Origin of the sequence: Brevibacterium siliguriense, from assembly GCF_900105315.1 — a bacterium.
Taxonomy (GTDB): domain Bacteria; phylum Actinomycetota; class Actinomycetes; order Actinomycetales; family Brevibacteriaceae; genus Brevibacterium; species Brevibacterium siliguriense.
In genome coordinates this window covers 3961318-4018988 of sequence record NZ_LT629766.1, presented here as the reverse complement: position 1 = coordinate 4018988, position 57671 = coordinate 3961318, and the positions used below count along the sequence as shown (strand labels likewise).

Sequence of the window (57671 nt, the reverse complement as noted above, 5' to 3'; positions counted from 1 at the left end):
CGAGGACATCGCCATCGATCACCCTGACAGGACCTCGGTCGCTCACGCGTTCGCCGCATTCGGTCATATTCCGCGCACACGTTGTCTCATCAACGCAGCCAGCAAGAATGACTCACTTGCCCAGCTGCCCGCCTCGTCGCCGCTCTGCCGGCGCAGTCAGGCGAGCGCTCATGCTTCGATGTGTCGCTCTATTCCGACGTCCGGGGCGGGCACAACCCTCTGCCGAGGCCCGCCACCACCACGGCGATCAACAGCATCCTCAGGGAAGCCATCAATGAGTGACACCATCGAGACCGACGCCACGTTCCCCGCCCTTTCTCCGGACCCTGAATCGATCGTCGCGGGAGTATCGGCCGCTGCCCGGGCCCTGGCCGACCATGCCGACGACATCGGGATGGCCGCGCGCCGGATCTGCGTCGAGCTCAAGGACCTCACGACCTCGGCGACGGTCCGCCGAATTCTCTTCCATATCGCCGTTGCTGAGGGCTCGTCGTTGCGGTCACGCTTCGTCGCCGACCATCTCTCCACTCACGGTCACCCCCGTTTGGCACGTCTGTTGACCGACCATGCCATTGCCTCCGGAGCGAAACCCTGGCAGCGACGACGGCTGGAGCCCCTGCTGAATGAACTGCCCCACCAGGACTCCGGTGCGGGTGTCCGGGAGACATTCGACCTGACAGTCACTGCCGAAGGCGGTGTCTCACTCGCCGGTACTGGAGGCTCTTCGCCGATCGAGTTCGGTGGCGGCACCGAGACTCCATGGTTCCAGACGCTCATTCGACGACTCGACGACCGCCCAGACGGCATCCACCATGATGTTGTCCGCATCCGCACCCAGTCAACCGTGCGGGCGCAGGATGCGCTGGATTCTGTGCTCGAACGCCTGGCGATCCTGCCCGTCGTGTCTGCCGTCGTCACCGAATCCACGGATGCGGCACTGTCGATATCCGAGCGGCTCGGAAGGCCACTGCTCGAACGGTCGCGAACACTTCTGCTCGCTCCGAACCGATCCGGTGAGAACGTGATCGTGTCGGTGCGCGGCTCCGAGCTGCTGGATGCAGGCCCGACCGCTGATCTCGTACTCCCGGAGCCGAAGACGTCACAGCCCTGGCCGCTGCGCTCGGGCTGGAAGCCATCATCGGCTCACCGGCAGTGAGCAAGCATGTGCGAGTCGTCGTTGATGCCTTCCGCGTGGAGTCGTTCCGGCTGCTGCCGTTGTCCTCGACGTACCGCGCTTTCACCAAGCTGCTGCGTTTTCGCGGAAACCCGGGCCGAGACTGCTGCGGTGAGGAACGTCCTCACCGGCCACCTCTTGGCATCAGGCTTTTACGACGAAACCTTGGGCCTTGCCACAATCGCGCTGCATCAGAGCGCGGGAAGGTCTTCAAGGCACGTCTCATCCGAGCTCTCTACGGAACCGGCCGCTTCAGCGAGATCGCCCTCGTCGCCGACCCTGCTGCCGCATCCGCCGCGGACAGGCCCATCATCCGGGAGGCGGCTGCGGCGTCTGAGATGTTGGACGAGCTGGCGGAAGCAGCCGATAGTTCGACGATTTCGTTCTCCCCGGTCGCAGGCAAGATACTCACCGTTTCTTCATGCGAGTGCACCCGATCAGAGCGGCGGATATGCAGTTCGTGCCCACAACGTCCTCAAGACCATCGTTGCCAACGGCTATGAGCTCACCGCACTGACCCGGCCTGGTTTCCCCGAAGCTGCGAATCATTTGGAACCGGGGGCGACTGCCGAGGTGCTGCATGACGGAATCCGTACCTGCGTCTGGGCAGCAATGCTGCACGCTTCGACGGGGAGTTCGCCTATATGCGTGAATCCGTTGATCACTATGCCGAGGTGATCCGCCGCGAGCGCCCCTCGGCGGTCCACTGCGTGCTCGCTCCGACACATACCGGCCTGTCGACACCAGTCCGCAGACGTGCCGGAGCGCGCCGCGAGGCCGGGCCGCCGACGCTCGCGGCGGATCACCTCGGCATAGTGATCAACGGATTCACGCATATAGGCGAACTCCCCGTCGAAGCGTGCAGCATTGCTGCCCAGACGCAGGTACCGGATTCCGTCATGCAGCACCTCGGCAGTCGCCCCCGGTTCCAAATGATTCGCAGCTTCGGGGAAACCAGGCCGGGTCAGTGCGGTGAGCTCATAGCCGTTGGCAACGATGGTCTTGAGGACGTTGTGGGCACGAACTGCATATCCGCCGCTCTGACGGGTGCACTCGCATGAAGAACGGTGAGTATCTTGCCTGCGACCGGGGAGAACGAAATCGTCGAACTATCGGCTGCTTCCGCCAGCTCGTCCAACATCTCAGACGCCGCAGCCGCCTCCCGGATGATGGGCCTGTCCGCGGCGGATGCGGCAGCAGGGTCGGCGACGAGGGCGATCTCGCTGAAGCGGCCGGTTCCGTAGAGAGCTCGGATGAGACGTGCCTTGAAGACCTTCCGCGCTCTGATGGCAGCGCGATTGTGGCAAGGCCCAAGGTTTCGTCGTAAAAGCCTGATGCCAAGAGGTGGCGGTGAGGACGTTCCTCACCGCAGCAGTCTCGGCCCGGGTTCCGCGAAAACGCAGCAGCTTGGTGAAAGCGCGGTACGTCGAGGACAACGGCAGCAGCCGGAACGACTCCACGCGGAAGGCATCAACGACGACTCGCACATGCTTGCTCACTGCCGGTGAGCCGATGATGGCTTCCAGCCCGAGCGCAGCGGCCAGGGCTGTGACGTCTTCGGCTCCGGGAGTACGAGATCAGCGGTCGGGCCTGCATCCAGCAGCTCGGAGCCGCGCACCGACACGATCACGTTCTCACCGGATCGGTTCGGAGCGAGCAGAAGTGTTCGCGACCGTTCGAGCAGTGGCCTTCCGAGCCGCTCGGATATCGACAGTGCCGCATCCGTGGATTCGGTGACGACGGCAGACACGACGGGCAGGATCGCCAGGCGTTCGAGCACAGAATCCAGCGCATCCTGCGCCCGCACGGTTGACTGGGTGCGGATGCGGACAACATCATGGTGGATGCCGTCTGGGCGGTCGTCGAGTCGTCGAATGAGCGTCTGGAACCATGGAGTCTCGGTGCCGCCACCGAACTCGATCGGCGAAGAGCCTCCAGTACCGGCGAGTGAGACACCGCCTTCGGCAGTGACTGTCAGGTCGAATGTCTCCCGGACACCCGCACCGGAGTCCTGGTGGGGCAGTTCATTCAGCAGGGCTCCAGCCGTCGTCGCTGCCAGGGTTTCGCTCCGGAGGCAATGGCATGGTCGGTCAACAGACGTGCCAAACGGGGGTGACCGTGAGTGGAGAGATGGTCGGCGACGAAGCGTGACCGCAACGACGAGCCCTCAGCAACGGCGATATGGAAGAGAATTCGGCGGACCGTCGCCGAGGTCGTGAGGTCCTTGAGCTCGACGCAGATCCGGCGCGCGGCCATCCCGATGTCGTCGGCATGGTCGCCAGGGCCCGGGCAGCGGCCGATACTCCCGCGACGATCGATTCAGGGTCCGGAGAAAGGGCGGGGAACGTGGCGTCGGTCTCGATGGTGTCACTCATTGATGGCTTCCTGAGGATGCTGTTGATCGCCGTGGTGGTGGCGGGCCTCGGCAGAGGGTTGTGCCCGCCCCGGACGTCGGAATAGAGCGACACATCGAAGCATGAGCGCTCGCCTGACTGCGCCGGCAGAGCGGCGACGAGGGCGGGCAGCTGGGCAAGTGAGTCATTCTTGCTGGCTGCGTTGATGAGACAACGTGTGCGCGGAATATGACCGAATGCGGCGAACGCGTGAGCGACCGAGGTCCTGTCAGGGTGATCGATGGCGATGTCCTCGGTCGGTTGGTCCTCGTAGGAGTACCCAGCGATGGTGTCGACGAAGGTCGGCATGTATTTCGTCCAGTCGATCTGCGGATTGTTCACCAGCGCACGGCTGCCCTCGTCTCGGGCGGCGGCTTGAAGGGCTTGGAAGCCTCCTGCGCTGGTGCCGAAGTAGAGCCGCGCGCCCGCGGGAATGTCGAGGCACTCTGCTGTGAAGCGGGCGGTCTGTGCCATTGCGGGGTTGGCATAGCGGCCCTGCGTTCCTTGTCCCCAACCGATGCTGATCCGATTGTCGGAACGCAGGGTCGGGTCCGAGAGGAAGAGAATATCCGCTTCGATGTCGTCGACCCATGTCCGGCGTTGGAAGATCTCCTGCGGATCCTTCTCCGGTGTGCGCCGGACGGCCCCATTGAAGGCGATGAGCAGTCGACCTGTCTGTTCCGGCCGGCACCACAGCAGAGCCGGCACGGTGACCGTACCGACGTGGAAGTCGAATCGTTGGAAGGTGCCGGGCCGCCGTACGATGCAGTCTCCGGGCAGCAGTGTGCCCAACTGGTCGAACGGAGGCTCTTCGGTCATCGAAGCCTCAGACATGCGGCACAGAGTGGAGCTCGGCGAGTTCTGAGTCCTTCCACGTTGTCTTGCCGTAGAAGTGAGTGAGACGACGGATGAGGTTCATGCACTCGTCCTTGTCCTCCTCGGCGGCGAAGGCGAGCTTTTGGACGAACCATCCCTTGACGAACTGTTCGAGCCGCTTCGCGTTGTAGTCCTCGAGCAGCCCGACCTCGCGCAGCCACGCAGACCGGTCCTCCTCCAAAGGGAGGTACTTCTCGTAGAAATGGGGATTGATTGCGTTGACCGTCGAGTTCGTCACCGCCGCGTAATAGGTGTGGATCGGTGTGGGCGTCAGCCCGATCCGATTGGCGTGGAAGAGCATCTGCTGGAAGAAGTACGAGTCCTGTCCGACAGCGCCGATCGGCTGGTAGATGCCGAGCCCCTTCAACCACTGCGTGTCAGCCACGAGTGCCTGGATGCTCATCGGTTGGAAGTTCACACGCGAGAGCGCATTGTCTTCGAGCACGCCGTCGTCGCCGACGACCGGTCGCAGGATGCCCGCGTTCTTGATCATGATCCGGTTGTGCTTGAACCGCATCATATTGCCGATGGCGAAGTCGTATCCGTGCTCTTCGACCATCTCGAGCAGCAGCGCAAAACCGTCGTTCGTCTGCTCGTTGTCCGGATCAAGGTAGGTCACGTACGGGGCGCGGGTGAGTTCGAGCCCCTTGTTGCGTGGACGTGAGGCGCTTCCTGAACCACCGGCCGGGAACCGGTGGACTCGAACGTTCGGGTAGGCACGGTCGAGTTCGTCGAGGATCGCAGGTGTTTCGATGTCCGTGGATCCGTCGTCGACGAGGAGGATTTCGCAGCGGTCGAAGATCGAGGACCGGCGCAGGGACTCGAAGCACTTGAACTTCAGGTGAGGGCCGTTGTTGTACACGGGCACGATGACGCTGATCTCGGGCTCGACCGTGACGTCGATCGTCTCGGCTCGCTCGAGGACGAGATCCGAGGCGATCGCCAGCGTTGTCCGCTCGGGCCCGACACCGTCACCGAGGTGGCTGCCGACGGGGCACCACGTAGCAGTGATCTGTTGGTCGGAGTCGACCGGACCGACGAATTCGTAGAGAGGCTCAGCGGTATCGATGGGCAGGATCCGAACCTCATCGACGTCGGTGAAGCGGAAGGCGTTAACCGCGTCCTGAACGAGGTGATGACCGAAATCGGAATGCCCGGTCAGGTTGATGACGACGTCGCCGTCGGCTCCGGCGACACGGTCTGAGCCGTTTGGAAGAGCCGCCATCGGACCCGCATAAGACTGTATCCGGCGGAAGTCTTCGAAGTCGGATTCGGCCAGTCCGGTGATGTAGACCGTGTGATCGGGTGAACCGGAATCCAGCCCCATCTCCTCGGCGATCGTGTCGATGCGGTCGAATGCGGTGTTGGCGGTGAAAGCGGCGCGGATTCCCGCCACCTGTGCCTGCCGGATGCTTCTCTGTGTCAGAGCACGGTACGTCTGCTTCATGTCGAGAGAGGAGTCGGGCATACACACCTGCGGATAGAGGGAGTTCACTCCCGCGTTGTAGTTCGAGACGATGAACGTGCCCATGGCCTGCAGCTCGATGATCCGGTTGGCATACATCGATTGGGAGTTCACGACCGAGTTGAGGTTGATGCCCACAGGAAGGAGACGCTGCAGGTCGAGCAGGGTCTCGTGATCGATCGGCCTGTGCAGATGCGGCAGGTACCGCTCAGGGAAGAGATAGCGTTCAGCCTTCGCGAACTTCTCCGTGTCTAGTTCGAGGTTGCGGTCGACGATCGTGAGATCAGCTCCGGCCGATAGCAGACCGTCGAAGATCCTTTGGGCAGACGACTTCCGCTCCGGGTACTTGTGCTCGAACCAGGATCCGGCGAAGACGAACTCGCGGCCGGAGTGGCGCATGCTACCGAGGGGATGGTGATGGACGAAGTTAACTGCGAAAGGCAGCACAGTCACCGGCACTTGGTGGTGGAGGTACTCGCGGTATCGGGGCACGCATTCGACAGCGCTGGTGAACACGTGGTCGGCGAACTTCGCAAGGGGAGCGAACTGTTCGTAGTTCGGAGGATCCTCCTTCGAATAGAAGGCGATCGGAATCTCGTTCTCACGGGCGAATGGAACGACCTGCGACTCGAGAACCTGGCGTGCCGGCGAACCGGACAGTGCGATGTTGAACCATTCGTCGTCGAGGCCGCGCCAGGCAGAGGTGATGAGCAGCAGGTCGGTGTCCGCCATGTCCTGCTCATAGGTCTCAGGACTGATCGGCACCACATGAGCCGCGTCCTTGAGCGAGTCGAAGAGGAACCGGTCGGCGATGATGCCGATGCGCAGCTTCCGTCGAGGATCCCAATGCTGCCCCGAAGTTCTCGGCAGCTGCTGAGCTTTTTCGACGAGGGCCGAGATCTTGGTTTCGACTGGGGCGGCGAAGGAGCGATGGCGCTCGAGGTACTCCTCACGCGAATCAGCCAGATCGATGTAGGGGTGCCGTCCGAACAGACCGTCGATGAAATAGTCAGACTGCGTGTGTACCTCGAGTGACTTCTGACGAGCGCGGGTTGCCTTCAGCTCCCTGATTCGGGTGTCAAGAGAGGCCTGCCGCTTCTTGATATCGGCGTCCTTCATCGCTGACCGACCTTCTGCTGGGATGTGCTGCGTTGCAGACGGCGCAGACGCCAGTACGCGCGCTGCACCTGCATGGCTTTGGAGCTCAGCAGCCGTTCGAGCCGTTCATTGACCGAGGCGAGTTTCGCATCTCGTTTCGCGACTTCGTTCTTCAGTCGCTCGATCTCCTTCTCGCGCTTGTTGATGCCTCCCAGCAGCTTCGACTCACGGTCGTAGGCGCTGATGAGTTCCTTGGCGAGTTCGGCATTGAGCGACGAAGTCTCATCAATGACACGGGAGACGTTCTCGCGGACGGATCCGAGGTCCTCGGCTCCGGTCGTGGTGGTCTTCAAATGGGCTCCAGTTGTCCAACGTCCGCAATGGAACTTCTGGCCATCGGAAGCGGTGGAGTCCCACTGCGAAATCTTCACAGCATGACCGTCACGCTACTGACCGGATCAGACCGAAACTGCCCATTTCACCAACAGTTCACCTGGCGCATACGAAGAATTCCGCAGGCCGGTCGATTCGGGCCGGTCTAACGATCAGCAGAGCGTCGACGAGTGGAGCCTCAGAAGCAGTAGTGGTCCGGAGCGTATCCGAATGCGTGGACGTCCCCGTTGGCCAATAGGTGGCTGTCGTCGACGCTCCACGTGTGTGCATGGTATCCGCGGACCTGGACGAAGTTGAACCTGTCAGCCGAGTAGATCTGGGCTCCGGAAGCGATGAGTCTCTGTTGGAGCTCCGTGTCCTCACCGAGAGTGCGCTCCGCGAACGGATTGTCCAGAAGCGTTGTCCGATGCGTCATCAGAGTCGGTCCCATGACGAGGTCGGTGAACCGGTGCTCGCGTTCGGGGAATCGGCAGATGACGATGTCACGGCCCCGAATGTGCAGGTAATGCGCTTGCTTGCCGACGAGATCGGCATTCGAATAGCGCAGTGCCGCGAGCTGGTCGCCCAGGTAGTGCGCTCCGTAGACATCGTCGTCGTCCATCTTCGCGATGACGGCCCCGGAGGCCGCCTGAACTCCGCGATTGAGGCAGACTCCCAACGGCTGCGCAGAATCGACCTCGACGATCTGCAGATGCTCGATCCCTGCTTCTGCGGCGCGGGCACGCAGATCGGCAGGTGCCGTGAATCCGTGGGTCACCAGCACGAGTTCCCTATCCGTGTGCAGCTGCGCGGCATGGGTGCGCAGAACCTCGCCGAGGTGGTCGGGTCGATTCGTCGACACCACAGCCGAGACGGACGTGGGGAATGGCTGCGCATAGTCCAAGCCGAGCGATTCCATCACTGTCATCGCTCGCTGCGTGTAGGTGTGCTCGGCCCAGATGCGTCGTTGGGCAAGGTGGACGGTGCGGTCTCTCAGTTCGGGGCTGCGCACATAGGCGCGCAGAGTCCACTCTGCTTCCTCCTGCGTCTCAGGCTGGGGGACCTCGGTGGTGGGGAAGAACTCTCGGGTCGCAGCACTCGGTGTGGTGACGACGGGGGTGCCGGCGGCACTGATCTCGAAGATCCTGCGTGCGCACATGCTCGGGGAGTCGGTGACGGAGTTGACGTTGAGGAAGACCTTGAAATGTTTGTAGGCGGTGAGCAGATTGCGGTACGGAAGCGAGCCGACCACACGCCCGGCCAAGCTGCCGGGGAACTGATAGCGCTCATCGTTGCCGAGGAACCGGGAGAAGATCTCCAGACCGTACTGCATCCTCGGCGATACGGCGTCAGCGGCACCGAGCAGCAGGTCCATCTGCTCTCTGCGCTCCGGATATTTGTGGGCGAAGTACATGCCGGCGAAGGCGATGTCTCTGGCGGCGGCATTCCGTGCAGGACGTGAGGGATTGTGGACCGCCGGCTGTGCAGCGAACGGCAAGGCGGCGACTCTGTCGTGACCGAGTCTGGAGCGATATTCGGGGATCAGCCTGACATCGCTGGTGAAGACGACGTCGAACATCTGTGCCAGGGGCAGAAAGTCCTCGAAGTGCGGGGGATCCTCCTTGTTCCAGAAGACGGTTGGAATGCCTCGGCGACGGCACTCGCCGAGCAGTTCGGTGATCTCGGGGCTCGGACCCGATGGGCTCGTGAGCTTGAATTTCCACTGACCGTCGTTGCCGCTCCAGGCAGACTCGACGAAGACGAAGTCGAGACCGTCGAGCTCGGTCGACCACTGTGTCGGTGACAGCGGTCGGAGCGACCATTCATAGCCGAAGCTCTCGGTCGAGAATTCGTCGAGGATGACCCCCACAGACAGCTGATCGAAGACCGGAGTGCGATGCTGCATCGGCAGGGGAGGAAACAGTTCTGCGAGGACCTCCGCCGACAGACTCCCCGTGGCGACCTCAGCGGAGGCTTCTGCGGCACCCTGGACCAACGAGCGGCGACGCCGCCACTTCGCGACTTGGCTGATTCCGCCGTTGCGCAGATGCCACACAGCGGTCCTCAGTGTGCGAAGTGGTGTCGGTGACACGTCATGAGTCCTCTCGGCGGTAGCCAGGGTGCGGAAGCGGGGAAGTGAATCGAAGTCAGCCGACGGCTATCGACGCTCAAAGTTCACAACGTCATTTCTGTATGAAACCTGTTAACGCCAATAGTACAATCGGAAAGTTGCAAGTGGCTTGGCGAAGCCGGACGAGAAACCAGAATGAAAAGAGGACCGTGGGAAGCAAGTCTGACCCCATTCCCTCACGGACCCCAATGCGACGGCATGGCAGAGCCATGGCTTTGTCACTCATCGATGGTCTCGTCTTCGCGTTCCTCGTCGTAGCGATGACGCTCGTGAGATATGACTTCCACACCTATCTCGTCAACGGCCCGGGAATGCTCGTCTGTTCGGCGATCGCCCTGGTCGTCTTTTTCATCGGCGGGCCATTGGCGATCTACCGCGGTCGCTACCGACGTGGCTCGACTGATCAGTTCGCGGCAATCGTGGGAACGGTTGCTTTGGGCGTCGGGATCATGTGGGTGGTCGAATTCGCCTTCGCCAGCCGACTGCTCATCCCGACCAGCGTCCCGATCACAGCGGGAGCGCTGATGGTCGTGATCAAGAGCCTCGAGAACTGGATTCGTCGCAACTTGAGGCAGCGCAGCCTCACCATGTCCGGTGCGTCGCGACCCACGATCGTCGTCGGCGCAGGAAACCAGGGCATGCTCGCCCTCGATATGATCGCTCAGGACTCGCACAACGAGTTCGTCGCTGTCGGCATCCTCGACGACGACCCGGCCAAGCGGCATCTGCGCTACAACGGAATTCGGGTGCTCGGACCGATCGCCGACATCTCCGCCCATGTCGATCGCACCGGCGCTGGGGCAGTCATCATTGCGATCTCCGACCTGCCTCCGGAAGATCTCTCCCGCATCGCGTCGAATCTCGAGTCCCGGCCTGTCGAGATCAAGATCATGCCGAAGCTCTCGGACTCCGCGTTGGCGCGTCCCGAGCCGGACGCTCATGACGTCGCCGGCCTGCGTCACCGAAGCTTCCGCGATGTCAGCCTCGAAGACCTCATCGGACGCAAACCGATCTCGACGAATATCGACGACATCGCCTCGGCGATCACCGGCAAGGTCGTCCTCGTCACCGGAGCCGGCGGCTCCATCGGATCACAGCTGTGCCGTCAGGTCGCCCGGTTCGACCCGGCCCGGCTCATCATGACCGACCGGGACGAATCCGGCCTGCATGCCACCGAGCTCGGTCTTGAGGGTTCAGCCCTTCTGACCAGTGATGACCTCGTCCTCGGAGACCTGCGTGACCCGGCATTCATCGATACCCTCGTCGCCGAGGCGAAGCCGGACATCATCTTCCACGCCGCAGCGCTCAAGCACCTGACTTTCCTCGAACGCTTCCCTGAGCAGGCGGTGCGCACGAACGTCGGAGCCAGTCTCGATCTGCTCAACGCGGCAGTGGCCCACGACGTCGATGCCTTCGTCCACATCTCCACCGATAAGGCCGCCGGCGCGACCTCGGTTCTGGGGCGGACGAAGTTCTCCATCGAGCGGGCGATCGCCTCGGTGGCCGCGGTAACCGGACGACGGTATATGTCGGTGCGTTTCGGCAATGTGCTCGGCTCCCGGGGGTCCGTGCTCGAAACCTTTGTGGCTCAGGTCGCCGCCGGCGATCCCGTCACAGTCACCGACCCCGAAGTCACTCGCTACTTCATGACCGCTGATGAGGCCTGTGAGCTCGTTCTGCAGGCCGCAGCGATCGGTGGCCCCGGAGAGACCTTGGTCCTCGACATGGGCGAACCGATCCGCATCGCTGACCTCGCCAAACGAGTGATCGCGCTGTCGGGCCGCAGCGATGCGCAGATCGTCTATACGGGGCTGCGGCCGGGGAGAAGCTCACTGAAGCACTTCTGTCACCGGGAGAGGCCAACAGTCGCCCCAACCATCCGCTGATCACGCAGGTGCCGATCACTCCGATCGATCTGGAGAAGCTCGGTGCCTTGATCGCCGAATCTCGAGACCCGCTGGTCTTCACCCACCGTTCGGCCCTGGAGGCCCACCTGACGAGGCTCCTCGATTCCGAAGCGACACCGGTCACCGATGACGCCACGGATGCCATCGGCCCGGTCTCGACCGCCTCAGGAATCGCCGAACCGGACGTGGAACCACATGACACCGGAGTCGGCCGCTGATGGCTCTGCAGTCGCTGGTGATCCTCGTTGTCGCTGCTGTCATCACGGCTCTCAGCGCCCTCATCGCCTTTCCGCTGCTGCGTCGAGCGGGGGTCGTCGATGTTCCCTCTCATCGCTCCTCGCATACTCTGTCGACCGTACGCGGCGGGGGAATCGCCATCGGCTGCGGCATCACCGTGGCCACAGTTCTCGCCATCGTGTGGAGCGTCAGCGAAGACGGGGTCTTCGGCCTCGGCGGCGTCCTCCTGCCGATCGGTTTCCTGGTGCTGACCTGGTGCTATTCGGCCATCGGGATGAGCGACGACCTCGACTCCCTGCGCCCCGCCGGGCGCCTGATCGGACAGGTCATCCTGGCTCTGCTGTTCAGCGCGATCATCGCAATGTTCTCAACCCAGGGAATCGCCCACGTCATCGCATTCGCTTTTATCGGAGTGACCACTGTCAACGCAGTGAACTTCGTCGACGGACTCAACGGCTATGTCACCGGGTGGACCATAGTCACCGCCGGATGGTTCGCCTTCGTTGGTTCCTGGGTGGGCGAGTACGACATCGCACTGCTTGCTCTGGCATTGACCGGTGCCGCTGTCGGGTTCCTGCCATTCAACCTCGGGCGGGCCAAAGCTTTCCTCGGAGACACCGGCAGCTACGGAATCGGCGCGGCCGTCTTCGCCCTCGCGATCTGGCTGTTCGTCCAAGGCGTCCCGATCGTCGTCATCATCGCACCGATGATCTTCGTCTTCTTCGACGTCGGACTCACTCTGGTACTGCGACTCTTTCGGGGAGAGAATATCCTCTTGCCCCATCGCGAACACATCTACCAGCGGATCCAGCAAGCTGGGTGGCCACACGGATCCGTTTCGCTCTTCCACGCCGCATTGAGTGTCCTCGCCTGCATTATGGCAGTTCCGACCCTCATCAGCGGAAATACGGCGACGACGTACCCGGCTCATGTGTTCTGGGTCGGATTGCTCGCCCTCTACGCGCTGCTGCCTACGTGGTTGAATCGTCGCGCCCGTACGGAGGCAGTGACCGCATGAGGATCGTACTGCTCAGCCATTACTACTATCCCGAGGTCGGCGCACCGCAGCGACGGTGGCGCATCCTCGTCGACCATCTGCGGGCTGCCGGACACGACGTCATCACGGTGGCGCCACACCCGCACTACCCGTATTCCGACCGGAACGGATTCTTCGGCTCCAATGTCGGGCGGGGGCGACGTCGAGTCGACGTGCGCCTCGGCGGCACCTGGGACAGAGGCGTCGATGGTGAGCGGATCCTCCGCGTGCCCTATCTGCACAGTGGGTCGTCGATGGCCCGGCAGCTGCTCGATCAGTCGGTGTCGGCGACTGGCGCGATGTCGGCGGTCATCGATCGGCTTCGGGGCAGAATGCGTCCCGACGTCATAGTCTCGACGACTCCGGCACTGCCGTTTCTGCTGGCAGGGGACACCTTGTCGCGACTGCTGCGCGTGCCGCATATCGCTGAAGTGCGCGATGCGTGGCCGGACCTCATCTCGGAGATGAACTTGGTCACCGGGGCACTCGGGAAGTATCTTCCGGGGACGCTGACGCGGAGCCTCGAGCATCGGCTTCTGCCGGACCTGCTCACTCGTGCTCAACGGCGTGCGGCGGTCGTGGTCGTCACCACGGAGGGTTTCAAACGTCGCTTGGAACAGCGCGGGGTGACCGCCGAGGTGGTCCGCAGCGGAGTCTCACCCGCTGAGTTGGAGGGTGCATCCGGGCTGACTGCCACGGGGGCGATTCCGCTCATCCCCGACGCCGACGCGACCGGTGCCCCTCGGGATACGGCCAACCGCGGTACGGTAGCCGATCGCAGTGGACTCAATCTGCTGTATGTGGGCACTGTCGGGCGGTCTCAGGACCTCAGCACCTCGATTCGTGCTCTGGCTCGCACCGACGGTGTGCGACTGCGCATCGTCGGCGGCGGCGTCGATACTGCCGAACTCAAGACCGTCGCTGCGGAATATGGGGTACCAGTGGAATTCCATTCGCAGATCGCCGGTGCCGAACTCGCGGGCCATTGGGAGTGGGCAGACGCCGGGCTCGTCAGCCTCAGCGCACTCGAATCCTATGAATGCACCGTGCCGTCGAAGCTCTATTCACTGATGGCTCGTGGAATTCCCATCCTCGGAGTAGTCGCCGGTGAGGCCGCCGATATCGTCACTCAGACCGCGGCAGGAGAAGTTGCGATTCCCGGCGACACTGATTCAGTCGCAGCGGCAATGACGCGGATGCGAACTCGAGTCGAAGCCGGTGAGAAATTCGGAACGAATCCTCCTGCAGGACAGAATCCGCGCGACTGGGTGATTCGGAATGCTTCGGCAGCTGCCATGGGGCATACCTACGAACGCATTCTTCGGCAGGTGGTGTCGTGAAACTGCGCTTCCTTGCCCGAGAGCTGACGAACGTCATCGTGACGACGGCTGGTCATATCAATGACGATCGAGTGTTCTTCGGTATGCAGTTGGCACGTCGACTGCCGGGGCCCGCCTCGCGTTTCGTCGGATACGCACTCGGACGTCTGCCGGGCGACGCCAGTCGGGCGGCTTCTGCCTGGCTGCTCGGAGAAGAGACGACGGCGAAGTCACTGGTCTCCAGTTCTTCTGCCTCCTCACGTCTGCTCGGAGAGATTGCGCTCAACCTCGGCATGCTCGACGCCGCTGATCGCATTGCGGACTCACTCGAATCCGCCGCACAGTTGCGGTCCCGCATTCTCTGGACCCAAGGCAATATCGACGAGGCGATCAGGGTCCTCCCCGACGGTAAACGCAGGAAACGCCTCTCCGCTGAGCGAAAGTCCATGTCGCCTGGCTGGTGGCCAGGCACCGACGCACATCTCATTGCTCGGCCCGCACATCGTTCAGGTATTGGTCCTTCCTCGTCCCTGCACGTGCTGACGAACTCATTGCCTCATACCCGATCGGGCTACGCCTACCGCAGCCACCTTATCCTCACTACTCTCAAAGATGCCGGGTACCAGGTTGCAGCCGTTACTCGTCCCTCCTATCCGGTGACGATCGGACGGCTGAGCCAAGACGCTGTCGAATCCGTCGACGGAATCGACTACCTGCGTGACGTGCCACTCCGGCCTGCGGCCACACCTACTTCGCGTCTCGCGGACCAGGCGGCATGGATCGCGGACCAAGCTCTCGAACGTCACGTCGACCTCCTTCACACCACCACGCACTATGTCAACGGTCTGGCCACCGGGGCGGCCGCCAGAGCCGTTGGACTGCCGTGGGTCTATGAGGTCCGCGGAGTTCTCGAGGAGACTTGGGCCGCTGCAGGCAGCACTCCCGCAGATCGGATCGCGCGTCGGGAGAGCCAGCGGTTCGCCATGATGCGGTCGAAGGAGATCGAAGTCGCAGCAGCGGCTGACGCGGTCATCACCTTGGGTGAGACGATGCGTGAGCACCTGATTGCCGGGGGAGTTCCGGCAGATGCCATCACACTCATCCCGAACTCGGTCTCCGAAGCAGTCGTGGACACCGATGTCACCCGCACTCCGGCCGATATGAGAAGAAGCCTCGGCCTGCCCGGCGACGGAATCTGGGTCGGCACGGCGGCGTCGATCGTCGGTTATGAGGGCCTCGACGACCTCGTCGACGCCGTCATCCTCGCCCGCAGCCAAGGGACGGACCTGCGGCTGCTGATCGCCGGTGACGGTGTTGCCCTGCCGGAACTGCGCGAACGCGCCGCGGTCCTGGGAGAGAACGCAGTGTTCACAGGCCGAGTCTCCCAATCCCAAGCCATTGAGTACCAACTCGCGCTCGATGCCATCGTCGTGCCGCGGAAGGACGAACCGGTCTGTCGTTTGGTCACTCCGATCAAACCGATCGAAGCGATGGGCCTTGCCCGACCCGTGGTGATCTCCGATCTGCCGGCACTGCGCGAATTGGTGCCGGACAGTGCAGGTGTGTCGACACCGCCGGAGAATCCGCTGAAACTCGCGGAACTGCTGTCCGAGCTCGCGGCCGATGACACAGCGAGGGCAAGGTTCGGAGACAATGGACGAGCACACGTTCTTGCAACTCGCAGGTGGAAGGAAATCGGACGACGATATGGGCAGGTCTATTCTCAACTCGTGGGGAGTGATGCGCGATGAGTGAGACGACGAACCCCCTCGGGCTGAGTTCGATCCCGTCCGTGTCGAGCGAAGGCCTCGTACCCGTCGGTCGACGGACGAGTCTGAGCAGCTACCTCGCCGCGCTGTGGAACCGCCGGCACTTCATCATCGCCGAGTCCCGAGCCAAGATGAGCGGGTCGACGAGGAAGAACCTTCTCGGCTACGGCTGGCTCTTCCTCAATCCGCTGCTTTCGGTGCTCGCGTTCTGGTTCATCTTCGGATTCATTCTGCAGACCTCTCGAGGTGTTCCGAACTTCCTCGGGTTCCTCGTCGTCGGAGTGTTCTTCTTCGGGTACACCGGCAAGTGCATGACCGGCGGAACCGGGGCGATCCGCTCGGGCGCGTCGATGATCAAGGGATTCCAATTCCCCCGTGCCGCACTCCCGATCTCCACTGTTGTCCGCAATTTCCTTGACTTCATGCCGACGTTGCTCGTCATGGTCATCGTGCTGGCAATCGTGCCTCCGCTAGAAGTCATCACCTGGCGTGTCTTCCTCGTCATTCCCGTCATAATTTTGCAGACGATCTTCAACGTCGGTCTCGCCTGCTTCCTCGCGCGTCTTGGCCACAAGATCCCGGACCTCACGAACTTCATGTCGATTGTCAGCCGATTCTGGCTCTACGGCTCGGGAGTGTTCTTCTCAATCGAAGACCGTTTGGGGAATCACCCGGCACTCTTGGAGGCAATGCAGTACAACCCCATGCATGCTTATCTCACGCTGGTGCGCGATTCACTACTCTACGGAGTCGATTCGGATCCGAAGATGTGGATCGTCGGCACAGTCTGGGCCTTCGGTCTGCTCATCGTCGGTTTCCTGTTCTTCTGGAGAGGGGAGGAGAACTATGGCCGACTCTGAGGTTCAGGACCCCACTATCATCGCCGAGAACGTCCAAGTCCGATACACCGTCAACACCAACGATCCAGGTAGCAAGGCAACTGGAATCCGACGCCTGACGAACAAAATCGTCGGGCGGCAAGGCCAGACCACCGTGCGAGCACTGCGTGGAGTCAACTTCGTTGCCCGCGAAGGCGAGATGGTGGGAATCGTCGGAGCCAACGGCTCTGGCAAGTCGACGTTCCTGCGGAATGTCGCCGGCGTCGAGCAACCGGATCGCGGCCGCATCCTCGTTCGTTACCAGCCGCTTCTGCTTGGGGTCAGCGCTGCGCTGCAGCCAGCGCTGTCGGGAAGTGAGAACGTTCGCCTCGGATGTCTGGCGATGGGTTTGTCTCCCGAGGAAGCGGCCGAAGCGTTTGACTATGTCGTTGAGCTTTCGGCATTGGGCTCGGCGATTCACCGGCCGATGGGAACCTATTCTTCCGGCATGGGCGCCAGGCTTCGATTTGCCATCGCCCTGGCTGCGAGACCGAAGATTCTGCTCATCGACGAAGCACTGTCGACCGGCGACGCAACATTCGCTGAACGCAGTGAACGTGCGATGGATGAGCTTCTCGCTGAAGCAGGGACGGTTCTGCTGGTCAATCACGCTGCCAAAGTGATTCAGGAACTCTGCACCCGAGCAGTCTGGATGCACAGAGGAGAGATCCTTATGAACGGCCCCGCCGAGGCCGTTGCAGAGAAATACCGGTGGTGGGCGTGGAACGTCGCAAAAGGCAAGGAAGACATCGCTGACAAGCTACTCGCCGATGTCGTGGGCAACGCGGTCAAAGAGGAGATCAACATCCTCGAGCCCGAGCTCATCAAGAACCCTATCCCACGTCATGCAGCACGCCCGTCCAAGAAGGTCACTTCGGCACGCCATGTGAAGCGACAGGACACGGTCGAAGAAGTCGAAGAGACTCCGGCACCGATGTTGGCTGCCGCCGAAGAACAGGTCTGGCCGAAATCCTTTGACGGTGAGATCCCGAAAGCCAAGTTCCCAGCGTTGCCCAAACCTGCATCTCAGGCAGTGAGTGCACCGCGAATCACCGATGCCCCGCCGTTGCGACTGAACCCCAGTAAGAAACGAGTCGTTCTGAGGGCCGCGAACCCGAGTGACCGTGCCTCGTCGGTTGCTGCGGCCGGTGACTTCACCGGCCGCAGACTGGCCTCTCGCGCGCGCCAGATCGCGGATGAACGCTACGAGGAGCGGCAGCGCTTGCGGCAGGAAGATGATTCTCATGTCGTTCACCAGGATTCGAACCGATGAGAATTGCAATATTCGGCTCCTGTGTGAGCCGTGATACAGCAGAATTCATGCCCGAAGCTGAGGTCGTCGCATACGTGGCCAGGCACTCGGTGACAAGCTTGGAGTCTCCGCACGGGACAGCTGGAATCGATCTCAGCGATCTGACCTCCGCTTTCCAGAAGCGAATGGTCACCAGCGACCTCAAAGGGAGCGGTATTGAGAGAATCGTCAAGAATGCAGACAATCTGGACGTCGTCCTTATCGATCTGGTCGATGAAAGACGAGGATTCTGGAAGTTCCCCGACGGCACGACCATGACCAACTCGATTGAGGTGGAGTCCTGTGGCGCAGCTCGGGCGGCACGTCGCAATGGGGCTCGGTTGATCGAGTTCGGCACCGATGAGCACTTCGCTTGGTGGAATACGGGCTTCGCGATGCTCATCCAGGAGCTCAAAGGCGCAGGTCTATGGGAGAAGACGATCCTCCTCGATATCGAATGGGCTGGAGCTGTCGACGGAGCCCAGCACCCGCAGAACGACGGATTCGCCAAGGCAGGGCGGCAATGGCGTCGACTCCAGAGAGGTTCACGCGAGGCAGGTAGGGAACTTTCGCGAGGCCGCGGCCTCGCCGATGCATGGCAGAGCATGCGCAACATCAAACCGACTGAGGCAGAAGAGTATGCCGACCGTGCTCTTTCAGCCAATAGTGACTACCTCCGGTATCGTAAAGAGGCACGATCATTGACAGCGTCGTCAGTGATGAGGGAGAGCCGTGAGCTTCGGATCGACAGGAATCACAAGTGGGGTCCGCAGCCCTTCCATTTTCGAAAGGAGGACTACATGTCGATCGTCGAAGAGATTTCCGTGATTGCCGGATGATAGAGTCGAAAAGGCGCATCTCGCCGAGATGATTCGCCTATCCGGATTGTCGAAGCGCCCAGATTCCTTCCACAGTAGCTTCGATTCTCAGTGCCTAGTTGACGACAGCGATGCATCGCTGTCGTCAAACTGACTTGATGATGTGAAAAGTCCCGAACTCAGCAATTCCGAATAGCTGGGGTCGTAACGTATCGCCACAGATTCGCAAGCTGAGACGATGTGAAGACGACTGACAAAGAGTTCGACGAGTTCGTCTACCTGAGTAGTCTCCACCGCTGCGACGAAGCGAGCGGTCGTTTCACGACAGGCTCCATTGAGATCGAAGTAGTTCAGGTCCTCGACAATATGGACTTCAATGCAGTCGTCACTTCCGAGCCCTCGGCGCGAAACGTAATGAATACTAGCGACTTTGTCGTGCGAAACGATTGTATGTTCATGCGGTCCGCTGGTTTCCACCTGCAACTTTGGAACAGCGGTGGCTATATATCCTGGGGAATCAGTGGGAAGCTCATTGAAGCCCGAAACATCCCCTTCCCACTTTCTGCCGTCACGGTCAAGGGCGACAATGCTGTCGATTGCGGCAAGGTAATCAATATCAGGTGAAAGACGTTGTTTGTCGTTGGTGTACTTGATAAACGGATAATGGTGGTCGGTCAAGTTCTGCATGAAGCGGGTTCGTCCAAGCCGGCCCTGGAGGTACCAATTCGCAGGAAGATGTGTGGCTTGTTCGTCGTCTATGCGAGCTTGATAGCCGACGCTATGCTCACCAAGGAAGATCCTGTCGGATAGTACAGGTAGCTTGTGACTGTCGTCCTTGTCGCGAAGGAACCGACGGATGATTCCCATCATCGTTGGCAGGGCCTTCCTGGCTACGTCACCATGTTTGCCGTCGAAACGATACTTGGTCAGGTTTTCGACATCGGCAATGGTTTCAATCAGCGAGAAATTACTCTGCTCATCTTCGAGCGTATAGAAGTAGTGGACTGTTCTGCCCTCCGAAAAGTATTTCCGAAGCAGAGTCTCGGGTTGAGGAACGTCGTGGAGCCCATCTTGCTTGAATAGATTGTCACGAAAGAATGGCTTGTTCAGATAGTAGCGAAGGTGCATCTGAGGCACAGCCAAGAGGAGCTGAGCCTTCGGGAAGCGATCCGCGTACTGAACCGCGATGCTCCCGCCCTTAGAGGCACCGAACATCAGCATTTGGCTGTCGTCGATGTCGTGTTTCTGCATATAGCCGTCTATGACAGCGTTAACTTCGTCGATGACCGACCGCCCAGCGCTGTCAACTAGCATATAGGACCCGGCGGCGAGATAGCGATCTTGGAAACAGATCATAAGCGTGTCCGCGAGCTCACTGTCTGTGAGATCTTTCAGATAGCTCACTGCATAGGAAATTCGAGAGGTGGACGGGCCGAAACCGGGGAAGGTCACGATGACCTTGGACGGCGATGTGGTATTGCCTCTGAGTGAATAGAAGACGTTCCCGTGCTGGCGGACACCGTACTTCTTATCGTATTCCCTTTGTTGCGGGGTGGAAAAAGTGCCGTGGCCGATCTGCAGTGTGTATCCGCTATCGATATCCAGTTGGAAATCTGCTTTATTAGAGGAGGTGACCACGAAGTTGCGATACTCCAACGGGAAACCTTTTGCGGGCGGTTCGATCTCGTTTCCGTACACCACTCGATCGCCCTGGCGAAGCCGGAAGGACTGTCCGTTGAATCGTTCCCAATCGTTGATTGTCAGCTTCGCAAAGAACTGTCCTGTCGGGAGTGTCTCCGAAGTGTAGCGATTTATGTGGCCAGCGAGACCTCGCTTTTCCATTGCGGTGCGAATTGGATCAGCTCGTTCAGAAGTGAGGACTTTGCGCGCGGCATTCCTGAGGGCAGGTGCATATGCATAGCCCTTGACCGAAGACGAGAGTGATTTGCCGATTCTGGCGATTGCCCGCCTCATAGTTTGAGCATCCTCTCGATGATTGTGTCATTGATGTTTTCGGTCTGCACACCTGCGAAGAAGCTCTGTTTGCGTTTTGAATACAGTGAGTCAGGGGTGAGGTAACTGCCGGAAACGATATGGTCGACGATTTCTTGGTGCGATAGGAATACTGGCCCGAGACCTTCGTCCCGATAGTCCAAACGTCCTTCATACGGTTGTTCGCGGAAGAACTCTTCGGAGTCCCACTGAAAGTAGGCGATTGGGGTATCGATATATGCAGCGTCGAGGACTGCGGAACTGTAATCGGTGAATACGAATTCGGCTGCTGATATCGCTTCCCTGTAGCTTTCATGCGATTCGACGACTCGGGGCGAGAACGTGAAGAGGTTGGCTCTCTTTCCGATATTCGGGTGCAGCTTCACCCGGAGGCGTCTGTCGGTGCGTTCGAGGTAATCGATGAGATCGCGATCGGTGAGTATAGCGTTGACCGCGCGGAAGTAGTTCGATTTTCGGAATGACTCCGGAGACACCTGGTGGAGATTGAAGCGCCAAGTGGGCATGAACAATAGGTCGTTGGAGCGGTCGGCTGCTTTGTCAAGCGTCTGCAGACGGGGCAATCCCGAGTTGAGGGTTTCTCTTGGGGCGACCTTCTTGAGGTAGTCGGCTTCGACTTTGCCAGTTGCGACAAAGATGTCGTACAGCTTCGACTCCACCCAGGTGGACATATCGTTGATCTGCACGCCGTGTTGAAGATAGACGAATCGCGAGTTTGAAAGCGTCTTGCCCTTGTAGCGAAGGTTATAGATCTGGGAAGCGACCACGAGGTCGCTACGGAGGAACGTCTCGTAGAATTCTTTGGTGAAGAATGGGATGAGCTTGAAGCCGCGCTCTGTGAGACGGTCCCAGTCGGGACTCTTCGGGTTCAGGGCGAAGTAGACGTTTTTGAATTCTGGGTATTGCTCGACGAAGTGGGCGTACAAGTATTCGGCGTTGTCGTCTGCCTGCATCGGTCGATCAAAGAAGAGAATCTTTGATTGTGGAGTGACGGGACTCTGATAAAAGTCAAAATGTGATGGATCGTTCAGCTCGGGTCGTTCGTCGCGCGGACGATAGACTTTGCTAATCGTGAGCTCGCGATCGCTGAACTGAATTACGTGCAGCACGGTGTCTCCAGGCTCGACCTGCCCCGGGTCTCGAAACGAGATGTACGAGTCTTCAGCTGACATTTCTTTGAAGAGTTTCTCGTTCGTCTCCGGTTCTGCTAACCATGAGATCCATACGCACTCGAAGGAATGCATGTGTTCGGCATAGTTGACGATGTCGTTCAACTGATAGGTGCTCACGACATCGCGCAGATAGGGGATTGAGACATTGGTCCGATTGCACTCACGTAATCCGCGAAGATAGAGCACGAGGTATCTAAGGACACGCACGCGCAATTCAATTGAGAGATTCGGCAGATTCGGTACGAGACGCTTGGTTTCGGCGTCGAGTTGCAGGCCAATCGCCGCCTTCGTATCTGAAGCAACGGAGTAACCAGTCTCCAGAGGTTTGACGCTATTGATCGACCAATACAGTCTGTAGCCGATGTACAGGCCGGTTCGATCCAGGTCTCCTATGGCTTCCAACGCATCCGCAAGTCGCTGAGTATTGAAAGCCACCCCGTAAATGTCAGTGTCGCGAGAGTAATGGTAGTTGGCGTCGACCAGGGTGCTACTGGGATTCTTCGGAACTGCGCCGGTGAACAAGTAGGGTTCTGCGAGAAACACAGTTCGAGTGGACAGGTACTTGAGCAGCGTTTGGAGGTAATCTGCCGAAATCTGATGATTGTGCCGCATGAAGACGACGTACTTGCTGGAGAGCCTCGAACAGATGTCGATGATGTCTTTGGTGGAGAGTGCGTGGTCTACGATGCGCAGTTCGAACTCAGCGTCCCAGTGCAGGCGTGCGGCAATGAGTCTGCGATAGGTTGTCGATTCTCTGTCCAGAGTTTCGGGAGCCTCAAACACCACGGTGAGCATTGGTTCTGTTTCGATCATGCATTCCTCGCGACGTACCCTCGGGTTCACTGTCGTTGTAGGTGAACCCAGCGTAGATTTTACATGAACGCAGGGATTGAAGTGATTGCCGCGTGTGGTGTCTGGTCCATCGTCCCGACCTAGTCTGGTTTTGGTAGCCGGCGTCATCCTGCGGCCGAACCGCGTGCGGCGCGCAGGGCTATTTCATTTCGTTCCCTTGGGTGAGTGACTCTTCTTCGGCGCGATCATGAAGAACTGTCGAGAATTCATCTGATGGACTTTTAGAATTGGCCGGCCCGGACAGCGCGCCAGTGACATATGCCTATATTTGGCCTATGTCCTCAAAGATGCGTTTATATCCCCGGGGGTTCGTCGGGCTCCGAATATCAACTAGAAACTCGAAATTATGTGAGTTTCTTCCACATTTCGGGCACGTCCGTTTTGGAGACCTCAGTTTCTGGTTCGATAGTGAATACACGCCCGGCATATTCCGGTCGCGATCGGTCGAACTCCTCATATATGGTGTTGCCGCATTCGTCCCTCCACGGGAGTCCGAGACAGCGCCATCTGCCGATTTACAGGTCGTTGCCGAGATGTTGGGCATCGAGTTGGGGGCAAGTGAAAGACGATTCCTCGATGCGCTCGATCGCGTCGGCGGTCGCTACGTCATCCTTGTGGAAGTGGATGGTCAAGTCCGGGTCTTTCACGACGCCCACGGGACTCGAAGCGTTTACTACGACCAGGAGAGCCCGACGTTCAGTTCGCACGCACATTTGCTTGGGAATGTTATTGGTGACGAGAGGCGCGAACACGAAGCTCTTAAGAGAGATCGGTCATGGGCGCTTCTGCCGCTGTCGTTCGCGTGGGACGAGACACCATACTCGCGGATTCGAGCTTTGCTGCCGAACCACTATCTCGATCTTGACGTGCGCGCAGTCCATCGGTATTTCCCCCGAGGTGAAAACCGCTTCGCGAATTTGTCGGTTTCTGACCGTATTGAAGAGATCAATTACCTGTGGGGTAGTCAGATCCGAGCACTGTCGCAGGTGACTGATCGGTTCATTGTCTCTTTGTCCGGTGGACTGGACTCCCGAGTGGTACTTGCCGCACTGCGTGAGCACAGAGACAAAGTCGACGCATTTACCTATTTCACCAACAATGGGACCGGCAATTGGGCGCAGGCCATGCAGATGGATCGTGACCTCTCTCGGCAAGTACTGGCACTTGCTCACGTCAATCACGTGCCGATCGTGCATGGAGAAGGCGCAAGATTCACCGAAGAAGACAAGGCCATTGCTGACAAGAACTCTCTTGTCGAACACGGTCGATGGCTCGTTGCCCGATATGTCGAGAAATTCGGAAATAGCACTGGGCTGCATTTCAGAGGCAACACTCAAGAGACGATCCGTTCGTACTACGGATCGACCAAGAGGAGGGACCCGATCGACCTGGTCCAAGGCCTCATGTACTCACGCCTGAAGAGCGTGAACCTCGACGAAGAAGAGATCAAGGACTATCAGACGAAGCTCGATGCGACACTGTCGCAGTTCGGCTACCCGGATGCGCTGCACGACTTCGTTGCCTCGGACATGTTCTATTGGGAGATCCGGATGGGGCGATGGCTGGCCGAGATCTACAACGAAACCGACCCGGCTTTCGACTCGATCTCGCCAATGAACATGCGAGCCATCGTCGAACTCGGGCTCGCCGGACCTGAGGACGAACGACGGTCCGGGATCATGTTTACCGAGCTCATTGACCGCAACTGGCCCGAGCTCAATTTTCCTGGAATCAACAATAAGAGCAATCTCTACAAGCAAAACATTGTTCTTCGAGAGTCGCTCACCGAGGCAAAGTTTCAAGCAGCCGCGGCTCCACCCTGGATAGGACGAGCCGGGGATAACCATGACCATCCGCTGTCGGCCGGGCCGCTGTCGATGGAATCCAACAGCCAGTCAGTCGACTGCCCGCGGGGCGAAATTAAGATTCCGGCCGAAGCGCTTGGAGCAGGTGCATTCGCCAGGCGAGTCGTGACTTGGTCGGACGAGAGTTCCAGTGTCCTCACATTCAGCCTGCGCAGCAATTACGTCAACTCAAGGGGCACTGACTATATGCGCTTTGAGGTCGAGGTGAATGGGGAGACTCTTGTTGCTCACAAGATCGGATTCGATTCAGACACCAGCTACTGGGCTGTGTTCGGGCTTCATCCGGGCGATCGCGTCAGTCTGGGAGTCCGGTCTCTGCGCACGGTGACCACAGAGTCATGGTGCAGAGCCTCTCGGTGCTTCATCACTATCTTGGATTCTGCAACTGAATACTGGGAGCGACGAGGATCCCTCGACCTGGGTTATGCGACGACCAGTGCGGCGGCTATACCAGGGGAGGCTCTGCGCGGATAGATCGACGTGTTCTCTCAGTACCCGAGGGAGACGAGATAGCGGAAGAAATCTGCAAGGTCGTTGCTGGTCAAAGCGTTCTTGAGCGCCCGAACCGCCTCGGGGTCGAAGTCGATGATGACTGTGCCGTCGTCTTCGCGGCGAGAGTTCGTTGGTACGGTGACGACCGCGATGTCGTCCGTCTGCAGGGTGCGGAGGCCATTGGCGATCTTGACGAGTTCACCCGTAGACAGCTCTGCATTGTGCTGAATGCCCGACGCGAAATGGCCGAGCACGGCGGCGCCCTTGTTCGGATCTTTGACCAGCCCGCCTGACTTGAGTCCCTGAACGAGCGCACGCATGACCGCACGCTGGTTGCGGGTCCGTGTCTGGCCGGCATCATCGACCGGATCCACCGCAGTGAAGATCGACGATGTTGCGCCGTCGAGATTGTTCGTCCCCTCGACGAAGCCGGTGCCGCCGGCGTTGAACGCAGCGCGGCTATAGACCTGCAGACCGCCGAGCTCGTCGATGACTCGATCCAGCGCTTCCGATTCCAGCTGTGCAATGTGATCGATGCGGATACCGAGGAACTCCTCGGCCATGGCCACGACGACCGGCCATCCACCGTCATCGGCGATCGTGCCGAACGTCTGACCCGATTCGACCTGCGTCGACGGATTGAACACGAGAACGGCGGCGAATTCGACGGCGGCAGGAACATGAATGACAGCGAACGTGTCACCTTGGCTCGGTGACTGTGGGGCTGCCTCGGCGAGGTTTGCGGGGTTCGTCACCCGAAGCATGAGGGTGCGGGAATCGTCCGCATCTGGGCGGATGTCCGCGGGTGGGAAAGCCGTCTCGGCAGGAATGGTCTTCGACGTGTCATCGAACTCGGCGCGGGCGGAGTTGAGGTCCTTGAGAGAACCGATGGCCGATACCATCTTCGTCAGCTTGGCCATGGCAGTCCTACTTCCTCTGTCAGGTCACATGGTGATGGTCCCAATAATAGCCGCGGGTGGGGGCGGCGATCTCAAGGAGCCGCACGTCTCACCTGCATTGAGATCTCAGATGACGGGGTAACTGAATGGCCATGCAGGTGCTTTGTTAGTGTAGATGCCCATGTCATCGAATACTGAGAACTCCGCACTTCCCGACGGCACCCCCACTTCTTCACCGGCCCCGGCCGACCGTTACCGCAACGATCCCCGACCGGTGCGCATCATCAAACACACTCGCATCCCCCTGAGCGATGGGGTCGAACTCGCGGCTCGGGTCTGGTTGCCGGAAGATCTCGGTGACGAAGCGGTTCCCGCTGTTCTTGAGTACATTCCCTACCGCAAGAACGACATGACCGCCGGTCGCGATGACACGATCCACCCTGAGTTCGCCCGCGCTGGCTATGCCAGTGTCCGTGTCGATCTTCGCGGCTGCGGAGACTCGACCGGTGTCATGACCGATGAGTACTCGGCAACAGAACTCGACGACGGACTGCAGGTGCTCAAGTGGATCGCCGCGCAAGACTGGTGCAGCGGCAAGGTCGGCGTCATCGGCAAGTCGTGGGGCGGATTCAACGGCCTGCAGCTTGCTGCCCTGCAGCCACCGGAACTCGCCGCCGTCATCACCATCTGCTCCACCGACGACCGCTATGCCGACGACGTCCACTACAACGGCGGAACCATCGTCGGTGACCAGATGCTCTCCTGGGCCTCGACGATGTGGGCCTACAACGCTCGCCCACAGGACCCCGCGATCATGGGTGACGGCTGGAAAGACGACTGGAGGCGGCGTATCGACGAAGCCCCGGTGAACATCGAGGACTGGCTCGGACACCAGCGGCGCGACGACTACTGGAAACACGCTTCCGTGTGCGAGACACCGGACGCCATCGAGGTCCCCGTGCTGGCCGTCGGCGGACTGCTCGACGAATACCGGACCACCCTCTTCCGCCTCATGGACAACGCGAATCGTCGCCGGAGCACCGACCCCGATTCCCCGGCAGTTCATGCTCTGCTGGGCCCCTGGGCGCATAACTATCCCCACCAGGCCGCTCCTGGCCCCGGCATCGACTTCATCTCCGAAGCCCTCCGGTGGTGGGACAAGTGGATGAGCGGGATCGACAACGGTGTTGACGAACAGCCGCAGCTGCGCGCCTATGTTCCCGACAGCACCCCCATCTACTCCGACCGTGAGCACCGCCCCGGACGATGGATCGCCGAGGCGACCTGGCCGAGCCCGCAGATCACGGACACGGTGATGCCCGCCGATGAGGCGCACATCTCCGACCTAGCTCCGCTCGATTCCACTGCGCTGTTGGGCTTCCAGGGAGAAAGCTGGCTGCAGTTCGGCGAAGCCGCCGGGATGGCGGGAGACCAGGCCGCCGACGATGCCCGGTCCTACACCTGCGACTGGACTCTCGAGAACGGTCTGGAGATCGTCGGCACACCGACCGTGCGAGCGACGCTCACCTCCGATCACGATCGAGGAGTCATCGCAGCACGTCTGTGCGATGTCGCTCCTGACGGCAGCTCACGCCTCGTGACGCTCGGACTGTTCAACCTCACCCATCATTCGAGCCATGAACACCCCGAGGCGCTCACGCCGGGAACTCCCGTCGACGTCGATTTCCCGCTGCTGGCCACGGCACACCGGTTCGCCCCCGGGCATCGGCTGCGCCTGAGCATCTCCGCGAGCTTCTGGCCCAACCTCTGGCCCTCACCGGAGACCACACTCATCACCGTCGACTCCACCCCTGAGCTGACACTGCCCATCCGCACTGTCACGTCCGAGGACGACGACGCCCGCATCTCCGCCGAGGTGACCGCACAGCTGGGCACCCCGCCGACCCCACCGGTGTCGGTCATTGACGCCGACGGTGCCCCGATGACGCGTGAGCTCGACTGGGATCTCGTCGGCCGCAGCGCCACGGTGACGACGGTGACCGAGGATTGGCAGACCGACCTCAGCGACGGCCTCTTCTACTACACGAATGAACGCGACTCCTACTCACGCAGTGAGACCGATGCACTGTCTCCTGTGGCGACGTGTGAAAGAACGATCATCTACCGACGCCCGGCCCTCGAAATCGGTGCGAACCACGCGCAGGCCGCCGCGACCGCATCAGCCGATGCGGGATGGGACGTCGAACTGCGCTCCCGGTCGACGATGCGCGGTGATGAGGACAACTTCCTCGTCACCAACGAACTCGTCGCTTACCTCGACGGACAGCGATTCCACACTCGAACCACCTCGGCGAGCATTCCTCGCCACCTGAACTGAGGCGGGATGGCCAAATTCGGACAAATCGGACAGTACAACAGACGCCAAGCGCTCACCGGACTCGGCAGAGGCCTGCTGAGCCTGGGAGCGATCGGCGCCGCCGGAGCCACGCTGAGCGGATGCAGCAGCAGCCAGGATGGTGACCAGTCCGCGGCGAAAAAGAGCACGCGGTCGATCACCGTTGGCTCCAAAGGCTTCGCCGAAAGCTGGATCACCGGTGAACTCTACGCTCAAGGTCTGCGGAACCTCGGCTACACCGTCGATCTGAAGACGAACGTCGGCTCCAGCGACATCATCAACACAGCCCTGCTGTCAGGCCAGATCGACCTTTACCCGGAATACACGGGCGTCATGCTGGTGACCTTCATGGGTGAAGAGAAGCTCATGGACTCCGCGCAAGAGACCTACGACCTCGCGCAGACCTGGGCGGAGGACAACAACGTGACGATGCTGCGGGCGACGCCGTTCGAGAACAAGAACGCCGTCGCCGTGCGCAAGGAATTCGCCAATGAGCATGATCTGACGACCATGTCGGACCTCAAGGGAATCGGCGACTTCACATACTCGACCTATCCCGACAACGTCACCGGCGCACAGGGGTATGAGGGAATCGTCGACACCTACGGTCTGGACAACATGAAGCTCAAGACACTGAGCATCGGACTGAACTACCAAGCCATCGAACGCGGCGAGATCGACGCGGCGGATGTCTTCACCACCGACCCGCAGCTGCTGCGCAGCGATCTTGTCGTCCTCGATGACGACAAGAAGCTCTTCGGCTTCCAGAACGTCGTCCCCCTCATCCGGGACGATGCCTTCGCCGAACTCGATGACGATGCGTCGGAGTTCCTCGACGAACTGCAGTCACTGCTCACCCTGGAAGCGATCCAGGCGATGAACGAGGCCTCCGCCATCAACCGGCTCGACCCGGCACATGTGGCGAAGATGTTCCTCGATGAGAACGGATTGATGTGAAATGACTCAGCACTCAACAGGCTCCTCGATCACCTTCGACCGAGCCACGAAGACCTACCCGGGCGCGGCAGCGCCCGCCCTCGACGCCCTCGACCTCGAAGTCGCAGCCGGCGAACTCGTCTGCCTCGTCGGACCCTCCGGCGGGGGAAAGACCACAGCCCTGCAACTGGTCAACAGGCTCGTCGACCTCACCAGCGGCGATATCCGCATCGGCGACCGCTCGATCACCGACCAGTCGGTCATCGAACTGCGGCGGACTATCGGCTACGCGATCCAGCAGTCCGGGCTCTTCCCGCATTACACGGTCGCCGACAACATCGCCACCGTCCCCGCGATCCTCGGCTGGGACAAGCAGCGGATTCGCACCCGCACAGCCGAACTGCTCGAGCTCGTCGGCCTCAGCCCGGTCGAGACCTGGTTGCCGCGCTACCCGGCTCAGCTCTCCGGTGGACAGCAGCAGCGTGTGGGCATCGCCCGGGCGCTCGCCGCCGACCCGCCGGTGATGCTCATGGACGAACCCTTCGGTGCCCTCGACCCGATCACCCGAGTCGCAGTCCAGGACGAATTCCTCGCCATCCACCGGGCCGTGGGCAAGACGACGCTGTTCGTCACTCACGACATCGATGAGGCGATCAAGATGGCCGACCGGATCGCCATCCTCAAACCCGGCGGCAAGCTCGCCCAGTTCGGTGCGCCCGCCGAGGTGCTGTCGAATCCGGCCGATGACTTCGTCGCCGAATTCCTCGGAACCGAGCGCGGGCTCAAACGCCTGGCGCTGACGACCGTCGGCGAGATCGTCACTGCGGGGACGACCAGCCCCGAGGATGCCCGCACCACCACGGCAGGCTGGCCCGACGTCGAGGCCACGATGACTCTGCGCGAAGCACTGTCCGTCGTCTCCGCCGCTCGAGCGGAAGGGGCCATTGTCCACACTGGCGGCAGCCGCCTCGGCGAGGTGAGCCTGCACGATCTCATCGCACCGCCGGCCGCCGGAGAGGACCGGGAAGGCGTGAGAGCATGAGCGACTTCGCCCCACCCGGCGATCCCGCCATCCCCGACTACGGGCAGGCCTCGGACTGTGTGATCAACAACGGAGCATTCTGCACCGACTGGTTCATCAGCCAATGGTCGACGGTGTTCTGGCCCCCGCTGCTCAGCCATATCATCATGGTCGCGATCGCCGTATCGATCGGGTTCGTCATCGCCTTCTGCGCCGGATTGTTGGCCTACCGGAAGAAGTGGCTGGCCGGACCGATCGGTATGGCAGCGACCTTCCTCTACACTCTGCCGCCGCTGGCACTGTTCCAGCTGCTCGTGCCTCTCACCGGACTGAGCCTGCTGACTGTCGAGATCGCGCTCGTGTGCTTCACCCTCGTCATCATCTTCCAGGCCGTCCTCGTCGGACTCTCCGGAGTCCCCGATGATGTTCGCAGAGCCGCGACAGGCATGGGGCTCGACCGCAATCAGCTGCTGCTCAAAGTTGAGCTGCCTCTGGCGCTGCCGTCGATCATCTCCGGGCTGCGCATAGCCACGGTGCTCACGGTCAGCATCGCCACGATCGCGGCCTTCGTCGTCGACGACGGTCTGGGATCGCCGATCATCAAAGCGGTGTCCTCACCGTTCAACACCCAGTTCGTCGGAGCCGGGGCGCTTGCCGTGCTGCTGGCATTCGCGCTCGACGGTCTGCTCGTGCTGCTGGGCAGAGTGCTGACTCCCTGGACGAAAGCGAGGAGCTGATGGACGTCATCTTCGGGGCCTTCCCCTTCATGATCGACAACGTCGGACTGCTGCTGACCAAGACCGGCGACCACCTGGTCATCAGTCTCATCCCGCTGTTGGCGGCCATCGTCCTCGGTGTGCCCATCGGGGTCTGGCTCGGCCACGCCCACCGCGGCGAGTTCCTCGCCGTAAGCGTGACCAACATTGGTCGTGCCCTGCCGAGTCTCGCGCTTATCGCAATCCTCATCGGCTTCGTGGGCATCGGCATGCTCAACGCGATGATCGCCCTGTTCCTGCTCGCCTTCCCGCCGATCCTCAGCTACGCCTTCCAAGCCGTCGACTCGATCGACCGTGACCTCACTCGCGCTGCTCGCGGTATGGGCATGTCACCCGGCCAGGTGCTGCTCAAGGTCGAACTGCCCTTGGGGCTGCCCATGATCATCGCGGGCATCCGCACCTCCGCTGTGCTGACCGTGAGCTCGGCGACCATCGCCACGATCGCCGGCAGCGGTGGACTCGGCGATGTCATCCTCAACCAGGTCGCCTACGGGATGGAGGGAGTCGTCGCGGGTGCCATCTGGGTCGCAGTACTCGCCATCCTCGTCGACCAGGCATTCGCGCTCCTTCTGCGCATCAGCGCTCCGGCCGGAGTGAGACAGCTCCAGAACACGAACGCCATGTGAGGACGGCCGCAGACACCGCGGCACACCAGGTCTGCTCCACCCACAGAAGATCACTAGGAAACAGAGGACAATGTGAAGAAGCATTTCATCGCTGGAAGCCTTGCCGCTGCTACGGCGATCGTCATGACCGGATGTACGCCGCCTGGCGGCGGCGACTCATCGGGCGGCAATGGGTCGGTGCTCAACATCGGATGGAACGAAGCGTTCCGGTCGATGAATGACATGACGATGGACGGCAACGCCGTCGCCAACACCATCGTCGCCTATATGAGCAATGACAATTTCAAGTACTACGACGATGACCTCAAACTCCACGATGGTGCGCTCGGTGAAGTGGAGAAGGTCTCCGACGATCCGCTGAAGGTCAAGTACACATTCGGCGAGGAGGCGAACTGGTCGGACGGAACTCCGGTCGACGCCGCAGACCTCGCTCTGACCTGGGCGGCACGGTCACAGCACTTCAATACCGTCGATGACAACCGAGACGATGACGGCACCCTGCAGGACAATCCCGACGGCACGGTCTTCTTCGACTCCTCGGCGGTGGGCGCTCCACTGATCGAGGACTTCCCTGAGATCAGCGAGGACGGCAAAGCAGTGACGTTCACGTACTCGGAGCCTTTCGCCGACTGGGAGACCGAATTCGGTCTCGGAGCCTACGGTTCGGGAGTGCCTGCACACATCGTGGCCAAGAATGCTTTGGGCACCACAGACCCGCAGGAGGGCAAGGACGCGATCCTCGAGGCGATCGAAACCGGCGACAAGACTGCCCTGTCGAAAATCTCGAACTTCTGGAACACCGGTTTCGATTTCACCTCGATGCCGGAGAACAAAGACCTTCTCGTTCACAACGGACCCTTTGAGATCACCGACTTCGAAGAGGGGCAGTACCTCACACTGTCTCGCGACGAGGACTACACCGGACCGGTCGAACCCAAGATCGACACTGTGACGATCCGCTACAACGGCGACCCGATGGCCATGGTCCAAGCGATCGAGAACGGGGAGGTCGACCTGACTCAGCCGCAGTCGACGGCTGATGTCCTCTCCGCCGCTGAGAAGCTCGAGGATGTGTCGATCCTGCCCGGCGAGGACGCCACGTTCGAACATGTCGACCTCACGTTCGACAACAACGGTCCCTTCGACCCGGCCAGCTATGGCGGCGACGAAGACGCCGCGCTCAAGGTTCGTCAGGCATTCCTCAAAACACTGCCGCGCCAGGAGATCGTCGACCGCCTCATCAAGCCTCTCAACGAAGAGGCCGAGGTACGGGATTCGTTCAACCAGGCTCCTGACTCGCCGCTGTACGACGACATCGTCGCCGAGTCCGGAATATCGGACTACGACGAGGTCGACATCGATGGAGCGAAGAAGCTGCTGGACGAAGCTGGTGCCCAGGGGCCGAGCGTGCGCTTCCTTTACGACAACACGAATGCCAGACGTTCCCAACTGTTCGCGCTGATCAAGGAATCAGCAGAGAAGGCCGGTTTCAAGGTCGAAGACGCCGGTGACGTCAACTGGGGGACCCGCCTCGGCGATGGAACCTACGATGCCTCGCTGTTCGGGTGGGCGCTAAGCACGACGGCGGTGACGGAGTCGGACTCGTACTACCGCAAGGGCGCGCTGAACAACTACAGCGGGTACGACAACAAGGATCTGACGAAGACGCTCGATGAGATGTTGGTGACCATCGACCCGGACAAGCAGGCTTCTTTGGCCGGAGACGTCGAGAAGCAGCTCGTCGATGATGCCTTCGGGCTGCCGCTCTTCCAGCACCCGTCTCTGACGATCCACGGGGACAAAGTCTCTAACGTATCGACGACGACGCTCGATCCGTCGATGTTCTGGAACTACTGGGAATGGGAGACCAAATAAGGTCGCAACGGCCTGCCGGGAGGGGGCGCTGGAGAGACACACCCCCTCCCGGAGACGGACCGGACTCAGCGCAGCAGCGCCCTGCGCAGCGGATCGAGTCCGATCGACCCGAGGTTCAGTGCGCGACCGTGGAAATCTCTGAGGTCGAACCCTGTGCCCGCAGCAGCGCGTGATTCGTCTCTGATGTCCTCCCACAATCGCTGACCGATCTTGTAGCTCGGAGCCTGCCTGGGCCAACCGAGGTATCGGTCGAGCTCGAAGGCAAGGAAGGTCCGGTCCATGGCAACGTTCTGTGTGAGGAACTCCCACGCCTTAGCGCGGTCCCAGGTTCCACCGCCGAGGTGGGCCGGGGCATTGAGGCCGAGGTGGAAGCCGATATCGACGACCACCCGTGAGGTGCGCAGCCGCTGGGAGTCGAGCATGCCCAGATAGTCGCCGGGTTCGTCGAGGAAGCCGAGTTCGGCCATGAGCCGTTCGGCGTAGAGGGCCCAGCCCTCACCGTGGCCGGAGACCCAGCAGACGTGCCGCCGCCACTTGTTCAGCGAATCGGCGAGATAGGACGCCTGCCCCATCTGCAGATGATGGCCCGGAACGCCTTCGTGGTAAACCGTGGTCTTCTCCTGCCACGTGGCAAATTCGGTGACGCCGTCGGGCACCGACCACCACATCCGGCCCGGACGGGTGAAGTCCTCGCTGGGCTGAGAATAGTAGACCGCTCCGGTGGCCGAGGGAGCAATCATGCACTCGATTGTCCGCAGCGGTTCCGGAATGTCGAAGTGGGTCTTGCCGAGTTCTGTGATCGCTTCGTCGGCGACCGTCTGCATCCACTCCTGAAGAGCCTGCGTGCCGTGGAGAGCGCGCTGCGGATCGCTGTCGAGTCGGGCCATGAGCTCGAAGAGTTCGAAGTTCGGGTCGATGCGGGCCGCGGTCTGCTTCTGTTCGGCATCGATGGCGGCCAGTTCTTCGAGAGCCCAATCGTACGTCTCTTCCAGATCGACCTCGGCGCCGAGGAACTCACGTGAGAGCAGTGCATAATCGTCGCGACCGCAGGCTTCATTCTCCGGTGCATGCTGGGTCAGTTCGGTGCGGAGGAAATGGGCGAGGCTGCTGAAGGCCGCTCTGGCAGATTGGGCGTGAGAGGACAGCTCGCGGGCGAGGGTTTCGCCGGTGGTGCTACCGGCCTCTTTGGCAATCGTGGTGAAACGGCTGTCTGGCTGACCGAGCGCATCTGCCTGGTCGGCAACTCGCTCAATCTGGAGGCGTGCGGGCACCCGGTCGAGCTGGTCCCGTGCATATCGTAGTGATTCTCGGTAACCCTCGATCGAGCCCGGCAATGCGGCCATGGTGGTAGAGACGGTCTCCCAACCTGCTGTGGAGTCCGTGGGAAGGAGATCGAAGATGTCCCGCATCTGTTGGACCGGCGATTCGATGACATTGAGGACAGTGTGCTGCAGGCCCGCTTCAAAGAGGTCCCTGGCGGTGCCCAACCGTTCTCGCATCGCGTCGATGGTAACGAGATCGGTCTCATCGAGGCTGTTCATCATAAGCCCGTCGGCCTCCGCAGCATCGACCTTGGCCAGTGTGCGAGCGCGCAGGTCGTTGGCTGCTTTCAGCCCGTCGGGGGAGTAGTCGTCGAAACCGTGCGGGTTCTCGGTTCCGAGGAACAGCGAGATCGACGGGGAGAGGACACACAGATCGTCGAAGTAGGCATCGGCGATGGCATCGATAGCCGAAGGTTCTCTGCGGGAAGTCGGTTCTGCGTGGGAAGCCATGATGGAACTGTATCCGAGGCAGTGAGCTCAGTGACTCCTCGACCACAGGCCGGAACGAAGTGCCCCGGATGTGGTTGCCGCAGTCCTGACCGACGGCAGCCATTTCCTCACCCGATGCGCGGGAATTCTCGGGTGGAGAAGACCACCTCGACATGGACCTCGAAGTATTCGGCGATGCGCAGAGCCAAGTAGAGGCTGGGGCTGTACTCACCGCGCTCCAAGTATCCGATCGTCTGATAGTGGACTCCGAGCGCCTCGGCGAGCTCGCGACGCGAGACCTTGCGCTCAGACCGGAGCATCGCGATGCGGTTGTGAACGATCTCTGCCACTTCCGTTCAGACTCCCCACTGCTCGGCCACGCCCTTGCGGCGGGCCGCCACGGCCGAGCCCGACTCGCGCCTGGCCATGCGCGACAGCAGCTTCGGCGCCAAGATGAGACCAACGACAGCCCATAGCCCCAGGACGATGAACACCCATTCGAGCCTCCAGGAACCGGCGATCTCGATCGCGGCCATGCTGTCAGGCAGCAGAGACGATCGCAGGCCCAGCCCCAACCAATACAGTGGGAAGGCCTGCGCGAGTCCCTGCAGCCACAACGGCAGTGCCACGATGGGATAGAAGATACCGGAGATCGCGATGAGTCCCAGCACCGGCATCATGACCATCCCCATGAACTTCGGGTTGCTCATCAAGGCTCCCAGCACGGCACCCATCGACAGGGTCGAGATCAGGCTGAGGACAAGGACTGAGATGAAGAGCAGCCAGCGCGTCGGAGACGCGAAGTCGAGCCCATCGAAGAGGAATAGCCCGACGATGAGCAGAGCCACCGACGTGACAAGAGTGTTGATGACGTTAGCCGTGATCTCACCGATGAGATACCCGGCTGTGCCGCCCGGGACCGACTTCGACCGCAGCAGGGTGCCGTTGGTCTTGTCCATCGACAGCACACTGACAATGCCCATCACTCCACTGAAGACGGTGCTCATGGCGATGATTCCGGGGAAGCCGGTCGATCCCAGGTCGACGGTGGCACCGGCGAAGCTGGACCCGCGCATGAACAACAGCGTCCCGACGAAGATCGCCAGCATCACCACGGTTCCGAAGATCTCGCCGGGAGCTGTCACTTGGATCCGGGCCGCGATCAGGCCGCGCCGCAGTCCCGCCCGGATGAGGTTGAGCACGGGGTTGATGCGCGGGGTCCTGCGCTGAACGTCATACGATGTCATAGCTGTGCTCCTTCGAACGTCTCTGTATCCACGTCTCTGCCCGACTCGAACTGTTCGACGATTGACAGGTAGGCGTCTTCGAGTGTCGCACGACGGATCTCCAAGTCGGTGACTGGTGAGTCCTGTTCGCCGGCCAGCAGCTCACGCACGAAGCTCGTCGAATCCTCCGAGACATGCATATGGCGCTGCCCCTCCTGAATCCAGGTGATCTCGGCAGTACGGCCGATTGCATGTGTGAGTTCCAGCGGTGAACCATCGGCGATGATCCGACCACCGGCGAGGATGACGATGCGTGAGGACAAGGCCTCTGCCTCGGCGAGGTCGTGCGTGGTGAGCATGATCGTCACTCCTTCGAGATCGCTGAGCCGGTGGATGAGGTCATGGAAGTCGCGCCGTGCCCGGGGGTCGAATCCTGTGGTCGGTTCGTCGAGGAAGAGAAGAGAAGGACGTCCGATGATGGCCATGGCGACATCGAGTCGGCGCCGCTGGCCCCCGGAGAGTGTCTGCAGCTTCTGGTCGGCCTGCTCTTCGAGGCCGACCAGGCCCAGCAGCTCGTCGACTGGCCAGGGGTCGACATAGGGGAGATAGAAGTCCGAGAGGTGGGACAGCAGTTGGCGCGGCCGCCATTTGCCGTGATCGCTCGAGGTCTGCAAGACGATGCCGATCTGTGAGCGCCACCCGGCGTCACCGGTGATGGGGTCGGCACCGAGGACGGACACGGAGCCGCTTGAGGCAGACCGGAAGCCTTCGAGGACCTCGATCGTCGTCGATTTCCCGGCACCGTTGGGACCGAGCATGGCGACGATCTCATCAGTGTTGATGTCGAGAGTCAGGCCGTCGAGGACTGTCTTGCTCCCGTAGACCATCCGCAGGTCTGAGACCGAAATGATCGGCGCGGAGTCCGGGGTGCGGCCAGGATGTGCAGTCTCCATCATCTACCTCTAAGTAGTCCTTTGATGATATGTAGTAGATATACTACAAATCATCATGGTGGTTTGCAATGCAGATTCCCTGCGATCGCTGTGCTTGCCTAAATGATCCTTCCTCTCTTGTCCCGCGATACGGCAGCAGATAAGAACCGCGGGCGGGAACGGCTCATGCACCGATCCCACCCGCGGGTGAGTACTGCTGTATTGGGTTGTCGAAGTCAGCGGGAGTGCGCCGAACTCAGCGCCGGTCTCAGCGGAGGCCGAAGAGCTTTCCGAAAGCGCTTCCGGACGACTGGGCATCCGACTGCTTGGGCTCCGGGGCTTTCTCTGCCGGCTTGTCAGCGGGAGTTTCGGCGGGCTTGACCGGCGGCGGGGGAGGGAACTCCTTGCCGACGGGCTCGGCGGCCGGGGCTACCGATGCTGCGCTCTCTGGGGCTTTCGGCGTGGGAGGTGCAGTCTCGTCGGCCACTGGGGTCGGGGGCACCGACTCCGGTGCTTCGGGAGTCGGTGCTGCTTCCTGCGGGGCAGCTGTGTCTGCTTCGGGTGCAGGAGTCGCCTCGGTGACGGGCTCTGGTGTCTCGGTGGGGGCATCGTCCTGGACGGCGGTCTCGGACGAATCGGCGGGGGCCGCCTCGGCGAGGTTCTTGATGAGGGAGAGCTCGAACTCGAGCGTGATCTTGTCGCTGACGAGGACGCCGCCGGAATCGAGCTTCGTATTCCACGTCACGCCCCAGTCCTTGCGATCGATGCGGCGCGAGCCCTCGAGGCCGGCACGCAGGTTGCCGTCGGGGTCGGTCTCGATGCCGATGAGCTCGAGCGGAACCGACACGGTCTTGGCCATGTCACGGATCGTCAGCTCACCGGTGACGATGTAGGAGCTTTCGTCGACCTCGTCGATGGCCGAGGAGACGAATCGGATCTCCGGGTAGGTCTCGACGTCGAAGAAGTCCGCAGAACGCAGGTGCTCGTCGCGTGCCTCGGTGCGGGTGTCGACGCTGGCAGTCTGGATGATGACCTCGGCCTTCGAATTCGCAAGATCCTCGGCGATGTCGGCAAAGCCGGACACATCATTGAACGCTCCGCGCACACGCGAGACCATGGCGTGGCGTGTGGAGAATCCCAGTCGAGAATGTGAGGGATCGATGTCCCAATGACCTGTGATCCCAGGAGTTTCTGTCATGGGGGTAGGCTCCTTCGGTTCCTCCGCGCTCCGCTGGGGGAGGCTGTCGTAGTCGGTGTGCTTACTCGCCGATCATGTGATCGTTGAATGAGCAATCGCCTACGTAGTGTTGCACGGGCGGTCGCTTCAGTGCCACCCAGGTTCGCGTTGTTGCGGTCGTGGTGGCGCCGTGGGATGACGCGCCTCAGCGGTCGACATTGCCGGTGAGGACGCCGACTAAGGTCAGTGCCATGGCGACGGCCAACGCGATCGCCGAGGCGACGAAGGCAGCGACGATGTGCCCGCTCAGGGCCGCTGCGACGACGGCGGGACCGACGATCTGACCGATGCTGTACCAGGACGTCAGCTTTGCCGAGGCGTTCGCGACACCCATCTGCGTGCCGACGCCGATCGTCATCATGACCACCCCGACGAACGTGAAGCCGAAGAGGGCCGCGGCGATGATGAGCACGACCGGTGAGGATCCGAAGGCGGCGAGCAGCGCGCCGAAGACCTGGAGGAAATAACAGACGGTCAGTGCCTTGACCGTGCCGATGCGGGCAGCGACCGCTGACCACGTCAGGGGAGAAACCGCGGTCGCGATCCCGGCGATCAGCCACGTCGAGGCGGCCGCGGTCGCTCCGAAGACGGGACCGGCGAGCACGACGAGGTAGGTGCCGATGATGATGTAGCCGCCGCCTTGGAAGAAGTAGCCGGTGGAGAGGACGGCCATGGCCCGGCGGCGGTTGGCCTCGTAAGGGGTGACGGCGCCGGGGCTGGTGTCGGTGGGGGATTGGGCGGTGTCGGTCGCGGTCGGATCGGCTGATTCGGTCGGGTCGGCCGCCTCGGTGGGGGTGGTGTTCTGTGGGATCCGGGCCGGTATCGGCCAGGTCCAGGCGATGATCGAGAAGACCGCGGACACGGCCGCGCAGATGAGCCACAGCTGTCGCCAGTCGGCGAAGCTGCCGGCGACCAACACGATGGCTCCGGAGACGAGGATGCCGAAACCGACTCCGCCGTAGGAGATGCCGCCGTCGCGGGGCCTAAGGGAGTTCGCGGGAATGCGTTGGGTCACGCACACGAAGATCAGCCCCGAAGCGATTCCGGCGATCGTGCGGATGCCACCCTGCCAGACGAGGTTCGGTGTCAGTGCGACCGCGGCCAGACCCACGGTGGAGACGATGAGGCTGAGGCGGTAGACGAATCGGTTGGGTTCGACCCAGCCTTGGGCGATGACGAGAGTGCCGATGAAGTAGCCGACGTAGTTCAGGGTTGCGATCCACGCGCCGGGGGCGGAGCCCCAGTGCAGGGCGGCGACCATGAGCGGCAGGGCCGGGGTGTAGAAGAACCGGCCCATGCCCATCGCCACCGACAGACCCAAGGCTCCGCTGATGGGGGTGAGGGAGGAGCTGCCGGTGTTGTCGGGCACTGCGATCCCCCTCCTCAGGTGGCGTGGTCTCCACCCCTACGATGCCACGGCCGCCGGACGGCCGCCTCGGCGGGTGGATATCCGGGCTGGAGGTGACTCTCCAGAGACTGTGGAAGTTGTTGATTCTGCGGGGGCAGGGCAGAGTTATTGCCGTGCGGATCAGACGGAGCATTGAGAGCGGTGTTGTGGCGCTCGCCCTCGTGCTGTCAGGGTGCTCGTGGTCCGATTCGGATGGTTCATCGTCTGCGGATCAGTCCCCGGAACCGAGCCCGACCCCGACCGAATTCGAGCAGTCGTTCTCCGGAGACATCTCCGGCGATGATGCAGTAGTCACTGCGACCACAGACCGGATGGGCCCGAGCCTCGCGGCTGACAACGTCGGGGTCTCGTTTGAAGCCACCGACTTGGCCGACCCCAGGCTCGATCCGGCGAAATCCAACCTCGACGAGCAGTTGAAGACGCTCGGGTCGCCGGCGCTGCGGTTCGGCGGCAATGCTCTCGACCGGAGGACGTTCTGGACATCTAAGGGTGAGAAGCCGAAACACGGCGAGAAGGTCACCATCACTCCCGATGACTTGGGGAGACTGAAGAAGCTCGTCGACGTCACCGGTTCGTCGGTCACCATCGGCATTCCTTTGGGCACCTACGACCCGGCACGGGGAGCGGACATGGCCGCGCACGCGGTCGACATCCTCGGCGACTCTCTTGTGGGGCTTGCGATCGGCAACGAGCCGAACGGGTACACCGTCACGGATGTGCCCAGCGGTGCCGTGCGCGGCAAGGGGTGGAACAAGGACAAGTACGTCAAGCAGCTTGAGGCATATGCCAAGGCCATCCATGCGAAGCGGCCGAAAGCGCCGATCATCGGTCCCGACGTCTACGACGGGGCGTGGATGGACGCGTTCGCCAGGTCGGGCGTCAAGCACAAGACCGCGATCTCACAGCATTGGTACCAGCTCTACGAATGCGATTCGACTCAGATTCCGGGGCGGGGACCGCAGGCAGCGAACCTCATCGATCCCTTGGCAAATAAGGCGGCGAAGAAGAACCTGGGCATCGGGAAATCCAAGGCTGATGCGGCAGGGCTACCGCTGTGGCTCGAGGAGACCGGGCCGACGAGCTGCCCGGGCACGAATGACACGTCGCTGACGAACGCGTCGGCGCTGTGGGCGGCCGATTACACGATGTATGCGGCCACGCTCGGTGTGGAGCGGATGGCCATGCACTCGATGCTCGGCGCCTGCAACGGGGGAGCGCCGATGTCGCTCATCTGCGATCCAGCCGATCACGGGGACCGGTCGAATAAGTTTCAGGTGAGGCCGAACATGCTCGGGCTGCGGCTGCTCGTGCCGAGTGTCGGCGGGCATTTCACTAAGACTTCGGTGTCTGGTGGCGGGAACATGAGCGCCTACACCGTGGTGAAGAACGACGGGCGGACACTGGTGATGACGGTCATCAACGCGAATGATGCGGCTTCGGTGGGCGGGAATCCTGTGACGGTGACAATGCCGACGGGGTTCAGCGTGTCGTCGGCGTCGCAGGTGTACGGGGAGTCGAACGATGTGAAGAGTGCTACGCAGGTGGTGCCGGCGAATCCGCTGCCGGCGGAGGTGCCGTTCAGTGGGGATGAGGCGGCGGGCTCGGCGAGTGCGTCGGCTGCGTTGGGTGCTGCCAACTCGTCTCCTGCTCCGAGTGACGGGGCCGGGGACCGAAAGCTGAGGATCGATCTTGCCGGGAGCTCGGTGACGGTCTTCGTCATGAAGAAGGCTGACTAGACGAACGATATCCGCAACCGTCGCAGCCGACGACGTACTTTGCGCGAACCGTTGTCGGCTCGGCGGGGGCACTCGAACCGTTCGAATCGCATTCCCCGGTCGGGGACATGGTCACCGACACCGGATGGTCCGACGAGTCATCGATTTCGACTCCCAACACTTCGAGGCCGTAGTCGGGAACGAGGCGGGAAGGTGATTTGGCCATGCGCTCGAGGAGGAAGTCCTGCATCCGCGCCTGATTGACAATGACATGAGGATACGCTGACAGTCCCTCTTCGACGTCAGCGATGCGTCCAGTCCGCACTATTCTGTTCGAATCCGCAGGATCGGGGCCCCAGAACGTCGTCTCGTTGACCCAATAGGCTTCTCGGACGAGCCTCTGGGCCAATCCGAAGGCACCGAACATTTCGACGGTGCGGCAGGCGACACCGTCGGCATAGCCGATTTCCAACGAACCACTGCGCCGTTCGATGACACGTGTGGTGATATCGGGGATTTCGGCCAACTGCGCGGCGAGAACGGTGCCGGCAGAGCCGTGCCGACGATGAGGACATCGACCTCCGAGGTGTCGGTGCCCGCCTCGGCGGTCTGCTCGGCGGGAAAGATCTCAGGGTGGCCGGCGCGGAAGCCGTCGAGGTGGAACTGCACGCTGCTCCAATCGTCTGGTCGTCCGAATGCGACCGAGACTCAAGGATCTGTCCGAGAGCACCGGACAGACCTGTACCCTCATGGTTCGCGTCGGCACTACCACGCGATTCCTCGACAGCCACGAGGGCGCGGACAGGCTGGGCATCGGCTCTCGGTCCGCCGGGGCCTGTGCTGATCATCGCCGTGAAGAGCAGATCAACCGTCTCGTTTCTCTGTCGTTGCACTCATGCGCTATGATCACCCTCATGGGTATTTGACGTTGTGAGTCTCACAGATCGCTTCCATCCTGCGGACGCGTGCTCTTTCGTCGACCTTTCACATCCTGTGCACTAGCGCAGTTGATTCTTTTCCGCGGTCACGGAGCTTGTCGTCGTGCTCGAGAACTCTCAAGCGATCTGTCGTTGCTTGCCCTGTTCTTCAACACGAAACGGACTCATGACCACCAACTCTGACAACCAGTTCCTGCTCACCCGACGCAAAGTTCGGATAATCTTCGGCGCTCTGATCGCAGGGATGCTCCTGTCGAGCCTCGACCAAACCATTGTCGCCACCGCAATGCCGACCATCGTCGGTGACCTGGGTGGAGTCGAATATCAGACATGGACCACCTCCTCATACCTGCTGGCCACCACTGTCTCCATGCCGATCTACGGCAAACTTGGCGACATCTTCGGTCGCAGAACCCTATTTCTGATCGCAATCGCCCTCTTCACGGCAGCCTCGTCCGGCTGCGCCTTCGCCGATGACTTCTGGACCTTCGTCGCCTTCCGAGCGGCTCAGGGACTGGGCGGCGGAGGACTCATCATCTTGTCCCAGGCAATCATCGCCGATATCGTCCCCGCCAGCGAACGAGGAAAGTACCTCGGGCCGATGGGTGCGATATTCGCCGTCGCCGCTGTGGCCGGACCGCTCCTGGGCGGGTATTTTGTCGAGTACCTCACCTGGCACTGGGTCTTCGCGGTCAACGTTCCATTCGGACTCCTCGCATTTGCCATCGCACTGCTTGTGCTCAGGCTGCCGTCCAAGCGTGCTCAGCACCCAATCGACGGTGCCGGGATATTCCTGTTGTCGGCAGTCACAGCATGTCTGATCATGTTCACTGACCTCGGCGGCCGCAACGATCATGGATGGAACTCGGCGACGACCTGGTTGTGGGGCGCGGGCTTCGTGGCAGCGTTGGCGGCTTTCCTCGTCGTCGAAGCCCGCGCAGCCGATCCCATCATCCCGCTGACACTGTTCCGCAATCGTGAATTCGTCATGGCCAGTTCGATCGGGCTGCTGCTGGGAACGGGAATGTTCGCTGTGCTTGCATTCATACCGACGTTCCTTCAGATGTCATCGGGGGCTTCCGCGGCTGTTTCCGGACTGCTGATGCTGCCGATGCTGGCGGGAATCACCGCTTCGTCGACTGTATCGGGTTTTGCGGTGGCGAAGTCCGGACGCTATAAGATCTACCCGATCATCGGTACGGTAGTTGCCGCAGCCGCGTTGGCGTGCCTGTCCACTCTCACGCATCTGACTCCGCTGTGGCTGGTCTGCGCCTATCTCGCTGTGCTCGGAATCGGACTCGGACTGATCATGCAGGTCATCGTTCTCATCGTCCAGAACGCGGCGCCTGCTGATCAGGTCGGCACTGCCACCAGTACAAACAATTATCTGCGTGAAGTCGGCGCAGTGTTCGGAGTGGCGATCTTCGGCAGCCAATTCACCGCGAGACTGAGTCACCTGCTGCACGAGATGTTCGACGCTCAGAGCACGACTCCTGAACAGGCTGCCCACGCTGCCAGCACGATCGGTCCGGACGTGCTGGGCGCTCTTCCCGCTGATCTCCAATCCGGTGTCATCGCCGCCTATGCCGAGGCTTTGGCGCCGGTCTTCGCCCATCTCATCCCGTTCATCGCCGTGGCGTTCATCCTCGCTCTGACGCTGAAGGAGATCCCGCTCTCGAAGGAGGCCGGCCTGGTCGCCAGGGGCGAAGCCACGGCCGCAGAAGGCGACTGTTAGGCACCGTCGTCATTGCGGGCAGGCAACGATCGAACGGCCCTCGCTGTCAGCGTTCGCCGGCTCGGGTGGGAGCCGGCGGCGTGACGGAGAAGACATCAATGGATGAACATGCGGCGATAGAATGCAGACATAGGGTCTGCAGCCTCCCCGTGGCCGACGATGCGGCCCGACTGGTGACCCGGATGAGGAGTCACGCAATGAAGACTCGTGCCGCCATTTCAAAAGCACCTCACGAGCCACTCGTGATCGAAGAGGTGGAAGTCGACGAACCCCGATCGGATGAAGTGCGCGTTCGCGTCGTAGCATCCGGCATCTGCCACACCGACGCGATCATCCGCGACCAGTGGTATCCGGTTCCGCAGCCTGTGGTCCTCGGTCATGAGGGCGCAGGCATCGTCGAACAGGTCGGAGCCGAAGTGACGGGCCTCGAAGTCGGCGACAAGGTCGTGCTCGGGCCGAGCTTCTGCGGGCAGTGCGAGCAGTGCCTGTCCGGCCACCCCATGTACTGCACGAACTTCTACGACCAGAACTTCGGCGTGCGGCGCACAGATGGCTCGACGGCCTTCAGCGCGGCCGACGGAACTCCGGTTGGCTCGCATTTCTTCGGACAGTCTTCGTTCGCGGAACACACCAATGTCGTGGCGCGCAGCATAGTCAAGGTCGCTGACGATGCACCTCTTGACCTGCTGGGCCCCCTGGGCTGCGGAATCATGACCGGTGCCGGTGCCGTCCTCAATGTGCTGCGACCCGAAGCGGGCGGATCGATTGCCGTGTTCGGTACGGGAGCTGTCGGCATGGCGGGCATGCTTGCGGCCAAGGCCGCCGGTGTGTCGACGATCATCATGGTCGACATCGTTGACGAGAGATTGAAATTCGCCGAGGAGCTGGGCGCAACCCACGTGGTCAATTCCCAGAGCGCGGATCCTGTCGAGGCGATCAAGGACATCACCGGTGCCGGCGTCGACTACGCCCTCGACACCACAGGAGTGCCGGCGGTGTTCTCACAGATGACCAAATCGCTGGGCATCCGCGGACACGGTGCATTGGTGGGTGCGGCCAAGCTGGGAACGGAGGCGCAGTTCGACATCGGAACGCTGCTGCTCAGCGGAATCAATGTGAGCATGGTGATCGAGGGCGACGCGGTTCCGAAGGAATTCATTCCCCGACTGATCAGTCTTCATCAGCAGGGTCTCTTTCCCTTCGACAAGCTGACGAAGACCTATGGATTCGATGAAATCAATACCGCTTTTGACGATTCTGCGAAGGGGGCGACCCTCAAGCCGATCATCACCTATTGAGTCCATCGAGGCACCTGCCTCAGTGAGAGAAGACGAAAGGCCATGGGGCCGGTGTTTTCATGAAGAGGAGACTGGCCCCACGGCCTTTGTTGTGCGGGAGCGACCTAGGGTCAGCTCACGGTGACCTTCTCGCCTTCATTGGGGCGATCCGACTCGGCGGGCGTTCCATGAGCCTCCGGCTCGAGTGAGAGTTCGTCGAACGGGCTCTGACCCGACAGGGTGGCACGGGCCTGGTCGATGTCGATCTCGTTCGTCCACTTGCCGATGAGCAGTGTGGCCACGGCATTGCCGGTGAAGTTCGTCAGCGCACGGCACTCGGACATGAACTTGTCGATGCCGACGATGACGCCCATTCCGTCGAGCAGCTCGGGGCGGTGCGACTGCAGACCGGCAGCCAGGGTGGCAAGGCCCGCACCGGTGACTCCGGCGGCGCCCTTCGAGGCGATGATCATGAACACGAGCAGCGAGATCTGCTCGGGAATCGACATCGGCATGCCCATGGCCGAGGACACGAACAGCGACGCCATGGTCAGGTAGATGGCGGTGCCGTCGAGGTTGAACGAGTAGCCGGTGGGCACGGTGATGCCGACGACCGGCTTCGAGACTCCGGCGTGCTCCATCTTCGCGATGAGGCGCGGCAGTGCCGACTCCGACGACGAGGTGGAGAAGATGAGCAGGAACTCACGGGCCAGGTACTTCAGCAGCAGGAAGATGTTGAGCCCGGTGACGATCTTGAGCAGTCCGCCGAGGACGATGACGATGAACAGGGCACAGGTGAGGTAGAAGGCACCCATGAGGGTTGCCATCGCACCGATCGCGGCCCAGCCGGTCTTGCCGACGACCGCGGCGATCGCACCGAAGGCGCCGACGGGAGCGGCCCACATGATCATCATCATGAGCTTGAAGACGACGGCCTGGATGTGCTTGATGCCGTTGAGAACCGGCTCTCCAGCCTTGCCCATCGACTGCAGGGCGAATCCGACGAGGAGTGCGAGCACGAGGGTCGGCAGAACCGGGATGTCACCGGGGATGAGGCTCATGAGGAATGCGACCATTCCGCCTTCCTCACCGCCGCTGGCCTCTTCGTAGGGCTGGAGGTGGAGTCCTTCGCCGGGGTGGATGAAGTTGCCGACAATGAGGCCGATGACCAGCGCGAATGTCGCCATGACCAGGAAGTAGATGAGAGCCAGTCCGCCGACCTTGCCGACGGTGGCCGCCTTCGCCACGGAACCGACGCCGAGGACGATGGTGCAGAAGATGACCGGAGCGATGATCATCTTGATGAGCGCGACGAATGCCTTGCCCAGGGGCTCGAGTGCGATTCCCGCGTCCGGGGCGACGAGCCCGATGGCGGCACCGGCGAACACGGCCACGATGACCATGATGTAGAGCCAGTGAGTGCGATCCTTCTTCCGCTGCGGGGCACCCTGATCGGTTGCCGCTGCGGCGGCGTTGCCCGCATTCGCGGACCCGCCTTCCGGCTGTGGCGACGTTGCCATGTTTTCCTCCAAATGATGTTCGCGACCTCACCCTTCGATGGGCGGGACCGCACGCGACGACTGGTCGCGGTGGTGATGTACCCGACAACTGTGCCAGTCGGTGTGACGGGTGTCTCGGTTGCGTTCATAGTGTTCACAGACACAGTTGACGGCTAATGTGGAGGCGTAAGGACACACCTGAAGAAGGAGCATATTCGTGGCAATCAGCACCGCACTTCTGCGCGCAGTCCCCGGCGCATTCATCCTGAACTCCGGCATCGGCAAGCTCGGCCTCGATGAGGAATCCGCCGCAGGCCTCCAGCAGATGGCCGCCAATGGTGTGCCCATGGTCGAGAACATGACCCCCGCACAGTTCGGGAAGTTCCTCTCCTACGGTGAGATCGCCGTCGGCTCGGCCCTGCTGCTGCCGTTCGTGCCGACCCGCATCGCCGGTGCCGCACTGACGACGTTCGCCGCCGGGCTCGTCGCGAACTACTTCTCCATCGACTCGATGACCAAGGACGATGGAATTCGTCCGTCCGAAGACGGCACCGCCGTGGCCAAGGACACCTGGCTGGCCGCGATCGGCCTGGCCCTCGTCATCGCCGGCGGCAGCAAGAAGAAAAAGAAGAGCGACAAGAAGAAGTGAATTCCGTCCCGGCCCCACCACGGCGGGGCCGGGATCGCTTCCGGGCTCGCCGAGGCGGCACCCTGGCCAGGCGTCTCTTCCTCGTCCAGCTCGTCCTCATCGTCCTCGTGTGCACCGCGCTGTCGGTGACGAGCTACGTGACGACGCTGAACAACATCCGGCACGCCGCCGGAGAGCGGGTCCTGTCCATCGCCGAGACGCTGGCCCACGATCCCTATGTCACCGAGGCTGTGACCGGGGACGATCCCTCCGACCGGCTGCAGCCCTATGCGCTGACCGTCATCGACACCGCCGAGGTGGACTTCGTGACGATCATGGACCGCGACGGCACGCGCTACACCCACCCCGACCCCGAACAGCTGGGCAAGAAATACATCGGCAGCACCGCGAAAGCCCGCGCAGGGCAGACCGAGACCGAGGAATACGTGGGCACGCTCGGTCCGTCGGTGCGCGCGATCGTCCCGATCAAGGACGCCGATGGCGAGGTCACCGCCATGGTCGCCGTGGGCGTGACCCTCGAGACCCTGTCCGTTGCGCAGGCGGCCTCCCTGCCGCAGATCATCATCGTCGGCCTTGCAGCGCTCGCCCTCGGCGGGCTCGGCTCCGGTCTGCTTGCCCGCTACCTGCGCCGAGTCACCCTCGGCTACGGTCCCGAGGAGCTGCGCCGACTGTTCGCGTTCTACGATTCCGCGCTGCATTCGCTGCGCGAAGGGCTCATCCTCGCCGACGAATCCGGACGGCTCGTCCTCTACAACGACGAGGCCGCGTCCCTGCTCGGCCTGCCCAAGGTGGAGGAATCGACGCCGATTTCCCTCGCCGAGGTGGCCCTGCCCGAATCCGTACGTGACCTCCTGTCGACCGGTCGGGTCGCCGTCGACGAGATCCACTTCACCGAGGATCGTGTGCTCGTCATCAGCCAGAAGAAGGCCCGGCAGCCGCGTGGAGGACGCGATGAAGGAGGAACCGTCGCGACGCTGCGCGATCGCACGGACATCCAGGAGCTCACCGGGGAGCTGGCGACGATGACGACCCTGTCCGAGGCGCTGCGGGCGCAGACCCATGAGCACGCGAATCGGCTGCACACGGTCTCCACGCTCATCGAGCTCGGGCGTGCCCGGGAGGCACTCGACTTCGCGGTCAAGGATGAGCAGGAGTCGCAACGGCTGACGGATTCCTTCGTCGCTTCCCTCGACGAACCTTTCATCACCGCGCTCATGATCGGCAAGGCCGCTCAGGCCCACGAGCGCGGCATCGAACTCACTGTCACCGCCACCGGCGAACTCCCTCCCGAACGACTAGACGCCCGCGACCTCGTCACCGTCGCCGGCAACCTCCTCGACAACGCCTTCGACGCAGTCGCGGAGTCGGACGAGAAACATGTGTGGGCGGACTTCGTCGCAGCGGACGGGGAACTCATCATCACCATCGCCGACTCCGGCACCGGGGTCGCGGTCGAAGACGTCGACGCGCTCTTCCACCTCGGTGCCTCGGCGAAACCTGAGGTCGCAGGCTTGGGACGGCACGGATTCGGGCTCGTCTTGGTCCGGCAGGCGGTGAGCCGCCTCGGCGGGCAGATCGATGTCGACTCCGATGGCGGCGCGATCTTCACGATCACGCTTCCGCTGGGGGACGCGAATGCGGCAGACGGCTACGATTCAGCGGAGGACCGCAGCAGGGATGACGGTTCCGGCGCCGGCAGTGAGCGGACGGAAGGAGACCCACGTGAGTGATGATGCTGTGTTGCGGGTGCTCATCGTCGAGGACGATCCGCTGACGGCACAGGCACACGCGGACTTCGTGGAGCGCGTGCCGGGATTCGAGGTGGCCGGAACCTGCCTGGGCGGACATGAGGCGATCGAACGCTTCGACGAACTCGCTGCGGCAGGCCGCCCCGTCGATATCGCTCTGCTCGATATGAACCTCACGGATTCGCATGGCCTGGAGGTGGCCGGATGGCTGAACTCCCGCGGTCAGGACGTCGACATCATTGCGATCACCGCGGTGCGGCATCTGCAGGTGATCCGCTCGGCGATCTCGTCGGGCATCACGCAGTACCTCATCAAGCCCTTCACCTTCGCTGTGTTCCGGGAGAAGTTGGAGAACCAGCGCGAGTTCAGGCGCGGACTCACGGGCTCGGGGTCGTTGGCGACTCAGGCGTCGGTGGACAATGCGCTCTCAGCGCTGCGGTCGGTCTCGTCGACGACCCTGCCGAAGGGCCTCATCGCCGAGACTTTGGACGCAGTGTCCGCTTTCGTCCGCGATTCCGCAGTCCCGGTCTCCGCCACCGAGGTGGGGCAGGGCCTCGACCTGTCCCGCGTCACCGTCCGCCGGTACCTCGAGCATCTCGTCTCGACGAAGCAGGCGGTCAAGCAGCCCCGGCACGGAACTCCCGGGCGGCCGGAGTACGAGTATCGGTGGGTGTGACGGGCCTGCTGTGCTCGCTCACGATCCCACCGTGGGCGCCGTCGCCTGCCGCGACGGTGCGCTGTCGGTCGGGACTGAAGCACACTTGATGCGTTCCTCGCGTTCGAGCTGTCTGAGCTTCTCCGGCTTCGGCACGATTCGCCGTTGAAGTTCGAATCGATGATCAACTGATGTGCAAACCATGAGATTTGCCGCAGGCAAGCCGTGAAATGCTCTCGGTTCACCAGCGGTACTGAGACGATGCGGTACTCTGGCAACTGCCCAACGCCGCATTTCCCCTCCTTGTGGCATTTCCCCACTGTCCGTCGGCAGCCGCCGCACTAGCAGAGAAGAACCGTGCCGTGACCAGTACCTCCCCTATAGAACCCAAAAGCAATGACGAGGCGACTCCCCTGAAGGACTCCGGATTCGATTCCCAGTTCGGTCCTCGCGCATCGTCCATCGAAAACTTCGCCGAGGCGGTCGGCCACAGCGATGAGCTGTCGCCGACCGCTCTCGAACAGCTCTTCAGCTCCAGCGGAGGCCGCATCCGTATCGCCGACGCGCTCGTACGAGCACGTGTCAAAGCCGGCATACCGCTGACCGATAATGACCCCGACCGCATCGATGCAATGCTTTCACCAGCGTTGACGCCGAAGATCGAGGGCGCCAAGCGCGAATCCGGAGTGCTCTACCTGCTGACCCTCTTCGCGTGGGCCCCGCGGATCACCTCGGCCATGGTTGATCTGGTCCATTCCGCCTTCGCCGCCGCAGAGGTGGCAGCATCAGCGGGTTCCTCGCCTGAAGGACTCACTTCGCTCCTCATCGATGAGGGACTCCTGACAGTCCCGACCGACGCCGATGAGGTGTTCACGGTCCCGCCCATGATTCGAATGCTCATGCGTCGAATCGTCACGTGCGGTTCCGACTCAGCCGCCAGAAGCCCGCGTGAGGCTCTCGGAGCTGCGATCTCTGATTCCATCGGCCGACAGCGTTCGGACAGGCGCGAAGGTCTGACCGAGGTCATCGATCTGGTCCTCGAGCTACGTGACTGGCACGTGCTTGAACGCGGCTGGGCACGCCGTTCGGTCAATGTCTTCATCGATGTGCCCAGCGCCATCGAGGCCTACCTCAGGGTCCCCGAGGATGTGCTGGCTCAGAATCCGATCCTCATCTTGGCTCGCAGTGCCGCCCGTCGCATCGACTCGACCCGTACGCGACTGGGCACCGACGATATGCCGACACTGCTCTCAGCCACCGACTTCTCCAGCATCGTGCTGCCGGAGATACACGGACTCCTGGCGGCAGAGTCTGAACCTCGACTCACCGCCGATGAGGTGTCCGTGGTGACCATGCTCGAAGCGAGGACGCACCGGCTCAACCGGGAGAACGAAGCCGCACTGAAAGTCATCGAGGTGGGACGGGAACGTCTGCGCCACCTCGGCGCGGGAGAGCCTGGGCCCACGTTGATGTTGCAGGCTGAACTCAACCTCGAGCACGGGCAGAATCTGATCGCGGCTGGTCGCTTCCCTGAAGCGATGTGCGTGCTCCAGCGGGTCGTCCACTTCGCCGAGGTCTATGCCCGAACTCGCCGCACCCGCTGCTCGCGGGGCTCGTGGAGACCGCTCTGGCCGGAATGGGGCACGGGCACGGATCTGACATGGACCGAAACCTGGAACGGGCACGTGAGGACGCTCGCAGATTCGGAATGGCCGTGCTGCCGGACGAATATACGGCCCTGTGCATCGAATTGATGCGCAGCCTGGACCGGCTCGATCTCGATGCAGCCCGACTGATCATCATCGCACTTGACCAGGCGAAGCCCACCCAATTCCTGGGGCCGATTCCGCACGTGCTGAGAAGTCTGTGCTTTGTGTATGAAGGGCGAGCTTCGGCCGCGGCGAAGCTGTTGGTGGAGAGTCCGCAGGTTCAGCTTCTGCCGACGACAGGAATTCCGACCTCACGGTTCTCGGCCATCGTCAACATCGTCGGCTTCGTGCTGGCCGCTGCGGGCGAGGGGAAGGCTCTGCAGGGCTTGGCCGAGCGGATGAGTCCGCCGAGTCCGGGGTACTCGGTCGTCAAGGCGCGTCAGGCCTTCGTCTTCGGGCAGCATGATCCGCTGTGGACCGCCACAGGGCAGCTGTTGGCCGGCGATGACGGGCCCAGGCTCAAGAGCTCGGCCATGGCTCTGCGTGCCGACATGCTCCACCACGAGGGCCGTTCTGCAGACGCGCTGGAGGCCTTCGTCGACATGCTCGACTACTGCGCGATCACGGCATCGGTGCTTGCCGTCACTCAGTTGTCGAAGTCTGCTCGTCAGGCGCTCATTCCCGCTTCGGCCGATTGTTCCGAGTGGGAGGCTGTGGCGCGGTCGTTCAATTCTGCAGAGCTCACGGCGGCCGTGTTGCAGAAGCGTCTGCTCGAACTGCCAGAGACTTCTCCGGTGTCCCCGGATTTCCAGACCGATCTCACCCCGGCCGAACAGTCGCTGCTGTTCGCGATCGACTCATCGAAGTCGATCGCGCAGATCGCCCGCGAATTCGGAGTGGTGTCGGGAACGCTGAAGAACCGCCTGTCCGCGCTCTACCGCAAGCTCGGCGTGCGCAGCCGTGCCGAGGCTGTGGCCCACGTCCACCGCGCTCAGCAGAGGTGACTGCGTGGCAATCGTCCGCGGACAGGCGGCCTACTCGCCGGCCAGTTGTCAGCAGCGCCGGAGCGACGATCCACCGCGAGCAGTCCGAGCTCTCCGCCTTCGGCGGTGGATCAGTGGCAGAACTCCCACCAGCCGATGACATGGCAGTGGGGGCCTTCGTCAGAGTCCTCTCCATCGGCATCTGAGGCGCCAGACGCATCTGCTGCAGTTGAAACGTCTGCGTCTGCTTCCGAGGCCGAGTCGACCCCTGCATCCGGTTCGCTGGGTGCGGTCGAGGAGCCCGCGTCGCTGTTCGCAGCCGCATCGTCAGTGCCTTCCGACGATTCCGATGAGGAGTCGGAACTCGGTTCTGATGGGGTCGAAGGAGGATTACTCGGCTCGGGGCTGGGCTCGTTCGAGTCCGTCGGCTCAGCGGCTGGTGTGGGTGCGGAAGTCTCCGGGGTCGCTTCGGACGAGGCGTCATCCGGTTCCGCAGCCGGAACCTCGGCGGGTTCCTGCTCTTCGTCATTGTCTGTCGGCTGCTGCCGGTCGGACGAGGAGGGGGTCTGGGTCTCTTCCTGCGGGGCCGGCGCTTGAGCGTTCTTCCGGGAGTCCCGCGACCGCTCCGCATCGCCTGGAGCGGAGCGCCCAGCGACGTTCTGCTCGCGTTCGTCCGAGCCCTCATCGCTCTCATCTCCTCCGTCCGGCTCAGTCGTGCGCGGTGGAGAGGGCGAAGAAGGCGTCGTCTTCGGTGGGTCAACTGGCGCCGAGGAGGTCTCTGCCGCAGCAGCAGACTGCGGGGCGGGGTCGCTCTGAAGATTCACAAGTGTGGCGGCACCGGCCGCAATGGCGGCGCTGGCAGCGATGCCTGCGATCGCAACCTTGACCGCCGACGCTCCGGCCGCGATTCCGGCAGCGCTGCCTCCGGAGCTGCCGGCAGCGGCCGTGCCTGTGCTGCTCTTCGACACTGCGGCTGCCGCACTTGAGTGCGGCTCGGCGGCGACCGTACCCGACTGCCCACCGGGCCCGACGTTCGCCGTTCCTGCTCCCGTCAGCAGCACAGCTGCTTCCGGGAAATGGCCCCATTCGATGAGTGCGGCAGCGAGAGCAGCCGGCGTGATCCATGCCTGGAACGTCGCATTGATGCTGCGGAGCTCAAACGACTGACGGCGGCAGTGAATGCAGTGACTGAGATGAGCCTCGATCGCTTCGGCGCGTTTCGGGCTCAGCTGCTGACGCACGAACCGCGCAAGCGCAGAGGAGTACTCCACGCATTCGGGGGCGCTGGGTTCGACGTGTTCCTGCAGATAGGCGGCCCGCAGCCCCTCTCGTGCGCGACGCAGGAGCGAACTGAATGAATTCGACGACAGGTCCATCGTTGCGGCCGCATCAGCGGTCGATGTTCCATCGATGTCGATGAGGATGAGTGCGCTCTGCCAGGTGTCGGGGAGGGTCTTGAAAGCACGACCCAGCTGATCGCGCTCAGCCACCTCGGCGGCGTGATCGCCCGGCTCGCTGTCTGCAAGGAACGTCAGCACATCGGGTTCGACGATCGTTGTGGCACGGACCATCGCAGTGCGCCGGTACGATTCAGAGCGCACAGCGACCATGAGGTACGCCTTGAAGGATTCATCCGGCCCTTTCCCGCGCCCCCATGCGCGCCAGATCTTGGCGAAAGCCTCGGCGACGGCATCTTCTGCCTGCGCACGATTTCGGTTGAGGCGCAGTGCGACATGCAATGCGGGAAGCCGATGTCGGGCATAGAGCTCACCGTAGGCGGCCCGTGCAGCTGCGGATTCGGGCCGGTGGTCACGGATGTGGGCACAGAGATCGGAGTCGCTGAGTTCGCTGTTCTGGCGCGGCAGTCCGAAAGGGGAGCGGGAACTATCGGCCGATGATGACCACCTCTCGGTCATCGTCTTATCGTCTCGAAAGTAAGGCGCGGAAGTCGGCGTTGAATCTGCATGGGGACCTCAACTGTGATTCGGGGAACAGTTCGGGGTATTTCACGGGGAGTGCTGAAACTCTACAGGAGAAGTTCTCGGCGTCCCAAACATTCGTAACCCGGTGCTGTGAGCTCGAAATGTCAGCCGAAGGAGAAGAGGTGTCTTTCCGATGCGGTCTTGTTTGCCGTGTCGCAGAGAAAAACTTCTGGAACTCGCGAACGAAATCGATTGCGCAGAGGTCTCAGCCTATGGAGAGGTCAAGATCCACGATCGCTCCGAGCCTGAGCCGGCAGTTAGTCAACAGCCGATTCGGGTCCCCTCCGAGTCCCGGACTCGTCCGAGGCGGCCCTGCTGAACCACGTGGCTGCAGGGCCGCCTCACGACCCCATAGTCAGTGCATCCGATCATCTGGCATTCGTCGAATGCGCAGGTGACGGCCTCTTCTGAAGGAGAAGAACCTTGTCCCTGAAGCGACCTCCTCTGACGAAGCACGGAGCGGCGATCCTCGCATCGTCTGTTCTTGCTTCGTTCGCATTCCTCGGTGCATCCGTCGCGCCGGCACAGGCCGCGGCAGAACCACTGCCGAACCCCTCACTGGCCGATAAATGCGGCCTCGATATCGGAGTGGTCCTCGACTTGTCGAATTCGCTGTCCGATCGAGACGTCGACGATTCGAAGTCGGCGGCCAAATCTGTCGCCAGCGGCCTCTCGGGGACTCCGAGCAGAGTGTCTGTCAACTCGTTTGCGACATTCGGACCCGACGGCACCAACGAACCGATCACCAGCACGTCTGTCGCAACTTCGGAATCAGTCGATGAACTCAACAAGCAGATCGACGCACTTCGGCGGGTTCCCCAGAACTCAGGAGGCACGAACTGGGACCGCGGGTTGGGGCAGTTGGGCGGCACGAACCACGACTTGGTACTGTTCGTCACCGACGGCAAGCCCACGGCATACGGGGTGCCGGGGTCCGAACGCGGCAATACCGACCGCGGTACGCGAACCGATCAGATCGACATCGACAAGGCCATCGAATCGGCGAATGCGCTGAAATCTCAGGGCACCAAGGTCGTCGGTTTGGGAGTGGGCAGCGAGATCAACGAGGGCAACATCAAGCTGGTCTCGGGCCAGAACTCAGGAGACGACTACTATGTGGTCTCGGACTATTCCGAGTTGGCCGAGCAGCTCCGTGAGATCGCCACGAAGAGCTGCCGAGGCACTCTCAACGTCACCAAACTCATCGACCCTGGGGCCGGCGAACATGCGAAGAATTCCGCGAAATATCCAGGCGAGGGCTGGACGATCTCGTCCCCGGATTCGGTGGACGGAGTTGAGAAGACCACCGATGCAGACGGGACGGTGAGCTTCAAACTGACGACCCCGGCAGAAGGGGTGCGGGCCTCGGAGAAGCAGCAGGAAGGCTACCGGCTTCAGCAGCAGTCCGGTTCGAACGCGGTCTGCACCGCCGACGGACGTGACGTCGGCACCAGAAACATCGCCGACGGTTTCGAATTGACCGAGACTGTCGACACGGACGCGATCATCACCTGTCGGCTCGTCAACGAGCAGATCCCCGGAGCACTGAGCTGGAAGAAGGTCGACGAGGACGGCGAAGCGCTCGCCGGTGCGGAATTCACCCTGACGGGCCCGGACGGCGAGGACTTCGTCGTGGCCGACAACGGAGAGCTCGACGCTGACGAGGCGGTCGGGCAGTTCGAAGTGACCGACTTGGCCTGGGGCGACTACACCATCACGGAGACCCGCGCTCCCGACGGATTTGTGCTCACGGACGAGACGCAGACCGTGACGATCGCCGGCGAGAAGCGGGACGTGGCATTCTCCGACATCGTCAACAAGAAGGATGTCGGAGTCGGTACCGATCCGGATGGCGAAGCCTCTGCAGATCCGGGCTCAGACGTGGACGCTTCCACTGATCCTGATGCGGACGCTGATCTGGATGCGTCGCCTGATGCGGATGCATCGACTGACCCGGATGCTTCTACTGATCCTGATGCGGACGCTGATTTGGACGCGTCGCCTGATGCGGATGCATCGTCAGATCCGGACACTTCGTCCGACGTGAATGCCGAGGCCGAAGCATCGAAGGAGTCAGATGCCGAAGCCTCGAGCGATCCTGACGCTGGTGACGATGCTTCGACTGACCCGGACGCCAAGGACGAGGGGTCAAAGGATATTGACGTAGACGCCACTGCCGATTCGGACGGTCAGGACACGGCAGCGACGAACGCCGATGCCAAGGCAGCGACGAGCGCCGATGCCAAGGCATCAACCGACCCAGGTGCTGACGCGGCAACTGATCCGGGTGCTGACGACTCGGCCGCAGCTGATCCAGAGGCTGATGACTCGGCTGCGACGAACTCGAACGCTGACAGCGCTGCGTCGAGCACGTCGAAGTCCGGAAACACTTCAGCAGACGGATCCGCGAGCGACTCCGGAGGGAGCCCCAGTGGTGGGACCGACTCCAGCAGCGACGGCTCTCATCTGCCGAGGACAGGCGCCGCCGGAGCGATGACGTTCGGCCTCCTCGGCGTGCTCCTCGTTGGGGGCGGAATCGCCGCTATCCTCGTATCGCGGCGACGGAAGACCGACATGCTGTGATGCAGTCTCGTAGCTGATCCGAGCAGAGGGCAGAGCCGAATCGATATCGGCTCCGCCCTC

At 61.9% G+C, this 57671-nt stretch carries 47 protein-coding genes (2 of these 47 only partly in view); 27 read left to right on the top strand and 20 right to left on the bottom strand.

All coding sequences use genetic code 11. The features are described 5' to 3' along the window. Both BLU88_RS17995 and BLU88_RS17990 read left to right on the top strand, forming a co-directional pair. Positions 1-27, top strand: the final stretch of a protein-coding gene (locus BLU88_RS17995) for a hypothetical protein (protein ID WP_092016944.1). The gene continues 579 nt to the left of window position 1, outside the view; only the last 27 of its 606 coding nucleotides appear in the window; its start codon lies beyond the left edge, outside the window; the stop codon is at positions 25-27. Between the two features lie 247 nt (positions 28-274). Further along, the gene (locus BLU88_RS17990) at positions 275-1156 is read left to right on the top strand and encodes a hypothetical protein (protein WP_092016942.1); all 882 of its coding nucleotides are present in this window, start codon (positions 275-277) and stop codon (positions 1154-1156) included. Positions 1157-1409: 253 nt separating this feature from the next. On the opposite strand, the gene BLU88_RS18240 is transcribed toward BLU88_RS17990, so the two are convergent. Next, entirely contained in the window at positions 1410-1586 is a 177-nt protein-coding gene (locus BLU88_RS18240; protein ID WP_157689214.1) for a hypothetical protein, read from the bottom strand. A gap of 133 nt (positions 1587-1719) precedes the next feature. Then, complete coding sequence (locus BLU88_RS18880; RefSeq protein ID WP_157689216.1) at positions 1720-2082, bottom strand: hypothetical protein; 363 nt, start codon at positions 2080-2082, stop codon at positions 1720-1722. Positions 2083-2241: 159 nt separating this feature from the next. On the opposite strand from BLU88_RS18880, the gene BLU88_RS18230 reads away from it, so the two are divergent. Next, the gene (locus BLU88_RS18230) at positions 2242-2418 is read left to right on the top strand and encodes a hypothetical protein (protein WP_157689214.1); all 177 of its coding nucleotides are present in this window, start codon (positions 2242-2244) and stop codon (positions 2416-2418) included. A 251-nt stretch (positions 2419-2669) separates the two neighbouring features. Here BLU88_RS18230 and BLU88_RS17980 read toward each other — a convergent pair whose 3' ends face one another. From BLU88_RS17980 to BLU88_RS17960, 5 genes are all read right to left on the bottom strand, one after another. Further along, on the bottom strand, positions 2670-2981 hold the full coding sequence (locus tag BLU88_RS17980; protein WP_092016938.1) for a hypothetical protein: 312 nt from the start codon (positions 2979-2981) through the stop codon (positions 2670-2672). Positions 2982-3264: 283 nt separating this feature from the next. Further along, positions 3265-4401, bottom strand: a complete 1137-nt coding sequence (locus BLU88_RS17975; RefSeq protein ID WP_092016935.1) for a hypothetical protein — start codon at positions 4399-4401, stop codon at positions 3265-3267. Continuing rightward, positions 4394-7027, bottom strand: a complete 2634-nt coding sequence (locus BLU88_RS17970; RefSeq protein ID WP_092008942.1) for a glycosyltransferase — start codon at positions 7025-7027, stop codon at positions 4394-4396. The genes BLU88_RS17975 and BLU88_RS17970 overlap by 8 nt, the downstream gene beginning before the upstream one ends. Next, positions 7024-7359: a hypothetical protein gene (locus tag BLU88_RS17965; protein ID WP_092008941.1), complete on the bottom strand. Its 336-nt coding sequence runs from the start codon at positions 7357-7359 to the stop codon at positions 7024-7026. Before BLU88_RS17965 ends, BLU88_RS17970 begins: the two co-directional genes overlap by 4 nt. 218 nt (positions 7360-7577) lie before the next feature. After that, complete coding sequence (locus BLU88_RS17960) at positions 7578-9470, bottom strand: glycosyltransferase family protein (protein ID WP_231939498.1); 1893 nt, start codon at positions 9468-9470, stop codon at positions 7578-7580. A 248-nt stretch (positions 9471-9718) separates the two neighbouring features. Here BLU88_RS17960 and BLU88_RS17955 point away from each other — a divergent pair, with 248 nt between their 5' ends. From BLU88_RS17955 to BLU88_RS17920, 8 genes are read left to right on the top strand one after another with little or no spacing between them, the layout of a single operon-like run. Continuing rightward, on the top strand, positions 9719-11395 hold the full coding sequence (locus BLU88_RS17955) for a polysaccharide biosynthesis protein (protein WP_167356923.1): 1677 nt from the start codon (positions 9719-9721) through the stop codon (positions 11393-11395). A gap of 8 nt (positions 11396-11403) precedes the next feature. Beyond that, positions 11404-11634 carry a hypothetical protein gene (locus tag BLU88_RS17950; protein ID WP_092016931.1) on the top strand — a complete coding sequence of 77 codons (231 nt, stop codon included), beginning with the start codon at positions 11404-11406 and terminating at the stop codon, positions 11632-11634. After that, a complete protein-coding gene (locus BLU88_RS17945; RefSeq protein ID WP_092016929.1) occupies positions 11634-12671 on the top strand; it encodes an MraY family glycosyltransferase in 1038 nt (345 codons plus the stop codon). The genes BLU88_RS17950 and BLU88_RS17945 overlap by 1 nt, the downstream gene beginning before the upstream one ends. Next, a complete protein-coding gene (locus BLU88_RS17940) occupies positions 12668-14029 on the top strand; it encodes a glycosyltransferase family 4 protein (protein WP_092016927.1) in 1362 nt (453 codons plus the stop codon). Before BLU88_RS17945 ends, BLU88_RS17940 begins: the two co-directional genes overlap by 4 nt. Beyond that, on the top strand, positions 14026-15759 hold the full coding sequence (locus BLU88_RS17935) for a glycosyltransferase family 4 protein (protein WP_092016924.1): 1734 nt from the start codon (positions 14026-14028) through the stop codon (positions 15757-15759). The genes BLU88_RS17940 and BLU88_RS17935 overlap by 4 nt, the downstream gene beginning before the upstream one ends. Next, complete coding sequence (locus BLU88_RS17930; RefSeq protein WP_092016922.1) at positions 15756-16637, top strand: ABC transporter permease; 882 nt, start codon at positions 15756-15758, stop codon at positions 16635-16637. Before BLU88_RS17935 ends, BLU88_RS17930 begins: the two co-directional genes overlap by 4 nt. Further along, positions 16624-17928 (top strand): ABC transporter ATP-binding protein, encoded by a 1305-nt coding sequence (locus tag BLU88_RS17925; RefSeq protein WP_092016920.1) that lies wholly within the window; start codon positions 16624-16626, stop codon positions 17926-17928. The genes BLU88_RS17930 and BLU88_RS17925 overlap by 14 nt, the downstream gene beginning before the upstream one ends. Further along, positions 17925-18785, top strand: a complete 861-nt coding sequence (locus tag BLU88_RS17920) for a DUF6270 domain-containing protein (RefSeq protein WP_092016917.1) — start codon at positions 17925-17927, stop codon at positions 18783-18785. Before BLU88_RS17925 ends, BLU88_RS17920 begins: the two co-directional genes overlap by 4 nt. A gap of 87 nt (positions 18786-18872) precedes the next feature. Here the strand turns inward: BLU88_RS17920 and BLU88_RS17915 are convergent, their stop codons facing one another. Together BLU88_RS17915 and BLU88_RS17910 are read right to left on the bottom strand one after the other, a co-directional pair. Beyond that, positions 18873-20738 (bottom strand): hypothetical protein, encoded by a 1866-nt coding sequence (locus BLU88_RS17915; protein ID WP_157689208.1) that lies wholly within the window; start codon positions 20736-20738, stop codon positions 18873-18875. Then, positions 20735-22759 carry a CDP-glycerol glycerophosphotransferase family protein gene (locus tag BLU88_RS17910; protein ID WP_157689206.1) on the bottom strand — a complete coding sequence of 675 codons (2025 nt, stop codon included), beginning with the start codon at positions 22757-22759 and terminating at the stop codon, positions 20735-20737. The genes BLU88_RS17915 and BLU88_RS17910 overlap by 4 nt, the downstream gene beginning before the upstream one ends. Positions 22760-23331: 572 nt before the next feature. On the opposite strand from BLU88_RS17910, the gene BLU88_RS17905 reads away from it, so the two are divergent. After that, positions 23332-25137: an asparagine synthetase B family protein gene (locus BLU88_RS17905; RefSeq protein WP_092016911.1), complete on the top strand. Its 1806-nt coding sequence runs from the start codon at positions 23332-23334 to the stop codon at positions 25135-25137. A 14-nt stretch (positions 25138-25151) separates the two neighbouring features. Here BLU88_RS17905 and BLU88_RS17900 read toward each other — a convergent pair whose 3' ends face one another. Beyond that, positions 25152-26075, bottom strand: a complete 924-nt coding sequence (locus BLU88_RS17900) for an LCP family protein (protein WP_092016909.1) — start codon at positions 26073-26075, stop codon at positions 25152-25154. Positions 26076-26235: 160 nt separating this feature from the next. Here BLU88_RS17900 and BLU88_RS17895 point away from each other — a divergent pair, with 160 nt between their 5' ends. The 6 genes from BLU88_RS17895 (at position 26236) to BLU88_RS17870 (ending at position 33644) form a co-directional block, all read left to right on the top strand. Further along, positions 26236-28392, top strand: a complete 2157-nt coding sequence (locus BLU88_RS17895) for a CocE/NonD family hydrolase (RefSeq protein WP_092016907.1) — start codon at positions 26236-26238, stop codon at positions 28390-28392. A gap of 6 nt (positions 28393-28398) precedes the next feature. Further along, positions 28399-29367, top strand: coding sequence for an ABC transporter substrate-binding protein (locus BLU88_RS17890; RefSeq protein WP_092016905.1), 969 nt, complete (start codon positions 28399-28401; stop codon positions 29365-29367). A gap of 1 nt (position 29368) precedes the next feature. Then, complete coding sequence (locus BLU88_RS17885) at positions 29369-30388, top strand: ABC transporter ATP-binding protein (protein WP_092016903.1); 1020 nt, start codon at positions 29369-29371, stop codon at positions 30386-30388. After that, the gene (locus BLU88_RS17880; RefSeq protein ID WP_092016901.1) at positions 30385-31104 is read left to right on the top strand and encodes an ABC transporter permease; all 720 of its coding nucleotides are present in this window, start codon (positions 30385-30387) and stop codon (positions 31102-31104) included. The genes BLU88_RS17885 and BLU88_RS17880 overlap by 4 nt, the downstream gene beginning before the upstream one ends. Continuing rightward, a complete protein-coding gene (locus tag BLU88_RS17875; RefSeq protein WP_092016899.1) occupies positions 31104-31769 on the top strand; it encodes an ABC transporter permease in 666 nt (221 codons plus the stop codon). Before BLU88_RS17880 ends, BLU88_RS17875 begins: the two co-directional genes overlap by 1 nt. Positions 31770-31841: 72 nt before the next feature. Continuing rightward, on the top strand, positions 31842-33644 hold the full coding sequence (locus BLU88_RS17870) for an ABC transporter family substrate-binding protein (protein WP_092016897.1): 1803 nt from the start codon (positions 31842-31844) through the stop codon (positions 33642-33644). A 65-nt stretch (positions 33645-33709) separates the two neighbouring features. Here the strand turns inward: BLU88_RS17870 and BLU88_RS17865 are convergent, their stop codons facing one another. The 6 genes from BLU88_RS17865 to BLU88_RS17840 all read right to left on the bottom strand — a co-directional run bounded on the left by BLU88_RS17865 (position 33710) and on the right by BLU88_RS17840 (position 40159). Further along, positions 33710-35416 (bottom strand): DUF885 domain-containing protein, encoded by a 1707-nt coding sequence (locus tag BLU88_RS17865; RefSeq protein ID WP_092016895.1) that lies wholly within the window; start codon positions 35414-35416, stop codon positions 33710-33712. Positions 35417-35523: 107 nt separating this feature from the next. Then, positions 35524-35745, bottom strand: coding sequence for a helix-turn-helix transcriptional regulator (locus BLU88_RS17860; RefSeq protein WP_092016893.1), 222 nt, complete (start codon positions 35743-35745; stop codon positions 35524-35526). Between the two features lie 6 nt (positions 35746-35751). Beyond that, complete coding sequence (locus BLU88_RS17855; RefSeq protein WP_197678156.1) at positions 35752-36642, bottom strand: ABC transporter permease; 891 nt, start codon at positions 36640-36642, stop codon at positions 35752-35754. Next, positions 36639-37577 carry an ABC transporter ATP-binding protein gene (locus BLU88_RS17850; RefSeq protein WP_092016891.1) on the bottom strand — a complete coding sequence of 313 codons (939 nt, stop codon included), beginning with the start codon at positions 37575-37577 and terminating at the stop codon, positions 36639-36641. Before BLU88_RS17850 ends, BLU88_RS17855 begins: the two co-directional genes overlap by 4 nt. Before the next feature lie 244 nt (positions 37578-37821). After that, on the bottom strand, positions 37822-38751 hold the full coding sequence (locus BLU88_RS19075; RefSeq protein ID WP_092016889.1) for a YceI family protein: 930 nt from the start codon (positions 38749-38751) through the stop codon (positions 37822-37824). Between the two features lie 184 nt (positions 38752-38935). Further along, complete coding sequence (locus tag BLU88_RS17840) at positions 38936-40159, bottom strand: YbfB/YjiJ family MFS transporter (RefSeq protein ID WP_092016887.1); 1224 nt, start codon at positions 40157-40159, stop codon at positions 38936-38938. Between the two features lie 185 nt (positions 40160-40344). Here BLU88_RS17840 and BLU88_RS17835 point away from each other — a divergent pair, with 185 nt between their 5' ends. Further along, on the top strand, positions 40345-41934 hold the full coding sequence (locus tag BLU88_RS17835; protein WP_092016885.1) for a hypothetical protein: 1590 nt from the start codon (positions 40345-40347) through the stop codon (positions 41932-41934). Here the strand turns inward: BLU88_RS17835 and BLU88_RS17830 are convergent. After that, positions 41915-42439 (bottom strand): FAD-dependent monooxygenase, encoded by a 525-nt coding sequence (locus BLU88_RS17830; RefSeq protein ID WP_231939496.1) that lies wholly within the window; start codon positions 42437-42439, stop codon positions 41915-41917. The two genes, BLU88_RS17835 and BLU88_RS17830, sit on opposite strands and share 20 nt — an antisense overlap. 578 nt (positions 42440-43017) lie before the next feature. Here BLU88_RS17830 and BLU88_RS17820 point away from each other — a divergent pair. Together BLU88_RS17820 and BLU88_RS17815 are read left to right on the top strand one after the other, a co-directional pair. Beyond that, positions 43018-44586, top strand: a complete 1569-nt coding sequence (locus BLU88_RS17820) for an MDR family MFS transporter (protein ID WP_092016881.1) — start codon at positions 43018-43020, stop codon at positions 44584-44586. Between the two features lie 197 nt (positions 44587-44783). Continuing rightward, the gene (locus BLU88_RS17815; protein WP_092016879.1) at positions 44784-45884 is read left to right on the top strand and encodes an NAD(P)-dependent alcohol dehydrogenase; all 1101 of its coding nucleotides are present in this window, start codon (positions 44784-44786) and stop codon (positions 45882-45884) included. A 110-nt stretch (positions 45885-45994) separates the two neighbouring features. On the opposite strand, the gene BLU88_RS17810 is transcribed toward BLU88_RS17815, so the two are convergent. After that, the gene (locus BLU88_RS17810) at positions 45995-47383 is read right to left on the bottom strand and encodes a cation:dicarboxylate symporter family transporter (RefSeq protein ID WP_092016877.1); all 1389 of its coding nucleotides are present in this window, start codon (positions 47381-47383) and stop codon (positions 45995-45997) included. Positions 47384-47579: 196 nt separating this feature from the next. On the opposite strand from BLU88_RS17810, the gene BLU88_RS17805 reads away from it, so the two are divergent. From BLU88_RS17805 to BLU88_RS17790, 5 genes are all read left to right on the top strand, one after another. Beyond that, positions 47580-48011, top strand: a complete 432-nt coding sequence (locus BLU88_RS17805; RefSeq protein WP_167356922.1) for a hypothetical protein — start codon at positions 47580-47582, stop codon at positions 48009-48011. Then, on the top strand, positions 48008-49741 hold the full coding sequence (locus BLU88_RS17800; RefSeq protein ID WP_092016873.1) for a sensor histidine kinase: 1734 nt from the start codon (positions 48008-48010) through the stop codon (positions 49739-49741). The genes BLU88_RS17805 and BLU88_RS17800 overlap by 4 nt, the downstream gene beginning before the upstream one ends. Then, positions 49689-50435, top strand: coding sequence for a response regulator (locus BLU88_RS17795; RefSeq protein ID WP_092016871.1), 747 nt, complete (start codon positions 49689-49691; stop codon positions 50433-50435). The genes BLU88_RS17800 and BLU88_RS17795 overlap by 53 nt, the downstream gene beginning before the upstream one ends. 341 nt (positions 50436-50776) lie before the next feature. Continuing rightward, on the top strand, positions 50777-52168 hold the full coding sequence (locus tag BLU88_RS18225) for a hypothetical protein (RefSeq protein WP_157689204.1): 1392 nt from the start codon (positions 50777-50779) through the stop codon (positions 52166-52168). After that, a complete protein-coding gene (locus BLU88_RS17790) occupies positions 52075-53067 on the top strand; it encodes a helix-turn-helix transcriptional regulator (RefSeq protein ID WP_157689202.1) in 993 nt (330 codons plus the stop codon). The genes BLU88_RS18225 and BLU88_RS17790 overlap by 94 nt, the downstream gene beginning before the upstream one ends. Before the next feature lie 110 nt (positions 53068-53177). Here BLU88_RS17790 and BLU88_RS17785 read toward each other — a convergent pair whose 3' ends face one another. Continuing rightward, positions 53178-54962, bottom strand: a complete 1785-nt coding sequence (locus BLU88_RS17785; protein WP_092016867.1) for a sigma-70 family RNA polymerase sigma factor — start codon at positions 54960-54962, stop codon at positions 53178-53180. 489 nt (positions 54963-55451) lie between these two features. On the opposite strand from BLU88_RS17785, the gene BLU88_RS17780 reads away from it, so the two are divergent. Further along, a complete protein-coding gene (locus tag BLU88_RS17780; protein WP_092016865.1) occupies positions 55452-57611 on the top strand; it encodes a SpaA isopeptide-forming pilin-related protein in 2160 nt (719 codons plus the stop codon). A 59-nt stretch (positions 57612-57670) separates the two neighbouring features. Here the strand turns inward: BLU88_RS17780 and BLU88_RS17775 are convergent, their stop codons facing one another. Then, position 57671: a 1-nt sliver of an AraC family transcriptional regulator gene (locus BLU88_RS17775; protein ID WP_092016863.1), read on the bottom strand. Its footprint extends 779 nt past the window's final position; only 1 of the gene's 780 nt is visible here; the start codon falls outside the window, past its right edge; only part of the stop codon is in view: it crosses the right edge, with 1 base visible at position 57671.

Bases quoted from the DNA above. Each gene is read 5' to 3' on its own strand.
- BLU88_RS17990 (WP_092016942.1), top strand. From the start codon at position 275: ATGAGTGACACCATCGAGACCGACGCCACGTTCCCCGCCCTTTCTCCG.
- BLU88_RS17975 (WP_092016935.1), bottom strand. From the start codon at position 4,401: ATGTCTGAGGCTTCGATGACCGAAGAGCCTCCGTTCGACCAGTTGGGC.
- BLU88_RS17970 (WP_092008942.1), bottom strand. From the start codon at position 7,027: ATGAAGGACGCCGATATCAAGAAGCGGCAGGCCTCTCTTGACACCCGA.
- BLU88_RS17955 (WP_167356923.1), top strand. From the start codon at position 9,719: ATGGCTTTGTCACTCATCGATGGTCTCGTCTTCGCGTTCCTCGTCGTA.
- BLU88_RS17945 (WP_092016929.1), top strand. From the start codon at position 11,634: ATGGCTCTGCAGTCGCTGGTGATCCTCGTTGTCGCTGCTGTCATCACG.
- BLU88_RS17940 (WP_092016927.1), top strand. From the start codon at position 12,668: ATGAGGATCGTACTGCTCAGCCATTACTACTATCCCGAGGTCGGCGCA.
- BLU88_RS17930 (WP_092016922.1), top strand. From the start codon at position 15,756: ATGAGTGAGACGACGAACCCCCTCGGGCTGAGTTCGATCCCGTCCGTG.
- BLU88_RS17925 (WP_092016920.1), top strand. From the start codon at position 16,624: ATGGCCGACTCTGAGGTTCAGGACCCCACTATCATCGCCGAGAACGTC.
- BLU88_RS17920 (WP_092016917.1), top strand. From the start codon at position 17,925: ATGAGAATTGCAATATTCGGCTCCTGTGTGAGCCGTGATACAGCAGAA.
- BLU88_RS17915 (WP_157689208.1), bottom strand. From the start codon at position 20,738: ATGAGGCGGGCAATCGCCAGAATCGGCAAATCACTCTCGTCTTCGGTC.
- BLU88_RS17910 (WP_157689206.1), bottom strand. From the start codon at position 22,759: ATGATCGAAACAGAACCAATGCTCACCGTGGTGTTTGAGGCTCCCGAA.
- BLU88_RS17905 (WP_092016911.1), top strand. From the start codon at position 23,332: ATGTTGGGCATCGAGTTGGGGGCAAGTGAAAGACGATTCCTCGATGCG.
- BLU88_RS17900 (WP_092016909.1), bottom strand. From the start codon at position 26,075: ATGGCCAAGCTGACGAAGATGGTATCGGCCATCGGTTCTCTCAAGGAC.
- BLU88_RS17895 (WP_092016907.1), top strand. From the start codon at position 26,236: ATGTCATCGAATACTGAGAACTCCGCACTTCCCGACGGCACCCCCACT.
- BLU88_RS17890 (WP_092016905.1), top strand. From the start codon at position 28,399: ATGGCCAAATTCGGACAAATCGGACAGTACAACAGACGCCAAGCGCTC.
- BLU88_RS17885 (WP_092016903.1), top strand. From the start codon at position 29,369: ATGACTCAGCACTCAACAGGCTCCTCGATCACCTTCGACCGAGCCACG.
- BLU88_RS17880 (WP_092016901.1), top strand. From the start codon at position 30,385: ATGAGCGACTTCGCCCCACCCGGCGATCCCGCCATCCCCGACTACGGG.
- BLU88_RS17875 (WP_092016899.1), top strand. From the start codon at position 31,104: ATGGACGTCATCTTCGGGGCCTTCCCCTTCATGATCGACAACGTCGGA.
- BLU88_RS17865 (WP_092016895.1), bottom strand. From the start codon at position 35,416: ATGGCTTCCCACGCAGAACCGACTTCCCGCAGAGAACCTTCGGCTATC.
- BLU88_RS17855 (WP_197678156.1), bottom strand. From the start codon at position 36,642: ATGACATCGTATGACGTTCAGCGCAGGACCCCGCGCATCAACCCCGTG.
- BLU88_RS17850 (WP_092016891.1), bottom strand. From the start codon at position 37,577: ATGATGGAGACTGCACATCCTGGCCGCACCCCGGACTCCGCGCCGATC.
- BLU88_RS19075 (WP_092016889.1), bottom strand. From the start codon at position 38,751: ATGACAGAAACTCCTGGGATCACAGGTCATTGGGACATCGATCCCTCA.
- BLU88_RS17820 (WP_092016881.1), top strand. From the start codon at position 43,018: ATGACCACCAACTCTGACAACCAGTTCCTGCTCACCCGACGCAAAGTT.
- BLU88_RS17815 (WP_092016879.1), top strand. From the start codon at position 44,784: ATGAAGACTCGTGCCGCCATTTCAAAAGCACCTCACGAGCCACTCGTG.
- BLU88_RS17810 (WP_092016877.1), bottom strand. From the start codon at position 47,383: ATGGCAACGTCGCCACAGCCGGAAGGCGGGTCCGCGAATGCGGGCAAC.
- BLU88_RS17795 (WP_092016871.1), top strand. From the start codon at position 49,689: ATGACGGTTCCGGCGCCGGCAGTGAGCGGACGGAAGGAGACCCACGTG.
- BLU88_RS17790 (WP_157689202.1), top strand. From the start codon at position 52,075: ATGGACCGAAACCTGGAACGGGCACGTGAGGACGCTCGCAGATTCGGA.
- BLU88_RS17785 (WP_092016867.1), bottom strand. From the start codon at position 54,962: ATGACCGAGAGGTGGTCATCATCGGCCGATAGTTCCCGCTCCCCTTTC.